This is a genomic window from Domibacillus antri (assembly GCF_001936625.1).
Classification (GTDB): Bacteria; Bacillota; Bacilli; order Bacillales; family Domibacillaceae; genus Domibacillus; species Domibacillus antri.
This window is the reverse complement of the sequence record NZ_MSDU01000003.1, coordinates 230,687-288,357: the sequence shown is the minus strand read 5'-3', so window position 1 is coordinate 288,357 and position 57,671 is coordinate 230,687. Positions and strand designations below refer to the sequence as shown.

Genomic DNA, 57,671 nt, shown 5'->3' with positions numbered 1-57,671 from the left:
GATGCCCTGCGAGAAAAACATCACGCGGGCGCCGCATACTTTCGCAAGCATGGCGATGATTAAGTAATAGGGAAGCGGACCGAATAAAAATTTCGTCGGATACGTATCCTGAAGCAGGCCGCCGCCGCCGGAAATTAATACATCCGCATTCCGGAGTGCTTTCATTTTTTCTTTGTTCTCACGCCGCCACGCGCGGTACACGGTTTTCACATTGTGCTCGCGCGCCGTCTGCTCCGGCGACAGCGAAAACACCGTTATGTCAATATCGGGAACTTCTGAGCGTAAATTATCGACAATCGACTCAAGGATGGCTTCATCCCCGGTGTTGCCGAGTCCGTAAAAACCGGAAATGACTACTTTCAAACGGGTTATCCTCCTAGTTTGTACTTCAAAACCAACCTTCATTTTATCATCGAAACGTGGCGTATTCAAATCGAATTTGCTATACTATGGAAAGCTATTGAAGAAAAGAGAGGGTCCTTAGAGATGCAAAAAATTTGTATTATTGGATTAGGATATATCGGCCTGCCAACTGCGGCCGTCTTTGCCCGCGCCGGCTATGATGTCGTCGGAGTGGATGTAAATGAAAAAGTCATTGAGCTGTTAAACAAAGGTGAAATTATAATAGAAGAAAACGGACTGCCGGAAGTCGTGAAAGAAGCGGTTGAATCCGGCAAACTGCGCGCTTCGCTGGAGCCGGAAGCAGCGGATGCGTTTATCATCGCGGTGCCGACGCCCGTTCATGCAGATCATACTGCCAACGTGGATTATGTCGTCAGTGCGGTTGAAAAAATTGTCCCGCACGTGAAAAAAGGGGATGTCGTCATTGTCGAATCGACGATCCCGCCGCGAACCATTGACGATGTCGTCGCGCCGATTTTCAAAGAAGCAGGCTTTGATCCAGAAAAAGATATTTATCTGGCCCACTGCCCGGAACGTGTTTTGCCGGGCCGCATTTTGATTGAGCTTGTCGAAAATGCGCGGATCGTCGGCGGATTGACGCCGGAAGCCGCTGAAAAAGCAGCGGACGTCTACCGCCGCGTTGTCACCGGCGATATTTTAGTGACAGAAGCCGTGACGGCGGAAATGTCCAAGCTGATGGAAAATACATTCCGCGACGTGAACATCGCGCTTGCCAACGAACTGGCGAAAATTTGCGGTGTGCTCGGCGTAGATGCCCATAAAGTCATCGAACTCGCGAACCGCCATCCGCGCGTAAACCTGCATCAGCCGGGTCCGGGCGTCGGCGGACACTGCCTTGCTGTTGATCCATACTTTATCGTGGAAAAAGCACCGGCAGAGGCGCAGATCATTAAAATGTCCCGTGATATTAACAACTCGATGCCGGATTACGTCGTTGATCAAATCGTCCGTATGACAAGCGACATTGAAAGACCAGCTGTCGCATTGTTCGGCTTAACGTATAAAGGTAACATCGATGACGTCCGGGAAAGCCCGGCCATTGAAATCGTCGAAAAAATGATTGAAAACCCGCGTTTTGATGTGCGTGTTCACGACCCGCACGTCCGGGACGAGCAGGTATCATTCCCGCTCGCTTCCTTTGAAGAAGCGGTCACAGGCGCGCATTTAATCGTCGTGCTTGCGGACCATAATGAATTTAAAGAACTGGATCAGGAAACATTAGCGGCAAAAATGGACCGTCCGGTTATATTTGATACGAAAAACTGCACAGGACTGCAAAGCGGAAGCGGCCTGACGGTACACAAAATCGGCGACCTCCGCAGATTATCTTAATATAGAATAAAAGGTGAGAGTAACGGTGAAAAAAGAACAATATTTAGGTGTGTCGGTATCGCCGCTCACGTATGATCAAATTATTCAAGACATGAAAACACGCATTCAGGCCGGCGAACAGTCCACGGTTATCGCCGTCAACCCGGAAAAGGTGATGACCGCCCAGCGTGATCCGCTCGTCAAAGAGTTAATTAACAGCTCCACGTACCAGATCGCGGACGGTGTCGGCATGATTATCGCCTCCAAGCTGAAAAAAGGCGAATTGACGGAACGCGTTACTGGCGTGGATATGATGGGGCGCATCTTGGAAATGGCGGCAGCCGAAAACATCGGTGTTTTTTTCTACGGTGCCAAAGAAGAAACGGTCAAAAAAGCAAAAGAAAAACTGGAAGCCGCGATCCCAGGTTTAAACGTAGCCGGATATGAAAATGGCTACGTAAAAGATCAGGACGCGCTGCTCGATAAAATCCGCCAGTCCGGCGCGAAAATCGTGTTTGCCGCACTCGGCAGCCCGCGCCAGGAGCTGTGGATTCGCGAAAACATGCCGAAGCTGCCTGACGTGAAAGTGTTCCAGGGCGTCGGCGGCAGCTTTGACGTGTATTCCGGCAACGTTCAGCGCGCACCGGAAATGTACCGGAAAGCGGGACTTGAATGGCTGTACCGCCTTATGAAAGAACCGAAGCGCATCAAACGCCAGATGGCTTTGCCGAAGTTTCTCATCGCCATTCTGACATCGCGGAGGGACCAAAAATGAAGGTGCTTCACGTAATCAGCGGCGGCGAAACAGGCGGCTCGCGCAAGCACGTCATCACCCTGCTTGAACAATTTGAACCGCCGGAAGTGACGCTGGCGGTTTTCCAGGAAGGCGCACTTTCAGCCGAAGCGCGCGAAGCCGGCATCCGTACCGAGCTGTTCGCGCAAAAATCGCGCTACGATCTGTCCGTCTTGAAAAGACTCGCTCAATTCATTAAAACGGAGCAGTTTGACATTTTGCATACGCACGGCCCCCGCGCGAATCTGTTCGGTATCTATTTAAAGAAAAAAACCGGCATCCGCTGGGTGACCACCGTTCATAGCGATCCGGCGCTTGATTTTGTAAAAGGCGGCGTGAAAGGAACGATTTTCACCAAATTGAGCCTGTACGCGATCCGGCAAATGGATCATTATTTCGCGGTATCCGACCGCTTTAAGCAAAATTTAGTCTCGCTCGGCATTCGGCCGGAGAAGGTGCAGACGGTGTATAACGGCATTCATTTTACGGAAGAACCGGCGGAAGCCGTACCGCTCCCCGTGCCCGAAAAGGCATTCGTCATTGCCATGGTCGCCCGTCTTCACCCGATCAAAGGGCACGACATCGTTTTTGAAGCGATGCGCCAGCTTGAAGTCAAGCCGAGTCTGCTGCTGGTCGGAGACGGGCCGATGGAAGACGAACTGCGGGAAAAAGCAAAAGACTTGAGTGACTGCGTCCACTTTTTAGGCTTTCGGAAGGACGTTGCCGGTATATACGCCGCATCCGACGCCGCGCTGCTCGCTTCCTACAGCGAAAGCTTCCCGCTCGCGCTTTTAGAAGCGGCGAACGAACGCATTCCGCTCATCTCAACCGATGTCGGCGGAGTGGGGGAGCTCATCACACCGGGCGAAACCGGCTGGATCATCCCGTCCGGCGATCCGGATGCGCTCGCTGCCGCTATTAAGGAAGCCATGCAGGCAGACGTCAAAGCCATGGGCGAAAAACTGTACGATCACGCATCCGCCCATTTTTCATTAGACCAGCTCCACTGCGCAACAAAAGAAGTGTACACAAAAATCGCGTCCCGATAATTCGGAGCGCGATTTTTTTAATGCCTTGAAGAAAAAATCATTCATGAATACATCGGCAACGGGCGCATACATTGGTTAGAGTGAGGGCTCATCAGCGGCCGCAAAAAAAATGATGTAATATTCACAGAAATGCTAAACATTACAAAGATTATGCCGATATATTAATAGATTCATGGTATATATGCCTAAAGCCGGATTTTTTGTTACGAATGATACAAAAAATTCATCTTGTAAGAACGGGACCAGCCTCTATATTTCCGCCGTTCATGACAATTATGACAAAATAGATGAGGAAAAACCTTTAATTTTGTCTAGTATATGGTATATAATGAATTGGCTATTAAACAAAAGGCTTTCATTACCACGTTAAATCTCAACTAAGTTTCAATATCTTTTCATAAACATGACAAACATTACGTTTTCGATAATTTATGGAAATATATAAATAACGGTTGAAAAAAAGCCCATGTTTGATAGAATATTACTTGAGTTGCAATCCTGATAAATTCTCCATGTCTTACATAACGTTTCATTCATTGAGAAATACAGCCAGGGACTCGCGCATCATGTTGTAAGGAACGGCTGGCTCAGCTGGCCGATTTCATAAATAAAAAACCTTTACAAAACGGGAGGAACTATTACATGGCTTACCAACCAAAGTCTTATCGTAAATTTGTTGCGACAGCAGCAACGGCTACCCTTGTTGCATCTGCAGTAACACCTGCATTCGCAGCATCGGATTTCTCAGATGTAAGCAGCACATACAAAGATGCTGTTAACTATCTTGTGGAAAACAACATCGCGAAAGGTACATCTGAAACGACATTCGGAACGAATAACACAATCACACGCGGTGACGCGGCGGTTATGATCGCAAACGCTCTTAAACTTGACGTATCTGATGCTCCAGAGTCTTCTTTCACGGACCTGAACAGCCGCGTAAAAAATGCGGTTAACGCTCTTTACGCTAAAGGGATCATCAACGGTAAATCTGCAACAAAATTCGAGCCGAATGCTAACATTACACGTGTAGAAATGGCGAAAGTTGTCACTCTTGCTTACGGTCTTGAAGCAGGCGACACGAAAAACGAATTTACAGATGTGAACAGCACATTTGATCCATACGTTGACGCTCTTTTGAACAACAACATCACGCTTGGTATTACAGGTGACTTGTTCGGCGCGACTCAAGACGTAACACGCGGCCAATTTGCATTGTTCATGTACCGTGGTAAAGATCTTCTGCCAGGTACTGAAGTTCCAGCAACGCCTGTTGCAACAGTTGAGAGCATTAAAGCTGTGAACGAGACTACAATGGAGGTTGTTCTTGATGGAGAAGTAACAGCAGTATCTGCGGCTGACTTCAAATTCAATAACGGATTACAAGTACTTAAAGCGGAAATCAAAACAGCAGCAGCGGCAGCTGGCACAAAAACAACTGTTGTATTGACAACATCTACACAAACTCCAGGCCAAACATATTCACTTGTTTCTTACAAAGGTGAAACGGTTGAAAACGTAACAGTACCTGGTTATGTAGCTCCTACTCCTGAAGTTACAAGTGTAACAGCGCTTAACCTTAAACAATTCACAGTAACGTTTAATCAAACTGTGGACAAAACTTCAGCAGAAGATAAGGCTAACTACCAATTCAATAAAACTGCATTGGCTGGTGGAGATGTCGTTAAATTAAATGAAGATGGTAAATCTGTAACAGTTACATTGGCATCCGCAAATACTAACCAAGATGTAAAAGAAGTTGCTGTTAAAGATGTCAAAAATGCTGATGGCGTAAAAGTGTCTGACTACAAAGTAGATGTCACATTCCTTGACTTGACAATTCCTACTGTCGTTAGTGCGAAACAAATTGCTCCTAACGAAGTTCAAGTATTCTTCAGTGAGCCTGTTCAAGGTACAGGATTCTTGATCGATGGCGGTAAATACTCTGCAACTGTCAAAAGTTATGATGATGCAACAAACTCTGTAATCCTTACTACTGGTACATTGGAAAATGGTGAGCACACGATCACTGTTAATACAAATACTGGTGACACAGTTCGTGACTACGCAGGTCTAAAACTCGCTAAATCAGATGTGAAATTCACTGTTGCAGCTGATACAACTGCACCAACGCTAGTATCGGCAGAAGCAAAAACACAAACTGAGGTTGTACTTACATTTAGCGAGCAAATCGATGCAGCTACTTTAGGAACAAACGTTTATCATACAGCTGAAACAGCAGCGTATAAAGCAAGCACTGTAACGCCTGTTGCTGGAAGTAATGGCACACAATTCACAGTAGCATTCTCTAATCCAATCCCAGCTGGAACAGCTACGTTCTTAGTGTCAAAAGAAGCAGCGAAAGATAACTTTAGTAATAAAAATTCAGCTGTACTTCAAGTAACAGCTCCAGTAGCAGTAGATACTGTAAAACCAGCTGTTACAGGATTCAAATATATTGATACTAAGAAAGCTGAAATTACTTTAAGTGAAGAAGTAACAGGTGCAGATGTGCGTGGTAACTTCAAAGTAACTGACAAAGATGGAAAAGCTGTTGACTTTACAATAAGTGGCTACACAGATAAAGATAAAAAGCTAACAATTAACTTTACTTCAGCACTTAAAGAAGGCGCACAATACAAGTTGGAAGTAACAGGTCTTAAAGACAAAGCTGTTGTTCCAAACGAAATGCTTAAGTACACAAATACATTTACAGCGACTGATGTGACTGGTCCAACAGTGTCAACAACTGGTATCTACAATACAACTGACAGAACTGTCACAGTATTCTTTAATGAGCCAGTTGACGGTACTACTGCACTAGATAAGTCGAAATATACATTGCGCTATGCTTCTGATACTAAAGAATTAGCATTACCAACTGATGCAACAGTTTCTTTAGGTGGTAATAATACAAGCGTAACGATCAAACTTCCTACAACAGTGAAAGACTCTGCTGGAACTGATATTAGTTCATCTATTAGCGGTCTAGTAGTTGGACAAGTGAAGGATGTAGCGGGCAATAATTCAAATACATTTACATTAGTTGGTTTTGCTCCGGCAGGAAATCTCGGTGCTGCTGATGTTATTACTGGATCAGCAAAAACAACAGATACACGCACAGTACAATTTGAAGTAGACACACCATTGAAATCAATTGTAGCTGCCGACTTCACAGTGAATGCAAAAAATGTTGAATTTGCTACATTTGAAAACAAAACATTATCTGATGGAAGCTACGGTGCATTGGTGACATTGAAAGTTGCTGAAGTTGATAAATGGGCTACTGCTGCAACTCCAGCAATTGCTACTAAAGCAATCACAGCTTCAAAAACATTGTATGATGGCGGCTTGGATGTTAGCACATCTCTTGTGGCAGCAGCTAAAGACGGTGTTGCTCCAGCGGTTGATAAGACTGGATCACCGGCAGTTGACAATGTAGTTGTCAAAGATAATAAACTTGCAAATGGCAACGTTGGTCAAGATGGAATCGTTGATACAATTGAAGTGGCATTTACTGAAGCTCTTAAAGTATCAACTGTTTCAATCGATGATTTCCAAGTATCAGGATATGAAGTTAAAGACCTTACTATTTCTGGTGGGAATACTGTGGCTCTTGAAGTTAAGCAAGCTGGAGCTGCAAATATGACAGATACATTTGTTGTGAAACTTGTTGGTAGCATTTCTGATACAGCAGACAATGTTCTTGCTGCAAGCACAACAGAATATAAATCTATCGCAGTTACGGTTCCAGCAGTAACTGCAGCTACTTTAAATGTGGCTACTGGTGTTACAGCTGGAACATTGACGACTCAAGAGTACAGTGTTGACGGTGGCACTACATGGACTACTTTTGGCTCAGCTAATGAAACTTTGGGAGCTTCTGTTTTAGCTTCTCTTGATGCTACTAAAGACTTTAAAGTACGCGTTAAAGCTACAGCTAGTGCTCCAGCTGGTGCAGTACAGACAATTGATGTACTTGCAGGTCCAGTAGCACCAACAACTACTTTAAATGTAGCTACTGGCGGTACAACCGGAACATTGACTACTCAAGAGTACAGTGTTGACGGTGGCGCTACATGGACTACTTTTAGCTCAGCTGATGCAACTTTGGGAGCTCCTGTTTTAGCTTCTCTTGACGCTACTAAAGACTTTAAAGTACGTGTTAAAGCTACTTCTACTACTTTAGCTGGTGCAGTTCAAACAATTGATCTTGCAGCAAGTACTGCTATCACAGTGGGTACAGGAACTTATACTCAATCTACTGATGTCCTTACACAAGGTGATGGTAATTTGGCTGCTGGAACATACTTGTGGAGAGCTGAAACATCTGCTAATACATGGAGTGAATGGCAGCTTGTAACATTGACTGGAGGAACTCCTTGGACAGTAGGTGCAACAAAACCAGGTGCATTATTGAAAGTTGAACTTAAAGCAATCTCTGGAACAACTTCTGCTCCATCCGCAGCGGTTCAAATTACTTCTGCTGATTAATAAAACCAAATTAGGTGTCAGACCCCCAGCCTGGTGATGAGTCACTAAGTTAAAGTTCTGAAAGAACAGAGAGTCATGAAAATGACTCTCTGTTCCTTTTTGTTTAGGATGGCCTTTTGGAATGTGTTTGTGGCTCGGAGATGGTATAATTTGATAAGAAATAATTTACAGGAGGCGACTATTAAAACATGAAAGCAAAACTGTTAACCGGCGCACTGACTTCTTTCTTGTTCGTGGCCGGCTGTGCATCGGATGAGGAAACACCGGAGGAAACCCAGCAGGAAACGGCACCGGATGTGGAACAGAATGAAGACTTGACGAAAGCGGTAAAGGATGAAGACGGCGTGATGGACGGCCAAGTGTATGAACAGGACGGCTCAGCCATCGGCACACTTCTGCTTGATAAAGAGGTAAAAGATGCGGATGCAAAGGCACTTGCTGAGAAATATGCGGAAGAGATTAAGCAGGAATACCCGGAATTGCCGGTGAATGTGCAGGCGGTTCGGAACGGCAAAAATGTGGCGAATATTCAGCTGGAGAAATAATCATAAGGGAGTCAGCATGTCGATGCTGCTTCCTTTTTTGCTGTTTGTTAAATTTGAAATTTGGGTGTCAGTCCCCCACTCGGCTAAAGTGAACTAAAGGACAGGGAGTCATAAAGGGCTCTCTGTTTTTTTCTTATTTTGTGGATGGTGTGATAGAGTGGAAGTAACTTCTTATGCTTCTTTTCATCCTCGTTTTTGAACAATCCCCGAAAGAGGTGTTTTTGTGTCTCGCAAGCCGCGTATTGGGTATCCAGGGGCGATGTATCATATTACGAGCCGCGGTAACCGGCGGGCAGCGCTGTTTTATGATGCAGCGGATCGGCTTATGTATTTGTCCTTGTTTGAAGAAGCACGCCTTCACTTTCCCTGCATCCTGCACTCCTATTGCCTCATGACGAACCACATCCATCTTCAGCTCGAAACGATTCACCATCCACCCGGGGACACGATGAAATTTCTCAACTTTCGCTATGCCAAATATTTTAACCGTCGCTATGGCTATTCCGGCCATTTGTTTCAAGGAAGATATGGCGCTGAGCTGCTGGATTCCGCTGCGTATTTTCTGGAAGTGAGCCGCTGCATTCACTTAAACCCGGTGGAAGCCGTGTATTGGGGGTCTGACACCGATTTTCTAGCGTGCTATAATAAATAAAATACATATAATGTGAAGGTGAAGTGGATGAGGTGCTAACGGTAAAAAGAAAAGAATTGGAAAAATCGTTTCGCAGACATCTCACTGTGTATCGGCAAGCCGGCGGCACAAAAAGCCAGAGTCATCGGCTTTTATTATTTTACGGGATCGAATGTGGTTTAAAAGCGCTCCTTATTAGAAATATTAAAAAAGATACAACGGCCGAGTTGTTTGATTATTTCGAAAGTGAAAATGGCCGCAAGTTAAATGGCCATGATTTGAAAGAGCTGCTGCTGTTCTTTCGAAAAATCCCTTCAGCGCCACAGTTCAACATAAAGTCTTTCCCCAATTTTCCGTGTCATGGAAATCAAGCTGCTCCTGTTTCAAAATACAATGAAGTCTGGCGGTATGGTATAGATTCTGACAGCCGTTCGCAAAAAGATGCGGAAGAAATATTGATAGAGATTGCTTCGCAGATAGAGGAGGAATTGGTATGACGGTTTGTTATAGCTGGCAGGACGTGGAGGCTGTATTTCAACAAGGTTATAAGGAAAAGTGGAGTGATATATGGAAATCGGTCACGGTTTATCAGGATGAGGTTTTCATTCGCGTTGACGCTGATCACCTGGATGAGGCGGAGAGCCTTTCTCTTCCCCATTTAAAAGAATTGTTCGGCGGAGGATTCCGGGATCAGCGGATTCTTCTGCATTATGGCGGGAAACATTTGCCGGTTTATTTTGAAGAAGCCGAAAGCGACAGTGCCGCTCCCCGGTACATTCCGGTCTTCAAGCAATTGAAAAAAGCAGCCATTAAACGGGAGCCCTTATCCGGAAAGCCTGTCATTGCTTTTCATTCTTATAAAGGAGGCGTTGGACGCACGCTTTCTCTTTTAGCGTTTGTGCGGGCGGTCAAGAAGAAAGGGAGTTACAAGAAGCTGTTAATTATTGACGGAGATACGGAGGCGCCGGGATTATCGTGGCTGATGCAAAAAGAGTATTCGTTTGACTTTTCTTTTTATGATACATTGTCACTTCTTCATGAACACACCGATTGGCGGTCGGGGGTGCTTTCGTTTGTGAAAGAAAAAATCAGCCAGGTGCCTGTTAAAATACCGATTGATGATGTGTTGACGGAACATTATTTTCTGCCCGCTTATCGGGAAGATTATCAACTGCTTTCTCCTCCTGTCACACCGGAACAGGTTGTACGGGGAAGAGGGAAAGAGTGGGTGCTGACGGACTTTTTGTCTGCTTTAGGAGAAGAACTTGGAGTGGATGCGGTTATTGTTGATTTGCGTGCGGGTATTTCTGAATACTCAGCTCCTTTTCTGCTTGATCCGGCTGTTCGGGATATTTTCATTACATCCACATCGCTGCAATCAGTAGAAGGGACGAAGAAGATATTAAATTTTAAAGATAATAAACGCGTTCTGCACAAGGAAAAGAACCAATTTCATTTTTCTCCGATTATTGGCGTTTCAATGGTGCCCGAGGATATTTTGGAAAGAGAAAAGTGGCGGCTGTATCAGGAATTCGGCCAATACTTTGATGAATCTAAAGACGAACTTTTCAATATCCGGTTTATGAAATTTGCTCAAGAATTGATCCATTTAGATTATTTGGATTCAATCGATCGTAAATTATCAGGAACCTCTATGGAAAAAGAATGGATCTCTATCGTGGAAGATTACTTTAGCCGGGAATCTGATCAGGCTGCGCTTACAATGGAAGAAAGGGAATCCTTTTTGAGCCGGCTTTACAGTTTGGGAGACCAAATGGAGTTCGCGGAAAAGTCGGACGTGCAATCGTTTATGAAAACGTCCGCTCTTAAACAATTAATGGCGAAGTATCAATTTGATGTTCCAAAAGCTGTTGTCCTTGGAACGAAAGGGTCAGGTAAAACATTTAACTACATCCAGCTCATTCAAGCTCGCACATGGGAGAAGTTTTCAACTCATGACCATGATCAGGAAACCATCATTGTTCCGGTTATGTATTCATCTTCTTTAGAAGATAAAGCTCTGGAAAAAATAAGATCCCAGCTGTCATTTATTAATGATCGTTTGCAAACAAATCTCACAATTCAAGACTTAATTGAGTTCACAAATGAAATAAAAGAAGAATCAGCCCGGGGAACTTTCTCGGAAGTGGCCTGGCAGCAATTTTGGGAACAGCAAATGATTCGGTTACTGGGTGCTTCATCTCTTCAAGAATTGAATCAGTTTCTTCAAAAGAAACAGAAGCGGATTTTATTTATTATGGATGGTTTTGAAAACGTGTTTCAGGATATTGTCGAGGATCATGCAGCATCGATCAAGGCAATCAGAGGGATATGCGAAGGGCTGATGAATGAGTGGCGGTCAGATCCGGAGACCAATGTCGGCTTAGTGGTTTTCGCACGAACAGATTTTGTTCAAAAAGCGATTAAGCAAAATTTTGCTCAATTCCGGTCTCTCTATAAGTCATTTGAATTAAGATGGACGCATACAGAAGCGTTAAAACTGGTGCTCTGGATGGCCCGTCAATGTGACGAGCGGAACTATTCATCCCCTGTTGAGCTTGATGATATGGGAAAGATGATGATCGAAGAGGTGCTGTATCCGCTTTGGGGCAGAAAGCTGGGGAAAGAGCAGTCGAGAGAAGCAAAAACAGCCGAATGGGTTTTGTATGTTTTAGCAGATTTTCATGGCCGCCTTCAAGCCAGGGACATTATTCGGTTTCTAAAATATGCGGCTTTTCATAGTCAGGGACAAACAGCCTTTTTAGATCGAATGCTCGTTCCAAAAGCAATCAGGAAAGCGGTAGCTTCCTGTTCAGAAGGGAAAATAGAAGAGTTGAAAATGGAAGATGCTGTGCTTTCTACCATTTTTGATAAAATGAAAGACATGAACCCGGATGATAAAACGATTCCTTTTGAAGTAGAAGACCTGCAATTGAGCAGTGGAGAAGTGGAATTTTTAGTGAGTAATGGATTTTTGGTTTATGATGAGGAAGGCTGTTATCTGCCGGAAATCGTTTCGAAAGGGCTTGGTTTTAAGCCAAGCCGCAAAGGAAGAACAAAAGTGCTTCAATTTACAAGAAGTAAAGAATTGTAAAATTGGTGTCAGACCCCCAGCCCTCAATTGATTATGCAGTGCTTACAGCGTCTTGAAATAGATGGAGTCGCTTTTATCCTAGAGGACATTCATCTTGTATTCATATTGCCGGTCAAAATCTCCCTTACAGCACTGCAACGTTTGCGGGTTTTGACAATTATGTAGCTGGATTGATTCACAAGAATGCTTTTTGTTAGAAGTTATGTGTCAGTCCCTGCTCTAGTGGCGATTCCTTTCTGAAAGTGAAAAGCTTCGTGGAGAGAAATCTCTGCGGGGCTTTTTTTCTGTTTTTCAAATGAGCAGGATAAAATATGATGGAATGAAAGTGCAACTGAGTTCGTTAGGGTGGTTGGTTGTCACGCTTCTTTCCGTTTCGGAAAGGAGGTGATGATCATGGAAACATTTCTTGAATTTCTTCGTGAAATTTTGAAGGGAGTCGTTCGCGAATGTGCAGCGTATCTCTTTAGAAAAAACGTTTTAGAATACAAGAAAACCACCCTACGCCGTCGCAAGCTAAAGGGTGGTTCTCGAAAAAACAAATAGCTTTTTGACAACCACCACCCTGACGGTAGAGGTTGCGGAGAGAAGTGTTACCAGCACTTCTCTTTTTCATTCTATGTTGTGTATATAATGATTATACATATATTAATGGTATTTCACAAGGGAACTAAATCGGTGTCAAATCGGTGTCCGACCCCCGGCACGGTGATGCGTCACTATGCTAAAGTTCTGAAATGACTCGCTGTTTTTTGCTGTTGTCGATATCATGTAAGTGAAATTAAAATTCCAGATTTATCATCATGTTGTTTTAATCTCGGATATTCATAGCAAGAAGGGTCGCTCTCTTCTATTTTGATAATTTGATCAGCCAGGTGGTGTAGTCCCTTTTCAAATGCCATTTGGGCGCTTTTCAGCCACTCGTCTGATTGGGAAGGGTGCTCTTTTTTTGTGTGTATTTTTAGTCCGTCGGAAAGCAAAAGGATCTTCTTTGCATCCAGCAGGGGCAATGATCCAGTTTCCAGAAATCCGGCAGCTTCGGGGCTGCCGTCGATAATACCGTAGCCGTCTTCCGTATTCAGTTTATCCCGGTTTGTCCGCAAAAGCGGGGCGATTCCTGTTCGGATTTCTTCAAGGATCTTTTTCATTTCTTCCATTGATAATTCGTTAGGATGTGTTTCTGTTTCCGCTGCTTTCTGTTCCCATAGCTGCTGCATTTTTCTAATGGACAGCGCATCGAGTTTATCGATTTGGTCAAATGTGAGCATTCTGATGGAATGATTTTTGTATTGAACAAACAGCATGCAGTCACCGGCAGATACAAAATCCATCGTACGGTCTTGGAGCTGGATGGCGGCTAATCCGCATGTGCTTCTCTCATATTTAGGAATGGAAGAGATACTGCGGCATGTTTTTTTTTCAACAGCTTCGCCCAGAAGTTTATTACCGGTTATGACCTTTTGCAGCAAGGTTTGGTCTCCGGGCGTGTCCAGAGATTGTTTGACAATTTCTGCAGCCATGCTGCCGGGCAAGCCGCCCAGCCCGGTTGCCCCGTCCATGACAGCAAATAGCTTTTTCTGTTCATTCATCACATAGGCATCTTCATTGATGCTGTGCTGGCCTCGGATATAAACGCTTTCGATGTGCAATTTCATTCGAACACTCCTACTGTTTAGTGATATAAAAAAGCAGCGCCGCTCCAATGAGAATAACAGCAAAAACAGAGATAAGGATAATTTTAGAGCGGTTTTGGTTTTTTGGCTGGAACAAGACGCCCAAACCTGTATAAGTTAATAAAATACAACCTGTTAAAATAATAATGAGAAGGGCGCTTTCCATAAAAGGTTTATCATTAATCATATTTAACGAGCCGATCGTTAAACTGATGATGGCAACAAAGAAGCCGAGAAGCTGAATATTTTCCGTTTTCATTTTATCCATAGAATCTTCAATGCGCTTTCGTGATTCTTCCAGTTCCTGTTTGGTGGTGATCAGCTGCTTTAAGATAACATCGGAAGATTCAGCCGTTTGGATTCTGATAAGATGGGACTGATAGTCATTGATTCTCAGGGCATAATCGCTTTTATGGGATTTTTCCAAATCAATGGCTTTATTGATGGCATTTTTTGCTTGTGAATATTCTCTGGAAATGGCTAAAAGGCGGCCGCGGGTACAGTGAAATTTGGCATAGCTGCTGTCCAGAAGCATAATGGTTTTCATTTTTTCTTTTGCATCATCCAATACACCATCGCTTATTTCAACTTGATTTTCGATGGCATTGATGACTGATTCCACATAGCTGTGAAGGATGCCAACTTGATGAGGCAAATTGGCAACAGCCTGGCGGGAGTAATAGATTGCGCTTTCCATCCCTTCTAATGTATCGAGCTGTTTATGATAAAGAGCTGCGATATGTGGATAAAAAGGTTCCTCTGAAAAAAACATACCCATTTCATCGATCAGTTCTTTATATTTGCTGATGTTCTTCATCCTTCTGGAATAAATGCAAAGCAATACAAAAGCGGAGAATTGGCTTTTTTTATGTTCGGGGCTATTTTGAGCCAGCGTGTTTTTCAGCCATTTGTAAATATGTTCGAAACTTTCATTTTCCAGCCGGTCCGAAACGTAATCGGTTATGGCGGTTTCATAAGCCCGCAATGACGAATCAGGCAGACCGGATGCAAATTCCATAAAATCATTAACGGGTGATAATACCTTATTCATGTTTCAAGCTCCCACTCAAAATGACATTTTTACAATTATAGCACATTTGGGTGTCAGGACAGAGAGTCGAGGAGGCTCTCTGTTTTTGTTCCTTCAAACTGGATTAGGGCCGGAAAAAGACAGTCGCGGGCCGAATTTTTCCAAAAAAGGCCGGAAACCAATCTTAAAGGCCGGAATCACTGAAAATTCGGCCCTCACCTAAGGAATACGGCCCAAAATCAGAAAATCCGGCTATAGAAACGCAGAAAGGGATGTCTCGATGAACGTTTGAGACATCCTCTTCCTCATTATTATTTCATCAGCTTGTTTAAAATGCGGGTTTCGCTTCTTTTACAGGCAATCACGCCGCTCACGAAAAAGGCATCTTCGAGATCACAGTCCTGATGGAAGGGATCATGGAAGTCGTACAGATGCGGGAATAGATGGCCGTTTTTTTCGATCCAGATTTCTTTTGTTTTGAATGAGACGTCGATGGTCAAGCGGCGCGTCCGTTTTGCCAGGTAGTAACAGAAGCCGGTTTCAGAAAAAATGGCTTTCGGGATATGGTTACGAAGCCGCGCGCCTTGTGCGCTTTTTGATTTTGAGTAACGCAAATAAAGGTCGGCATCTAAGATCCAGATCGGGCGGACGCCGGCAAACGTGTACTGATCCTGATGTTCGTACCACATGTTGAGCGGCATTTTTTCATCGAGATAGATGAAGGCCCACTGTGAACCATCCGTGTGATTCACGCGGATGTCGTCTCCTTTTTCAATTTGGGCATCCGGGAACTGGTGGATAAGCCAGATATGCAGGGCATGCCTGCTCATTTTACATCACCAAACTGCTCCTGAAGCTGCTGAATGGCGCTCATTTGCCATTTCCGGACGGCGGCGGGCGAAACGTTTTCGCGCCGCGCGATGTCCGGATTGGTGAGGCCGTTTATAATGGATAATTCATACCATCGTTTTGCCCGGCCGGTTAAATGGGCACCCGCCGTTTTGGTGAGTGTGGTTTCTTCAGGTGTTGGTCTGGAATCGATTCCTTCAAATAGGACAGGTTCGCCGGTCAGGACGGAATGGTCGCTGAAGGCGGCGTCTTTCGTCAGGGCGTTCATGACGCGCCCTTGAATGTACGCGTATGCAAAAGGCGGAAATTCCCCTTTTGAACTGTCGAATTTTGTGTATGCTTCCCATAGAGCGATCAACCCTACTTGGTGGTAGTCTTCCTTGTTCTTGTAAATGTGCAGCTTGTTCAAGATGCGGTGAATCATTGGATTGTATTGCTGCGCGATTTGTTCAAATTGCATGGTCATGTCCAATCTGACTAGCGCGCCAGCCGGGTTTTTTCCCGGGTTATGTCGAGCATATAGGAAATTGGTTGTATATGTAAATGCATTGAAAATTAACCAATTTACATACTTTTATAGTAAAAAAAGTTTATTTGGGTAAAATTGGTTCATGTGAATAGAGTCTGATAAAATAAATCGAAGTCGTTTGGTGAAAACGGCGATTTTAGCGCGTTTTTTGCTGATAAATGGAGATTATTAAGAGATTATGATGTTTTTGTAAAGTTTTGGATTTCGTGATATGAAACATTATTTGGACAAAAATAGACTATTATAATACTTATAAATAGTTTGGATGATTCGGAACTTTATGATTATTTTGCGGCGGGCATTCACGAAAGCCGTGGCAGCCATGCGGAAAATAAAACTTCCCGATCCGCACACGCCGGCCTGTCTCATAATCTGGATCATTCAAGCGCTGCACGGCAGTTTCATTCATCGGAAACCATGCTTCCGGTTCGGTCCCGCCAATCGACCGGACGGCCATAAAGTGAGCCATATCGTGAAACAGCTTCATCGGCTGCGGAGAATCACCGATAAAAGAATCGCGTTGATCGTTTAATTCTTTATGTGCATTAAAAATGAGCCAGAGAAAAATCGGGTCCCAGTTCATTGAAATGACCGCTTAGCTGAACAAGTAAAAATCACGTTTATTGAGCGGCACTTTCCCTTCTTTAAATAACCCTTCCTCTTTCATCATTTCCGCCAGAATTTTGGCGAACTCATAATATTGTCCATACGCAGTCCGTTTGTCCTGAAGCATTCGCCGATAGCCATGTGCATGGATCATCACCGTTATCATATTCACCGTATTCCGCGCGGCCGCCATCCGCTCTGGACGGATGAGCCGGCCTTCCACTGAAAACCCGCGGCCGCTCTGCAGATGCATATCAATCAGATTGTACACATCCTGAATATGAATACCGCCGTTTTCCGACTGAGGACATCGCTTGATAATCTGCTTTAAAGCCGGCCAGTCATAAATGTCCCGTAATTCTTTGATGCGCTCATCGGAATAAGGAACCCCGCTGGCATCCTCGCCGCTGATTAATAACAACAGCTGCTTAACCGAATGCTTTAATGTAGAAGATGCTCCTGTTATGATATTTTGGGAATTTACGTAAATATATTTTATTAATTTATAAAAAAGCTATTAATCTTATTTTTGACCAGCCGATATACATCATGTAAATGGCCCTGTTTTCTGGAAAAAAACATCATGAAAAGGCAAATCTGCAGAAATGCAGAGACGCAAAGCTATAGGGGCTAAGCCGGGGAATAGGGTATGCCAGCCAGTTATCGAAGGGAGAAAAAGGGTGAAAAAGGTTTTATCTGGTTTTTTAGCCGGCAGTTTAGTCATTGCATCAGTTCCTTTTGTTGTATCAGCGCAGCCTGTAGATGAGCAAAAGGTGATTGTTGTGTTTGAAGATAAAGTGGATAAAGAAGCTGTTGCGGACGCCGACGGAGAAATTAATCGTACTTTTAAAAATGTGCCTGTCGCATCGGTCACCGTTCCGGCGGATGAAATAAAAGAGTTGAAAAACGATCCAAGTGTCAAGCGGGTGGAAAAAGACATTCTTATTCATACATCGGCCCAAACGCTGGATTGGGGAATACAGGCAACCAATACACCGGCTGCATGGAATGCGGGTTTAACAGGAAAAGGAATTAAGATTGCGGTTGTGGATACGGGTGTTGCCCCGCACGACGACTTAGTCATTGCGGGAGGTCAATCGTTCGTGGATTATACCGCTTCCTACAGCGATGACAATGGCCACGGCACACATGTAGCAGGAATTATTGGTGCAGAAGATAATCAATTTGGCACAAAAGGGGTGGCGCCTGATGCCGACATTTATGCAGTCAAAGCGCTTAATAAGGATGGTTCAGGCCATTTATCCAGCATTTTAGCCGGAATTGATTGGGCAATCACAAACAAAATGGACATTGTCAACTTAAGCTTAGGGACGCAAACTCATTCTGACATTTTCAAATCAATGGTGGATAATGCCAATGCCAATGGCGTCCTGGTTGTAGCGGCAGCGGGAAATGACGGGACAGCAGACGGCAGTGGAGATACAGTCGATTATCCGGCGCGTTATGAATCTGCGATCGCTGTTGCCGCGGTTGATTCTTCTTATAATCGTGCGTCTTTTTCTTCTGCCGGAAGTACGGTTGAAATTGCGGCACCGGGCGTATCGATTGTTGCTCCTTATTTAAATAACGGATACGCGAGATCGAGTGGAACATCGATGGCCGCGCCATATGCGGCAGGGGTATTAGCCCTTCTGAAACAAGTGAATCCAACCATGACAAATGCAGAGCTTCGTTCCAAGTTAACGGAATCAAGTAAAGATTTGGGCACAGCGGGAAGAGATCCATTTTATGGTTTCGGTTTAACGCAGGCGCCAGCCGGCAGCTCGAAATCAGCGAATCAATCTGCTGATTTGAGCCCTGTTACGGGTTTAACGGCCAACATGCAAAGTATATCAGCTTTACCCGGAGAAACGAAATCGCTAAGTATCGTTGCTGCGCACCAAAATGGCCAAAAAACAGATCGTACAAAAGAAGCGGTGTGGAAGTCTGAAAATACTAGAATAGCAACAGTTGAAGGCGGACAGGTAACTGTACTGCGATATGGTAAAACAAATATTGTGGCAAGTTTTGAAGGAAAAACAGTTAAGATTCCCATCGATGCGGGCATTCGCCACCTATCAGCAAGCACAAGCAAAATATCCGGCAAACCGTCCGAAACGGCATCCGTCATGTTGACAGCTGTTCTATCCGATGGGAGCAAAGCGGATGTCAGTAACATGGCGGTTTGGAAATCAGCGAATACGAGTGTCGCCACTGCAGCAAATGGTGTAGTGACCATCAATCAATTTGGCAAAACCACTGTTTCAGCGGCTTACGGAGGCAAAACGGTTCGGATTGCGGTAGACGCCGGGATTCGCAGTTTGTCGGCCGATGTACAAAAGGTGTCTGTCAAGGCAGGACAAACCGCTAAAGTCACTTTAACAGCAACACTCGCCGACGGCCAAAAGGTGGATGTCAGCCCCGAAGCCGAGTGGAAAACGGCAAACGCGAGAATAGCCACGGTAAACAAAGGAGTCGTAAAAATAAACCGAACTGGTAAAACGTTTGTTACGGCCAGTTTTGGCGGGAAAACGGTTAAAATCACAGCGGAAAGCAGAAGATAGAATGCTGTTTTTTGGCTTCAAGGACGCGACGGCCGCGTCCTTTTTTGAATTATTATTTTTTCCGATGCAGGCTGATGGCCCGTGCCTCGGAGTTACTCATTGTGTCGCTCAAATGCACTTCCGCATAGTGGCCGGCAGGGAAGCTGTAGTGCAGTGTCAAATTACCGTGAGAAAACTCAGGATCGATAATACGCTCATCCGGTTCACCCCAAGACTCGATGAAGTCATCGCCTGTCAGCGGTGTGGAGAACGGCAGTTTACGGATAATGGTGTAGATAATATCACCCTCTTCTTCAAGAAACGGAACCGCATAAATAAACTTCTCATATTCTAAGTGTTTAGCGCCGGCATCGCTGTATTCGTGAATGAATGTTTCTCCTTCAAGAAGGGATTCAATTTCTGTATTGGGTGTAGATAATTGCACGCTGGAACCCGGCATTTTTTCTTCCTTCAGCTCGTTAAAAAATGCTGTTGAGGCAAAGAAAGAGGCATCTCCGATCGTATACATGATCATGTCATCATACGGGTATTCTCCCAATTCAATCGTATCACCAATATCGCTTTCCGAAACAATATAGGTATCGGGCTGATCGGGATCTGCTTTCATGCCTGTTCGAATTTGAAAATCGACAAGGTTGAGCGGTTTATCCGGCACGAAGCTGATGATATCACCCGGCTTGACGTCCAGCACGGAACCGTTTTCAGGGGTTGCAAAAAGAGGACCGTTGTTATGTTTATTATAAGTGATCACCCGATCTGCTTTTGTATCCGTCTCCTTTACCGTTTCCGTATGAGTGACGCTGTTTTTGCCGTATGTAAATGTTTCAATGACATGGTCATCTTCAATCAAAATCTTGTTTCCATCTGTCGAGACTTTTCCATTTTGCGTGACGGAGCTGTTGATACGCTCGATCACAAGACCATTATCTTTTGAAGAAAGAATGATGGCACCTGTTCCGCCAAACGCTGCTGGATCTTCATAGAGTTCGATGACGACACGTTCGCTGCCGTCTTTCAATTGTAAATTTCCGGCAAAGCGGGCCGGATGGGTGAGAAATTCATGTTCATTTATATCGATATGCCATGTTTTGTCGGATTCGTTATAGATCGCTGCTGCAACAGCGGCTGTGTTTCCTTCTAAATTCGCATTACCAGCATGATGGCAAAAGCCGATAATGGATGGACGGACATCATCTGCATGCAAATAGGCTGTTGTCATTTCAACAGCAAGACCGCCGCAAGACTGCGTCAACTGTGTGCCAAAATCCACTTCTTCCAGTAACTCTTCAAGCGTTTCGTCTGATCTTTCAGCTTTCATTTCTGCTGTTTCCGCAGCTGTTTCTTTCTTCTTTTCTTCGTTTTGAATGGCGTCTTCGTTTGAACTGCATCCGCTCAAAATGAGTAAACCAATGACTAGCAGTAATGTCTTCATTTTTATCCCCCAAATGACCTGTTATGTATGAATGTATTATAAGTTTAATAGAGTGATGGATTCAATAGCATTAACAAGCGAAAAGAACTAATAGGTTCTGTTATTAAATGCAAAGAGAAGAAGAGCGTTCATGAAAAACATCAAAATGATGCGGGTTTCTTTCTTGCTTATAGGTGACAAAAGTATACTAATTTACCCGAATTTACGAAGGTGGGAAGCAAGTATGCAAAAGAGAATGATATAATAATGGCATAATTAAACATAAAGGGAGAGTTCGAATGGGGAGAAGCTGTTTTTTTACACGGTTTTCATGGTTTATATTACTTTTTTTCTTCTTTTTTGCGCCCGCTGCCGTCCAAGGGGAGACGTATAGCGAAAAGTATGGTCGTTTTGCCGGGCAGCCAACTGATAAGCAGTGGACGGTAAAGTTCAATGAGGATCTTCTTGCCGATTCGGTTGCCGGAAACATTTATGTGACGACAGACAGTCAGGGGAGACACCGTTTAAACAACGAGATCGCTATTTATGATAAATCTGTCGTTGTGCTGCCGCCAGCGGGCGGGTATATCCCGGGGCAGACATATTATTTGTTCGTGGACAATGGTGTCCAAAATACAGAGATGGAGAATATCAAGACGAGGTTAAAAACACCGTTTACCATTCGTACCGAGGCTGACAGTGCGTATGAAGTGCGTGCGGCATCCATTCAGGAAAAATGGGCGGCGCTAAAACCGGCGTATTCGGGCAGCCCCTATAAAACAAAACCAGTTGTTACAGCGCCCTACAGCAGCGGGTCATTACATAATGCATACCTTGCCGATGCGGTTAACATGACGAATTTTATTCGCTATCTGGCTTATTTGCCGGATGATGTTGTGCTGAATGATGAATTTTCTCAAGATGCGCAGGCGGCTTCTGTTTTAATGGGAGCAAATAATGAATTATCACATTACCCGGCAAAGCCGTCCGACCTGGATCAGTCTTTTTATGAAAGGGGCTACCTTGGCGCCAGCACAAGCAATATTGGCGCGGGCTATGGAAGTGTGATTTCTTCCATTCGCGGCGGCTATATGTCCGATGCAGATGCAAGTAATATGGATCGTGTTGGACATAGACGGTGGATCCTATCACCGAAATTGAAAGAAGTCGGGTTTGGTATTGCCGAGAATGCTGACGGCTATCCGTATACGGCGATGAAAGTCATTGCGCCGAATATGTATGTCAATAATGAACCTGCATACGAGTATGTGGCATGGCCGTCTGAAACGGCGTTTCCATCCTCCTTCTTTCCGGGAGAAGATCCGTGGTCGATCAGTTTGAACGGAGACATTTATGATTCCAGCCGTCTCGATGAAGTGGCTGTGACGATGACGAGAAGCCGGGATCAAAAAACGTGGCGATTCAGTGATACGGACAGATCATCTGGCTATTTCAATATCGATACCGACAGCTATGGCTTTTTGCCATATACAATTATTTTCCGTCCGAATTCAATAGAAGAATATTTCCCGGGTGATGAATATATCATTACTGTTTCAGGTCTATATAAAAATAGTGGTGAAGAGGCAGAAATAACATACAAGACAAGGTTCTTTTCATTAATTGAATAGAAGATTAAAAGAAAAGGGGAGACGCATGTGAAAAAGCAAGGGAAGATTTATAAATTTATGGCGGCAGCGGTGCTGGGGAGTGTGCTATTCGTTTCCTCTTTAGGACAAAGCCAGGCGGTTTCGTTTTCGGATGTCTCTGCTCAGTATGAGGAAGCGGTTCAGTATGCAGTCGATCAAAACATTGCGTCGGGTCTTGGGAATGGAGCATTTGGTGTTGGGCAGCGCATTAAACGTGTCGATGCCGCCGTCATGCTGGCAAAAGCGCTGAATCTTGATATAGAGTCAGCTCCGGCAGTTCCTTTTGAGGATGTACCGGCCCGCGCGCAAAAAGCGGTAAGCGCACTGGCTGAGGCGGGAGTGGTATCAGGAAAATCGCCAACATTGTTTGGGTCAGATCAAACGCTGACGCGCGGCGAAATGGCGCTCATTCTTGTCCGTGCCTACAAGCTGCAGGGTACGGCTGATCATGAATTTATCGATGTGTCGTCCAATTATGACGCGGCGGTTCAGGCACTGGTGGCGAATAAAGTGACTCTCGGGAAATCACCGGCGTTATTTGGCACGGCAGCCCCGATTACGCGCGGAGAGTTTGCGATCTTCTTGTTCCGTGTGGACGGAAGTACCCAGGAAGCGCCGGTGGGAGATGGTTTTGAAGTGATTGATATTTATTAATGAAAAGGCGTTAAGTGGCTGATGGCGAATGGAAGGAAGGATTCTGCACCATATAGACTTTCTTCTCTTCACAAAAGCCATCAAAATTATCGCTTCTGCGGTCTATTGTCGCTCCTGATCATAGCGGAGTGCATGTGGTTCATATTCAGGAATGCCCGCACCCCCGGCCAGGAGTGCTTCGCTGCTTTTTTCACCTGCTTTGTAAAATCTCTAAAAACAGAAAGGTGCTTTACCACAATTTTCTGCAAAATAGCAGGATTCAATGTTTGATAATCGTGGACGGCAATATTCCGAAATCCGGCCATGGCTTTTAAGCTTTTGGATGTTTTTGCATCGATGATAGGGGCTGCCTCTAATTTGTTAATTATATCTGAAACTGAAGAGACAGCATTTGTTCGCGTTCAAAGTAATACCGACATTCAAGCCATTCGTGGTACCTTTAAAGCAGAAAAAACGGAAAGAAGGTTTTTGAATGGAAATTGGAATTAGCACGTTTGTGGAGACGACGCCGGATGTGGCGACGGGAGAAGTGATCAGCCATGCGGAGCGGATTCGCGAAGTGGTGGAAGAGATTGTGCTGGCGGATCAAGTGGGGCTTGATGTGTTTGGCGTGGGCGAGCATCACCGGGAGGATTTTGCGGCGTCCTCTCCTGCAGTTGTGCTGGCTGCGGCGGCACCGCAGACAAAGCGCATTCGGCTGACGAGCGCGGTAACGGTGCTGTCTTCTGCGGATCCGGTGCGGGTGTTTCAGGATTTTGCGACAGTAGATGCGCTCTCGAACGGACGGGCGGAAATTATGGCGGGGCGCGGTTCGTTTATTGAGTCGTTTCCATTGTTTGGCTATGATTTGAAAGACTACAACGAGTTGTTTGAGGAAAAACTGGACTTGCTGCTGAAAATACGGGAATCAGAGAAAGTGACGTGGAAAGGCGGACATCGCCCGGCCATCAATAACTTGGGTGTATATCCGCGTCCGGTGCAGAATCCGCTTCCGGTCTGGATCGGAAGCGGCGGCAATCAGGAATCTGTTATTCGTGCGGGGCTTCTCGGCCTGCCGCTTGTGCTGGCGATTATCGGCGGCAGCCCTGTGCAGTTTGCGCCGCTTGTGGAATTGTACAAAAAGGCGGCGGTTCATGGAGGTCATGACCCATCGAAACTGCCGGTTGCTTCTCATTCACACGGATTTATTGCGGACAATACGAAAAAGGCGGCTGACTTGTTTTTCCCATCTACGCAGGCGGTCATGAATAAGCTGGGGAAAGAGCGCGGCTGGGGACCGTACAGCCGGTCGAGTTTTGATGCAGCCCGCAGCTTTGAAGGTGCATTGTATGTTGGAGATCCGCAAACAGTAGCAGACAAAATGATTCATTTGCGCAAAAATGTTGGTGTCACACGGTTTATGCTGCACGTTCCGGTTGGCACAATGCCGCATGATTTAGTCATGAAAGCAATAGAGCTTCTCGGCAAAGAAGTGGCGCCGATTGTGCGGGAAGAAGTCGCGAAATGGGAAGCAGGATAATGGTCAGTCTCCCGGCCCAGTGATAAGTCACGAAGATAAAGGGCTGCATGTCCCACAAGTATGGAGGGAAGGCCGAATTTATGGGGATTCGGCCCAAGTTACAAGGAAACCGGCCCAAAGTGCAAAAAATCCGGCTATAAAAATGAAAAAGGGATGTCTCATTGAGTCTTTTGAGACGTCCCTTTTCTTTTTTTACCGTCATAAGGAAGGGGGCATTCTATTGTCATGGTCTCTTGAATTCAAGTGAAATACATACGAAAAGTTCGATATGCTATAATGCAAGACAGGGAAAAAATAAATAAAACCGTCCTTTTTCAGATAAACATTTAAGGCCCCAAAAAGCAGGTGAATATATGATCAAGACGAGCAGCCAGACATATCGCTGTCCGGCAGTATGGACGAATAGGGCGAAAGACAAATTGCGGGAGCTCAATCTAGAGGAGCGCTCGTTTTTTTCGTTGGAGGAGTCATTTAAGGTTTATATAGAGAAGTATCCACAGGAGGAAGATCGTCCGCTTTCGGCAGCTCTCTTTTTGGATAATAAAGAGAATAGCCGAATGGCCGAAAAGAGCGGCGGCCTCGTGATTGTAATGCATGTCGTCGTGGAGAAAGACCGGCTCGTTGTAACGAATGTAACGGCCAGAGCGGCACACACACCGGTTTGGACGAATTGGCGCCGGCCGTTATGGATCACGTTTGACGAAAGAATAAGGTCCGTGCCGGCCGGCTTGCTCAGCTTCATTCACGAGATGCCTGTTGCGCAGGAAAGCTCGGCGTATGTGAAAAAGCGCATTGCCAGCTGGGAAGGATATTTAAAAATCGAGGAGCGGCAGGCGGATATTCCGGACATGACGTCGCGCTATTCGGGGCTCACATTCAACAGCGATTTCAGCAGGGTGACGATTAAAGGCTGCCAGCTGAAGGAAAATGACTGGAAATCGCTGAAGGATTTGAGCGTTCGAATAAAAGGATTCAAGCAAGATATCGGCAAGGTGCTGAAAGTGAATGCGGCGGCCCGGACAATGGAAGTGGAGCTGCATGGGCATATGGCGGAACGGGCCCGGCAGCAGCAGTTTGATGTCAGCCAGAAAGAAGTCGTATTCAGCAATTTTGCGGCATTAAGCCAGGTGAAACGGCTGCGGCAAGGGTTTAAGCACCTTGAACAAGGCTTGGCGGCGAACCGCGATTTGGAGCGCATTTTATTTGAAGACAAGCCGCCGGTGCGGACACTGAAAAAGCTGGCCGCACCGGTACTTCATAATCGATTGAACGAGTTTCAAAAAGAGGCCGTGATGGGCGCGATGGCGGCGGAAGATTTATATGTGATTCAAGGACCGCCCGGCACCGGCAAGACGACAGTTATTTCGGAAATTTGCCTCCAAAATGCGCGGGCGGGGCTGCGGACATTGGTTGCGTCCCAGTCGAATTTAGCGGTCGACAATGCACTCGGCCGGCTGTTGGCGAACAAAGACATTCGCATTCTCCGAGTTGGACGGACGGAGAGCATTGAAGAAGAAGGCAAGAAGTTTATTGAAGAAAACATCGGGCAGTATTGGAAAGACCATACGCTCAAAGAAGTGTCTGCTCAATTTGAAGCGCGCAAAAAGAGGGAAGCGGAAATTGAATCAGAATGGGCCGCGAATGAACGGAAATACGAGCAGCTTCAGCCTGAGCTTAAACGAATCGAAGCTGCGGTTGAAGCGAAAAAGCATGCTGAAAAAATAGCTGCAGAAGGCCAGGCGTTTATCGGCCGGCAGAAAAAACACCTTAACGCAGCGAAGCAAGAACAGCAAGAGGCGCAAAAACAATTGCAGAATTTAGAAGAAGCACTTCTTTCTTTGAACGCTTCGATTGAAAAAGACGAGCAATTTCTTCGCACCCAGCCGGATAGCGCGGCGATTCAAACAGAATGGGAGGCCCTGCAAACAAGAATTCACAAGCTGCGCCATGTGATTGCCTGCGATGAACTTGAAGCCGAAATGAACGAGAAACGTCAGCAGGCCGATCAAGCGGCTTCTGAGTGTGAACAACAAGCCGTCATGAACAAACAGCTGGACGCTTTAATAAAAAAAGCGGCGTCGGTCAAACGAGTGGATGGCTTAAAATGGATCATACTGGAACATAATCTGGAACGAACGCCGCGCGCTCTGTATTTGATCGACAGGCTGGATGACATTCGCCAGAAAATGAATCAGCTGGCGAAATTAAAAGCATATAACGATCAGCTAAACCGCGCCATATCATACGTTGAGCAGCTGTTGGGACGGCTAGGCACGCCCCAGGGTTCTTCCTCTTATACGGCTGATGAGATTGACCGTTTTTTGGATGCGTTAAGGCAGGAATTAAAGCAGCATCCAAAAATGGACCCGAGACGGCTTGCGGTATATTTGGAAGGGCTGTATGACCGGAGACAATTTATATGGCGGAAGGCGAAACGGCTAAAATCGGCTGATGAATTGAAACGAACAGCTGTTGAACTCTTTCCACTTTTTCAGCAGGAAATGATAGAACTTATTCGGCAAAAACAGAAAGTGATCCAAACGTCGCACCAAAGGTTGCTGAAATCGCTTGAAAAACAGAAGGAAGAGCTTGCTCTGCTCCAAAACAGGCATAACAAGATGAGGGAGTCCTATGAGCCGATTCCAAATGCGAAAGCCACTCTTCAGCAACTGGAGGAACAGATGCTTTTTTTGCAGAAAAAGAAAGAAGCCTATGAACAAGTGAAGAAAAGAGCAGCAGTGAATCGGAAGAAACAAGCGAAACAGGCGGCTTCTTTGCCGGAAGTGAAAAAAACGATCACACAAATCGAAACACAGCTGGATCAGCTGCGGGATTTGATCCGCCGGAAGGAAGAGGAATTGGCGCCTTTACATGACATCCTCGCAGCACAACCGGAGCAAGAGCATGAAAACATGCTGAAACAGCTGGCGAGTCTTTCGTTTACACGAGAATCGCTTAAGCAGGAAAAGCAGAAGCTGCCCCTTTTTCAATCCATTCAACAGAAATGGCTGACCATGCTGGGTGAAGCGAGTGATCATGACTTGGATGAAATCCGCAAGCTGTATGTGAAGCATGCCAATGTGATCGGGACGACGTGTGTCGCTTCTGCACGGAAGGATTTTATTGACAGCTATCCTGTGTTTGATGTCGTCATTATTGATGAAGTATCGAAAGCGACGCCGCCGGAATTGCTTTTGCCGATGCTAAAAGGGAAGAAGATCATTTTAGTAGGCGACCATCACCAGCTGCCGCCTCTGCTTGGAAACGATACGCTCGAAGAAACGCTTCAGGAGCTGGCGGAAGGCAATGATGAGTTTGAAGGAAAAGCGGAATTGAAAAAGCTGTTGAAGGAATCGCTGTTTGAGCGGTTATTTAAAAATCTGCCGAAAAGCAACAAAACGATGCTCGCCATTCAATATCGGATGCATAAAGACATTATGGAAACCATCACGCCGTTTTATGAGCAGGAAAACGACCGGCTGCAGTGCGGACTGGTGGATTCTGATTCGGAGCGGGACCACATGCTTGAATCGCCGCTCGTGCAGCGGAACAATCATTTAATTTGGCTGGACATGCCGAACGAGCCGGCATTTTTTGAAGAAAGGATGAAAGGCGGAAAAAGTCTTTATAACTCGGCAGAACTGCGGGAAATTGGCGCTCTGTTGAAAGAACTGGACGAAGCGGCGGCAGAGGCGAAGCGGGCCGGAAGAATGAAAGAGGACGAATTCAAAAGCATTGGTGTGATCAGCTTTTACGGAGAGCAGGTAAAACGGCTCGACCGGCTCATTCAGCAGGAGCTGCGTTTGCGGCATGTAACGATTCGCACGGGCACCGTTGACCGGTTTCAAGGGATGGAAATGGACGTCATTCTGCTGAGTATGGTACGCAATCACCACAATAAGCAAGATGACATCGGCTTCGCCAAAGACTATCGCCGTCTCAATGTCGCCCTTTCACGAGCGAGAGAACTGCTTATATTGGTTGGCAGCACGAAAATGTTTACCGAACGGCCGAAACAAGCAGACACGAAAAAAATGTATAAGCACGTATTAGCAGCAGTTAACAGACAAAACGGCTTGCGAACGCTGGCGGAGGTGAAGCAATATGTATAGTCTGGACAAACGTCTGCGCGGGAAGCTGCTTGAGAATTCCGCTGTTCAGATAAAAGATTCAGCCATCTGGAGGCTGCCGGTCGCCACTTATGACGTGGCTTTCAAGCGGGCAAAGCGGGCGAAAATAGACATTCTCATGAAAATGATGCTCCTTTCATTTCAGGAAACTGTGATCCGGCGCGCCGCCAATTTGTCGGAAATGCTGCTAGTGGAGGAGCTGTTTATTGCAGACTTAATCGAAAAAATGCAGCGGATGGGCTTAATTTGTCTCGAAAAAGAAGGTTTCAAGCTGACGGAAAAAGGACATGAGCAGCTCGCAAAAGGCTTCGTGGAGGAAGAAATGGAAGAAGAGTCGACGGAGATGGTGTACAGTCCGGTTCACGATGCATTTTGGCCGGCGTTGGCGAAACTTCATGAAGCTGAAAAGGAAGAGGAAGAGGACATGCCGCTTTATCGGTATGCAAATGAGCGGTCCGCCACAACAGACCACATCCTACAGTCACTGGCTGAATGGGAGAACGCTATTGGGGAAGACGGTTTTCAAATCGTTATCGCACGCATCACTCATACGGAAGAACGGCCGGTCGAATACGTCCCCTGCCTGGAATTTCGCCTGTACAACCAAGAACAGGACACATTTTACGCGCGTGTCTGGAATGTCGCGCTTGAACGCTGGGATGAAGCGCTCGAACAGCAAATAGAAGAGCAGGAGCGGGTAGACTGGCGGGAAAAATATTTGGAATGTGAAAGCGAAGAAACGAGTCAATAGGATAGGTGTCAATTATTATTTGTAATAATTGGATTGTAAAGACAAACAGCAAACCGGCTATAGAAATGAAGAAGGGGATGTCTCAATGAATTTTTGAGACATCTCCTTCTTTTGTTAATTCGTTACGGTAAATGGCATACGGATATTTTTGTTATGTGTTTTGCCGTCTGTGCTTTTTAACTGATTGGTGACGAATAAGTAGTACGTACCGGGCGGCCATGATATACCTGGTGCGATATGGATAAGCTGGTTGTTTTCAGCGTTTACATATACTTGAGCTTCAGGAATCCGGTTTATACCGTCTTTGTCAGCTGCCACATATATATTGGTGCTGTTGACAGATTGCGGGTCGACCGGAAAGTTAAATTGCACAGTGAACACTTTGTCTGTTTTTACGTCTTTTGCTGAAAAGTCTGTCCACGTTGTTTTGCTTCCTGTGACGTTTACAGTGCTGGACGCGCGGAAGTTTCCTTCGTCTGTAATGACTGTAATAACGGCGGTTCCCTGCCCTTTGGCGGTGATAATGCCGTACTGGTCGACCGTTGCAACTGAGGGATTGCTGCTTTTCCACGTTACATTTTTATTTCGCGCATCCGCTGGCAAAACCGTTTCAAATAACGCGGCTGTCGGGTTGACCGTATCCGCTGTTACTTTCACAACGCATTGAATCGTTTTTCCATTTGCCGCTGCGGAAATAACCGCTTTTCCATAGCCGGTTCCCGTCACATTCCCATTTTGGTCGACAGCTGCGGCTGCGGGGTTACTGGACGACCACTGAATCGCCGTGATTGAATTGCCCGCCTGTAAAAGGCTGTCGCTCTGTCCTTTTTTCAAGAAAAGGGTGTCTGTCGTAAGAGAAATGACAGGCGCCGGCTGTTCGCTTGATTGGTCCGCTTCAAACATGGCGGAGATGCCGTACCATTCATCTGTGTAAAGTGACTGGTAGTCGGATGATTGGAAAACGGTGATATAATACGTTCCTGCATCAATGTGCCGGCTCATGAACCGGCTGGCGGTACCGTCCGAAAAGGGCTGATAATCAGCGTATGTCATAATGTCGCCATTTTCATCTAATAGGACAACTTCAAGGTCATCTTCATAGCCATATCCCGCGACATAGCCGCTCACCCATGCGGCGTCGATGGTAAACGTGCCGGGCTGATCGACGGTAAAGCGGTAGTAATCTGTGTCAAAATAATAGTCTGTAATACTGCCGGATAGATAGCTGTTGAGTGAAATATTATTGGCGGACGATGTATCGTCATTAGGTTCGCTTTCATATAAATCCAATTCATTTACAAGGCGTGTTTCGTCCATAATCGCTGTTTTGGTTTTGGTGGCTTCATTCATTTGCTGTTTTTTCGTCTCTGCTGTATTCGACGCAGAACTTGTCGGTGAGGAGAAGCTCATATTAACTGTACTTTTGTCGAGCTGAACGCCTGTAACCGATGCTGCACTGTCAGCTAAAAGAGTGGTGACAACCCGTCCTGCGTTGACTAATCCATGTCCGTATTGTATATCGTAGCCGGCTGTTCCTAAATCGTCGGCTGTGGTTTCGATCAGGTCTGATGCTTCATCCACAGTCAGTTCAGGCTTTAGCGCTTTTGCAATGGAGAGGATACCGGCTGCGATGGGCGCTGAAAAAGAGGTTCCGTTTACATATTCATAGCTTTGGTATGGAGCTGTTGTATAAACTTCTTCTCCAGGTGCGGTGACGTCAACGTATGAATTATAGTTTGAAAACGATGAGCGGTTTTTATATTGATCGACCGCACCGACGGAAATGACATTCTCATAGGAAGCGGGGTATAAAATCGGATTGCCTTCCAGTGCTTCATTGCCGGCGGAGGCCACAATGATAATGCCGGCATCAGCCGCCCGCTGAATCGCCGCATTTTCGAGGCTGGAGGACGAGTCACTGCCGAGACTTATATTAATGACATCGACATTCATGCTGATGGCATAATCTATGGCTTCAATCACATCGGAGACATAGGATTCCCCTTCATAATTTGCTACGCGCAGAGGCAGGATTTTTACGTCAAACTCCCCGGTTACTCCCGCAATACCTGCGGCGTTATTCGCTTCCGCCGCCATAACACCCGATACTTTTGTTCCGTGGCCGTTCGGATCGCTCATCACCGCGGTGCCGCTATAAAAGTCATAGCCGCCGCGCGCGATTTTGTTTTTTAAATCAACGTGGCTCGTGTCCAGTCCGGAGTCAATAACGGCTGTGACGATTTGCTTCCGCTGCTGATCCGTGTGTGGCCATGCCGGTACCGCATTGACGGTATCAAGCCACCATTGGCTGGATATATATGGATCGTTCGTTAAGGCGGATACGTGGGAGATGCGATTTTTTTCTACTATTTGAACGCTGTTGTCTTTCTTCAATTCTTTTATGAGGGCATCGACATTTTTTTTGTCTTTAACCGTAATGACTTCTGTGAGAGGGGCAATGGGTTCAATCGCTGAAATGCTTGCCGAGTACAATTTCTTTTTTGCCGCATATTCGCTCTTTTTACTGCTTTCTTTATATTGAATCAAAATTTGCTTTTCTTTTTCCTGTGCAAGTTTGTCTTCACGCTCTCTTGTTTTTGCATCATTCGCTGCACCTTCAGCGGAAATGAGATTTAGAGAGCCAAGAACAAGAAATACAGCCAAAACACATTTTACTAGTTTCAATACAGACATTTGCATTCCCCCATGAAAAAAGTCATGAATCGTTTCTATGAGTATACATCAAGTAGAGGGGGTAATCATCATAGAAGTAAAAAGAAAAAGAACGGCTTTTATGATGTTAAAAAAACAGTCCGCTGCAGCTGGACTGTTTATTTGATAATTTATATGGTTTGTTTTTCTTCATAGTCTGCCCGAATCGTATTGTAGAAATGAGCAAACGCAACGCTTATATATGGAACAACCCATAATAGTGCGATCCCGACTGTAACAAGTCCAAGCAGCAGCCAGCCGATAAAGGACAGTCCCAGGACGAATGCTTCCCCTTTATGTCCATCCATCATTTTACGTGATTCCGTAATGGCCTGCAGCGGCGATAACTCGGGGCGGTCGCGTAAAATGTAAAACGTCATCATATAAGAAAAAGATTTAATAATGCCGGGAACAATCAGAAGCAGGGACCATAAGAAAATAAATAATCCTTGTAAAAGAGAAACAACAATCGATTTGATAAAAATCTTCTGATACGGCTCGATTAAATGATTGAATCCGATCCGTTTTCCGCGTGATAAGTCAACCCATGCCCAAATAAGACCAATCGTCATCGGGAGCAGCAAGAGCGAAATGAGCAGGCTGATGACATCTCTGACCGTAAAGTCGTCCGGATTTGTGTTGAAGTTGATCAAATAGTCTGGAAGCGAAAAAACGAGGGTGGAGACAACGAATAACGTAATGGCGGTGAGCCAGCTGCCTTTCAGTGATGCACGGGCTTTTTCCCGCAATTGACTGTAATTCAATATGAACAACTCCTTTCCTTACTTTTATACGCCGGAATGCGGAAAAAGTTCCTTGTTATTTTGTAATTGCTTGACGGGGGATGCCGATGTTGTACAAAATATGGATAAGTGAATATCTAATCCCAGATGGAGTTGTATTGAAATGCACAGCGAGGAAGAAGAAAAGGATCGGACGGCCAATTAGGAAGGAGATATCCTATTGAACGGCCGGCTCTGTTGAATAAACGAAAAATAAATGAATGATACGGGTGCAGAGAATGACGAAATTATTAATAGATGCGGATGGATGTCCGGTGGTTAATATTGCGTGTGATATTGCAAATACATACGGGCTGCCGGTTCTGTTAATTTGCGATACGTCTCATGAAATGACGCGTCCCGGCGCGGAAACGATTATCGTATCGAAAGGAATGGATGCGGTCGATTTTGTACTGGTAAACCGCGTGCAAAAAGGAGATATTGTTGTGACGCAGGATTATGGACTGGCTGCCATGGTGCTGGCGAAACAAGGTTATGCGATTGATCAAAACGGCCGGCTATATACCCCTGAAAATATTGATCAGCTGCTGCTGAGCCGGCATACAGCCAAAAAAATCCGTCAGGCGGGAGGGCGATTGAAAGGCCCGAAGAAGCGGAGAAAAGAAGACGATCAGCAATTCGCTGAACGCTTAACACAATTGATGCTGAATCTTTCGTGAAAAAGCGGGAAAATAACGAGGTATGCAATTTAAAAAAGAATAGAGAAGCTGTCGTGAAGGCCATAATGAAAAAGGGGTTATCGTGACCATTCAATGTGACATCCATCGCCAGGACGGGCCGTTCTGAATCGCTTTTTCGTTAAAAGGATCTTCTTTATAAATCGATGACGCGGCCGGTGATAAAGGAGCGGCACTCTTGAGAGTCGTGCCGTTTCCCCATTTATGTTATTCTTTTAAAAACAGCTGAAGGAGCTTTAAAAGATGGGAAGACGGGAACAACGGAAGAAAAAGCGCGGCAAACGAAAAGTATTAATGGGCTGCTTTTTCATTTTTTTGCTTATTGGAGCCGGTATTGCATTTATGGTGTACCAGTCTGTCCAAAATGCGCTGGATGGGGAAGATTTTGATTCAGATAAGCGTTCAGATGATGTATCTCTGCAGGATAAAGAAGGCTTTACTGTTCTCCTGCTCGGAGTGGATGAACGTGAAGGAGATAGAGGACGTTCGGATACGATGCTGCTTATGTCGGTAAATGGAAAAGAGAATACGGCGAAAATGTTGAGTATTCCGCGCGATACACGTGTGACGATTGCCGGGAGGAACACAGAGGATAAAATCAATCATGCCTATGCGTTTGGCGGTGTGACCATGGCGGCTGAAACGGTGGAAAATTTCCTTGATGTGCCGGTCGACTATTATGTGGAAATGAACATGGAAGGACTCGAGGAAATGGTGGATGCTGTCGGAGGGGTGGAAGTGGACAACGCTTTTGCTTTTTCGTACGGCGGTGATGATTTCCCGCAAGGACGTATTACACTCAGCGGATCGGAAGCATTGAACTACACGCGCATGCGCAAAGAAGATCCAAACGGGGATTTCGGCAGACAGGCCCGGCAGAGACAGGTGATGGAAGGCATTCTTGATAAAGGAAGCAGCCCGGATATGATTTTTAAATTTAACGATGTCATGAAGGCAGTCGGTGAAAATGTGCAGACAAACTTATCGCTCGGGGACATGAGAGCCATTCAAAAAAATTACGCATCTGCACGCAACAATATTGAAACGGTAACGATTGACGGAAGTAATGAACGAATCAATGGTGTTTATTACTATTTAGTCAGTGACGAAGAACGGAATCGGGTATCCAGGGAGTTTAAAAGCCATCTCGGGCTGGAATCATAAGTTGCGGATGGCCGGATTCTGTGCTATTTTAATCGAATTCAACGATGCAGGGCCGGAAAATCAGAAAATCCGGCCCTGCATTCAAGATTCCGGCCTAAGCTCAAACAATCCGGCCATGGAAATAAGAAGGGGTGTCTCGATAAACTTTCGAGATAGCCCCTTTGCTGTTATTGAGCAGTACCTGTTGTTGCAGGCATGTTTTGAAGCGATTTTTGTAAACTGGCGTCAGCAGCGGCAGCTGTTGTGAAATTGAATGGAATTTCAATGACATTTTCAAAGTCGTCAATGAAAAGCGTGCCTTCTTTTCCTGTTAAATCATATGTCGTATGCTCAACCGTGACGGTTTTACGGTCTTGTGACAAACGGTAAGCTGTCGGATCAAAAATGGTTTCTGTACCGTCTTTCAGTTGAACGGAGAACTGAAGAAATTCAACGGTTTCTTTCGCGTTCCATTCTTCTGGTACGGCTTCCGTCAGCGTAATGTCGATCGATGTTGGAGAAGTGAGGTTGTAACTTCCGATTACTGGAAAATAATACAGCTCATCTGCGAATAAAATAGTCCGATAGAGCAGATTTGAAAAGTCACCGCGTGTAATATCAAGCTGCGTACCATACGTATCTTTCGATTTACCACTTGTAATTTCCGCTCCATATAAGGCGTTAATGTATGGTTTAAATACACCGGAGGCATCTTTAAATGGTGTATCCACTGCGTAATCCTGCAGCTCGAATCCGAGCGTAAGCAGCTTCGCCATGGCACCGCGGCTTAATGTGTCATTTGGCTTGAATTCGGTTGATGTCACTCCGGAAATAATACCTGCTTCAGCGAGCGCATTAACGGAACCTTTTATGCGGCTGTTTACGTCTGTAAACCCGGCATCGGGCGCGCTTTCGGTATCAAGAAAAAGCGTGTTGGCCAAAATGACGGCCGCATCGCCCCGTGTCAATGGCTTGTATGTGCCAAACTCCGTAGATGATACTCCTTTAATAATCTCAAATTCATATAAAAAACTAACGGCTTCATCATAGTTTGCACTTACATCTTTAAATGAATGGACAGTTTCAGCCTGCGCTTGAGGCACAGCACTGACAGCGGCAATCGAAACGGCAGTAGCGGAAGAGAAAAGTGTGAATTTGTTCATTGTCTGAACTCCTTATCGTGACTGTTTGAACGGGAACATAAAGTGAAGCTGTTTGCGGCGCAGATGATCCTGTTGTCGCTCAGTTTATTGTACCGTCCGCATTTTCTGTATGTATTTATTCTGCTCTTTTTAGTATGGCTGCTATTCTGGCGAAAAAAAGAGCTGCCGTTTAAAACGGCCGGCTTCTTTTTGATTCCGGTTGTGTTTTTATTTGTGAATGGTCTATATAATCAGTCCTTGCATGGGCAGTTTGTTACGCTTGAAAATTACAGCGGCCAAAATTTATACATCGCAAACAACCCTGAAACCAACATTAGAAATGGAGAGCGTGATGCTCTCTTCTTTTTTTTGACAAAATTGTCTTTTGTTTTCGGATATGCACTGATAAAATAGTCCTATTAAACTAGTTTGGAGGATCATCCGGTGAAGAAAGCCGTCTTTTTATTGTTAAGTGTTTTATTATTTAGTACAACCCTGCCTAATCAAGCCGGAGGTGCTCAGTTTAAAGACATTCCGCGGGATCACTGGGCACACGATGAAATTCGATTTTTAACAGACAAACAAGTCATTAAAGGGTATGCAGGGGGCACTTTTCAGCCGCTCAAAACATTAACGCGCAAAGATGCGGCGATTATGGTCGTCCGGGCGCTGAAGTGGCCGATGCCTTCCAATCCTTCAGTAAAGCCATCGGATATGAAAGCGACAATGGGCGGATATAAGGAAATAATGGCGGCGGTGAATAAAGGATTGTTCACCCTTTCAGGGAATAAATTTAATCCGAATGGACCGCTCAGCCGAAAAGAAATGGCGAAAGTGATTGCTGTCGCTTACAACTACAAAGGCAAAGGCGCGTCTTCTTTTAAAGATGTATCGAAGAGCAATCCCTTTTACAAATTTGTCGATGCCATAGCCGAAAATGATGTGACATCCGGCTACAAAGATGGAACATTTAAGCCGGACGTAACTGTTAACCGGGCGCAATTTTCAACATTTTTAGCGCGTATATACGGAAAGCCGCTTCAATATGTTGTGAAGCAGAATGGGCAGACGATCGCCTCGTACCAGAACGAAACGGATGCCATTAATAAGACGGTCCGGACAGCGGGATCGACGGTTCATCCAGTCAGCAATTCTCTTATTACATACGCACAGCGACCGCAGCCGATGACCAAAACAGGCATTAAAAACGGTGTGCTAATTTATAATGGGGCAGAAAATCCCTCTTTATTTGACAATGAATTTTTCAAGCCGTATTTAGCTTATAAACAAAATGAGCGTTATACCGGCACGATGTTTGATTCCTTTATTATTTTAGGACGGAATTACAGCGTCACCGGCGAATTTGCGGAAACGTCCCGCAATAAAGCGAATTACAAAGAATTTAAATGGTATGCAGACCGCACCTTTGCAGCTGATGGCGCAATGGCTGCTTTGAATAAGGATGCAAAGGAGCTTGGAAAGAAACCGACTGTGTATATCGCCATTCCCTATCCTAAACAGGGAGAATCGATTGTGCTTCCAAATGGGAAAAGTGTGAAAAATACATTGCCGGAGCGTCAAAAGCTTGTCAATTGGTACCGCCAGCAAGTTGAAAGCAAATGGAAAGCGGCAGGCTATACGAATTTATCATTTAAAGGTTACTACTGGCTGAATGAGACAGTCATTTCACTTGAAGATGAGCAGCTTGTTGAACAGACGGCGGCAGCTATACATAAATCCGGCAAAACGTTTATTTATTCCCCCCATGCATCCTCAACCAATTTTGAAAGCTGGAAAACGTACGGATTTGACGGTGCCTATTTACAGCCAAATGCGTTTCGTCTCGATTTAAATGATACAGATGCGCGTCTTCACCGGGCCTTTTTGCGGGCGCAAGTCTACGGAAGCGGGCTTAATATTGAAATCGACTCCTACTCGCCGCACCAAATTGCCAGCGGTTCTGGTAATTTCATGGATTATTTAGAGATGGCGAACAGATACCGGCTCCCTGGTCAAAGCTTAATTATGTATCAGGGAACAGATATGGTAAACCGGATGGCGACATACAACGATTCAACGTACAACCGTTTATATAGAGAGTTGTACAATACACTTCACTAATAGTAACATCCCGTCTTTTTAGGCGGGACTTTTCGACAAAAGCAGATTGTTCAAATATTGTAAAAAAATAATAAAAAATTTCCTTTGTAATCTGAAACGCTATGTTAAACTTAATTTAATAAGAATGTAACAGGAGGAAATAATGAAGATTAAAAAGGTGTTGTTTGGTTTGGCTGCATGCAGTTTAATTGGGGCGTCCATTCAGCCGTCATCTGCGGATGCGGCGAATTATTCAGACGTTTCCTATAAATATTGGGCATATGAAGATATTAAATTTTTATCCTCACATAAAGTCATCAGCGGTTATTCGGATGGGAAGTTTAAACCGGGTGAAACGATTAAGCGAAAAGACGCGGCGGTTATGCTGATGCGTGTGATCGAACCGGTCGAACAGGTGATTGAAGATATTGAAACCACAAAATCGACAAAAGAAACGAATCCGGAAACAAAACCAGTTCCGGGCATCCCTGAAAAACCGGTTGATCCGGATGGCATCAGTGATATGACGGAATCTTCTCCAGGTTTTAAAGCGGTTAAGCCTGTCGTGGATGCAGGACTTCTTTCTTTAACGGAAGAGGGTGCTTTTATGCCGGATGCGCCGCTGACTCGAAATGAAATGGCGAAAGCGCTCTCCGCGGCTTTTGCTTTTAAAGGAACAGAATCGACGTCATTTACCGATATACCGGCGAATGATCCCTATTATAAAGCCGTGGATGCTATTGCCTACCGTAATATTACAACCGGCTATAAAGATGGGACATTCAGACCGCTTGAGAATGTGACGCGGGCTCAGTTCAGTGCGTTTTTATCCCGCGTGTTCCAGCAGCCGCTCAGTTATGAAGTGAGAAGCAGCGGAAATGTCATGGAAACAGTCTCGACTATTGAAGAAGCGTTTGAGCGGGCAGCACAGTACACAAATGGGACGATTCATCCGACAAGCAATAAATATAAGCAATTTTCACAAGAAATTGCGAGTGCAGACAAAACCGGTATTAAAAGCGGTGTGCTCATGTACAACGGAATGGAACGAAAAACAGCCTTCACACCAGCGTTTTTTCACCACTATTTAAGTTATGCATCGCCTGACGGCAGAGAGATGGATATGTTTGATACGTTTATCGTGCTGGGCCGTACATATGATGGAGGGGAACTGGTCGAATCGCCGAAAAATGATGCGAACTATGCGGACTGGCAGGCATATATGGACCGGACCTTTTCTGAAACGGGTGTTTTGCAAAATTTAAATGAAGCGGCGAAACAAAAAAATCAGCACGTGAATGTATATATTTCAATTCCTTATCCGAAATGGAACGGGGCGTTCGTAACCATGGACGGACGGGAAGTCGCCAACGATGTGTATGCGCGATACGACATTGTCAACTGGTACATGTCGCAGGTCGAAAAAAAGTGGAAAGAATTTGGATTCACAAATATCACATTTAAAGGATATTACTGGATGAATGAAACCGTCCGCGTGCAGGATGACGGACTTCTTCTTTCAACAATTTCACACAAAATTCATCAGAAGGACAAATTCCTTATTTATGCACCGCATGCGACATCGACAAACTTCCAACATTGGAAATCATATGGATTTGATGCCGCTTTCCTTCAGCCGAATGCGTTCCGTACGTCGGTTTCGAATAAAGAAGAACGTCTTCATAAAGCGTTTGTTAATGCTCAAATGTATGGCACGGGCATTACCATCGAAATTGATTCATATGGCATAACGCAGGCGGCGGAGGGGGCCGAAACGTTTACGATGTATATGGACTTTGCAAAGCGCTACGGCCTCGATGAAAAAGCCATGATTTTTTATCAGGGAACGAATATGGTTGAACGGATGGTCACATACGATAGTCCTATTTTTAAAAAATGGCATGAAGAGCTGACATCGACATTTTTTAGTAAATAAGAGCGAAAAAACTGCATTCATGCAGTTTTTTCACTTTTATGGTTGGATGCGCGCATTTTATTTTTCTGATACAATATTGTGAGCGTGTTTTTAAAGATGAAAGTGAAAGGATATAATAATAGAATGAATAATCGATTTTCATACAGCATGGCAGGCGCCGCGGCTGTCCTATTTCTCGCCGCTGCGTTGATTTCTGTTCCGGCTTTGGCTCTTGCTGTGTCTGTTATTACAGCGGTAATGGCATACTTGAAACCGAAAGAGGGACTCTTGTTTCTGCTTATTTATTTCCCGATGCGTTCCTTTTTAACAGAAATGGCGCCGGGATTAAAATTGGCGGGTGATTTAATCATCATTGCCATCACATTGCGTGTATTATGGGACACGCGGCGGGACATCCGTTCATGGTTCCGGTTCCACGCCTTTGAATATGGCTTCTTCGCATTTCTCGCGATCGGTGTCGTTTCCGCCCTTTTAACAGGTGTTGAGATCAATGCTATTATTTTTCAGCTTCGTGCCTTTGTCATTACGTACCTCGTATTTTATGCGGCGAAACGCCTTTCATTGACGAAAGAGGATGTCATCAGCTTCTTATGGGTAACGACGGCGACTGCCATGCTTCTTGTCGTACAGGGGCTTGTCGAAAAGTTATCCGTCCGGACAATGATGATGCCGGAAGCTTGGGTGAACCGTGCGCTGTCACCAAATAACCGCGTCCGCATATATGGATGGATTAATAATCCGAACGTTTTTGCGGTATATTTGACCATTGCGTTTATGTGCGTCATGTATTTGCGTTCACTTGTAACGGCCAGATGGGTGAAAATTTTGTTATTTATTAGCGCGGTTTTGATGATGGGTGTTTGGACATTAACGTATTCGCGCGGGACGTGGATCGGTTTTGCCATCGGCTTTGTCGTTTACATTTTGTTAACGCGCAACTGGCGTGCCGTTGCAATGACGATTGCGGCTATCGCCATCGGTGTTGTGCTTGTCAATATGCCAGTTGCGTCCGCTGCGCGCTACATTGAAGCTAACATTTTAAATGATGTTCCGCGTCCTGCGCCTTCAGAAGGAGGAGATGGACCGGAAATTACGGTGGAAGGTCAGCGTCTAAAAGAGACATTTGAACTGAGCACAGTAGAGCTGAGCAAACAGACCGGCCGTTTGTTTATTGTAAACAAAGGATTTGAAATCTTTACAGACAATCCGATTATCGGCACCGGCTTTGCCACGTACGGCGACTCGGCGACAAAAAGCTATTTATCGCCTATTTACGAAAAATATGATATTTATTTTAATATTTATTCAGACAATCAGTACATTCAAGTCATTGTCCAAACAGGTACGCTTGGCGTCATTGCCTTTGCGGTGTTCCTGCTTGGCATGCTCGCGATTTTATGGAAGCGCCGTGATGATCATCCGATGGCCATTCCGGTTTTATCAATGCTCATCGGTATCTTTGTTTGCGGACTTCTGTATAATATATGGGAAGACAAAACGTTTACAACGTACTTTTTCCTGGCGATGGCGATCATCGTCACCTATAAAGATCAATTAAGCGGCACTTTTTTCCGCCGGTAAAGAAGCGGCCCTGACAGATTTGTCGGGGCGGCTTTTTTTCTGCCGTGTGCTGTATATAAGACAAGTGTGAGGAGAGAGGAAGAGAATGAACGTAAAAGGACATGATGTGCGGGGCAGTGTGATTGATTCAGAAACGCGCTGTTCACACTACCATAAAGAAATTGACCGGATCGCCATTAAATTTTACTGCTGCCAAACGTATTACCCATGTCATAGCTGCCATGAGGAAGACGGTTGCGGGAATACAAAAGTGTGGCCGAAAGAGAAGTTTGATGAAAAAGCGGTACTGTGCGGCGGCTGCGGTCATGAGCTGACGGTTCAGGAGTATTTGGACTGCCGTTCGGAGTGCCCAAGCTGTGGGACATCCTTTAACCCTGGATGCAGCCTGCATAAGCATTTTTATTTTGAAACATAAAATTTGATTATGCATGAAAAATGGCTGTACGCCGCGATCCTCAGCTCGCGGCGGCAGCCATTTTTCGTTTATATACCATTTTTGACAGCGATACACTCACTTCATACAGTAAAATCAGCGGAATGATGACGAGGACATCGGATAAAAAGTCAGGCGGCGTGATTAAAATCGAGACGACAATCAGTGCAAAATAGGCGAATTTACGCATTTTTTGCAAGTTGTAAGGATTCAGGATACCAAGGCTTGTTAAAAACATCATCACAACAGGCATTTCAAAAAGGACACCAAATGGCAATGTTAGATGAAGCAAAAATTTGAAATACTTTTCGGTCGTGAAAAAAGTCGCGAACATGTTACCGGACAGCGACATTAAAAACGACAGCACAATCGGAAATAATACGAAGTAGCCGAATGATAAACCGGCGAGAAATAACAAAAACAGCGCCGGGATATACGTGAGCGTTACTTTTCGTTCAACCGGCGAGAGAGCGGGTTTGATGAACAGCCAGAGCTGGTGCGCGGCGACTGGAATCGAGGCGGCACCGGCGACGACAGCGGCGATGATGACATATACCATCAAAATGTCACCCGGCCCGAGAAGCGCCAATTTGAACGGCAAATCTTTGACGATGTAATGGTAAATATCCTGCACGAATGTGAAGGAGACAATGAAAAAGGCGAGAAACGCGGTGACGGTAATGATCAGCCGTTTACGCATTTCTTCAAAATGTTCGAGTGCTTTCATATTTTGATCTTCCACTTGTATTTCCTCCCTAAAGGCTGCGGATGGCGGATGGACGGCCGGATTCTGCACCATTGAGGCCGATTTATCGATGTTACAGCCGGATTCTATATCATGAAGGCCGGATTCACCGAAAATCCGGCCAAAAGAGCAAGAAAACCGGCCCGAGATCAAAAAATCCGGCCATCGAAATGAAGAAGGAGATGTCTCGATGAACTTTTGAGACATCTCCGCCTTCTTTTGTTTACGTACAACTTGTCTCTAAAAGCCTTCCTTTTTAAGCAAGTGTTTTTTCTTTTTTCTTCGGTTTTTCCACTTCTTCCTCGTCATCTGATACAAGATCGCGCGTTGATTTTTTAAATTCCTTCAGCGTTGAACCGAAAGCGCGGCCGATTTCCGGCAGTTTTGACGGGCCAAAAATGATTAATGCGATGACGAGAATTAAAATTAATCCCGGTACTCCAATATTTTGCAGCATGTAAAATCCTCCTTAATATTTAAAGCCTGTAATCGCAACGACAGATGGACGCGGCTGGTTATCGCCTTTTCGGTGCGGCCACATGCTTGTCGGATTGTTGATATCTTCTGTTTCTTCACCCGGATGCTGTACAGCGAGGAACAATGTTGTTTCATCATCAGTGAAGCATGGACCCGTCAGTTCCGCTTCGACCGGTGCGGATGCGAATTGGTACGCTTCACCCATTGCATGGCCGCTTGTAGGAATGACGAATACACCGTTGTTTTTAAATGTTTCAAAAATGCCTTTGCCGACGGAGCTTGACGAAATATCCGTTACTGTCCAAAGGTTGCCGTCGCTGTCGAACGTTAAGTTATCCGGCGCGCTGAATCCGCTTTGACGGCCGCCGCATGCGAAAATTTCGAAATCAAATGTGAGGGAACCGAGATCATCGTCGTCTTCAAGAAAACGCGTAATATGTCCGTGCATGTTGCCGTGTTTTGCATTGTTTGTATGGGCGATAAAAACAGATTTATCAAATGGGCTGATTTCCACATCTTCAGGACGGTCTGTCGGTGTTGCACCAAGTAAAACAGCTGCTTCGTGAGCATGAACAAGCACATCAGCCTGCGTCTGGAATTTGGCGAGCAAATTTTTGTTGTCTTTCGCTGCAGCACGAACGGCTTCAATCGTCAGTGCAACCCATGTTCCTTTTGACATGTTCGCCGCATACAATGTTCCTTCTTCGAGCAAATCAGAATTTGCCTGTTTGCGGGACTTGAGATATTTGTTTTTACTGATGAATTTATAGACACATGCATCTGCTTTGTCATCGCCCATGTAAACCGCAATGCGACCGTCATTCGTTAAGCCCATGGCTGAGTTTTCATGATGGAATCGTCCGAGTGCGGTATGCTTGCGCGGGGCAAAATTTTTGTCAAATGGATCAACTTCCACAATCCAGCCGTAATGTGTCTCATTTAATGAAGCAGCCGCTGACGTTGACTCATAGTTTTCTTCTGCAGATAATACTGTATTCCACAGCGTTTTCCCGCCGGAACAGTTTGCGAATGTCCCTTGCACAATATCGACATTGCCCACAGCTTTTGAACCGCGTGCAGGGCCTGTCAGCCGGAACGGTGTCAAGCCTGTGATGCGGCGGGCATACCGCGATTTCATATCCATCTTCCAGACACCCTCGTCATCCTGGTAGATTTCAATAATCGAACCGCCTTGATTATAAAGAAGCTTTTGAATTTGTGAAGCTGAATATTTACCATTTGTTTTCGGGCCTGTTACCCAAAGATCGCTCGTATATTCATGGTTAACCCATAAAAGACCGCGCTGATTAGAGTTGTTGATTGGGAAAAACATGGTGAAATCATTATTGTAGCCAAATGTATCACCGGCGTTGTTGATGACATCACCATAAGAAGCGACAACATCATATTTATAGCCCCGAGGTAAAACAAGGTCATCTTTTGCAGATGGGCTGATCGGTTTAAAATTTAATCCAGATACTTTTTTCTTGATGCCGAATAAGTGTGAAGCGGCTTTCGTACCTTGTGCCTGCGTCTTTGGAGCGAATGTGCCGAGACCGGCCGAAGCAACTGTCAACGCGGTAACACCCGTACCGACATACGTTAAAAATTTTCTTCTGTTTAAATCTTGAGACATAACTGGACCCACCTTTTTTGTGTTTTTAACTCACAATTGCTATGGTAGAAAACGATTGTAAAGTCACGATGAGATAATTGTGTGATTAATGTAAAAAAAGGTTAAGAATGTGAAAATAGTTGAAACTTTTTTAACAATTGTCCGTAAAAATAGGAAAAGAGGGGTGATCGGGATGAAGGTGTTTATCGGTTCGATTTTTGTCATATTGCTGATCGGTGCCGGTATATGGCTGATGCTGTCGCCGTCCTTCAAAAAGGTAGGGGAGACGGCGAGTAAAGTAAAAGAAAAATTGAAGGAGGATCATCAAGATGGAAACAGGGACGAAGAGAAGTAAAGGAACGAACAAAAAAGTACTTGGCGGCTCCCTTGTGGCGCTTGCACTCATTATTGGTATTGCACTATTTTCTATGTTTATTGAAAAGATTCCAAATGGTTATGTCGGTGTTGTGTACAGTCCGAACGGCGGTGTACAGGATGAAACGCTCGGCCAGGGCTGGCATCTTGTCGGCCTGTTCGACAAAGTAACGGTATATCCGATTCGCATGCAGACAGTTAATTATAAAGATATCCAAGTCGCCACGTCTGACGGGAAAAGTGTAACAGTTGATTTCGCATACAATTACAGTATCCAGCCGGATAAAGTAGTAGATGTGTTTAATAAATTTGGTCCGATTGAGGTTGAGCAAATAGAAGACTCTTATTTACGCACCCGATTGTGGGATGCGGGCCGGAAAGGAATTGCCAAATACTCCGTTATTGATACGTATGGTGAAAAGTCTTCCGAGGCAGCTGTGAATGTACAAAACTTGTTTTCTGACGACATTAAAGAACTTGGGTTTGTCGTTGATAATCTGACGCTCGGCGTGCCAAAACCGGATGAATCAACACAGGCGGCTATTGATAAGCGGGTGGAGGCTGCACAGGAACTAGAGCGGAAACAAATTGAACTGAAGATTGCGGAAGCGGAAGCGCAAAAAAAGAAAATTGAAGCGCAGGGGATTGCCGACTACAATCAGATTATTAAAGAGTCCATTTCCCATGAAGTCATTCAAAACAAATGGATCGAAAAATGGGACGGTGTAATGCCGAAAGCAACCGGTACGGAGCAGTTGATTCAAATTCCGATTGAAGATGGAGCGTCTGGATCGGGTACCGGTCAGTAAATAAATGTAATTTCATCATATATCCAATTGATGAATATCTGCAGCCCCTCTGCTTTTGGCGGAGGGGCTCGATTATTTCACATCGTCAGAAATTAGTTACATTCATTCACGATTATCGAACACGCCGTTTATTGTCAGAAAATTTTTGATGGTTTTCCACCCTTGTTATGGTAAAATTAGCTAAGAAAAATGCTTTTTGGAAATAAAAATAAAAAACTGGGAGACAAACATATGAAAAAATTCTTTATGTTGTTTCTGGCGCTTTTGATTGCCGTCGGATTGGCCCACCCGGCTCAAGCCGTAGACGAAACGGCGTTTTATGATGGGGTGAAGGTGACACACGCGGATGGCGGCACGGATCAGCCGTTTGCAAAAAATGAGCAGCTGATGATTGAACTTGCGTGGTCTTATAAAGGAGATGCCCCGGCTGCGATGACGCTCCCGGACATATTTAACGTAAGAGATAATATTCAAAAAACATTGACGACAAAAGACGGAACGAATATCGGTACGGTGAAAGTGGATGCCGGTGCGCGGGTAGTTACCGCTGCATTCGATCGTGATGCTGCCATTGAATTTGGCACTGCAGGGACGATTTTTATCCCCGTCCTTTTCAATGAAGCGAAAGTGACAGCGGCAGGCACATACAATGCGTCATTTAATATTGGCCGTACGGAGCCGGCTGAGGTCAAGATGACGGTCACAAAAACCATGACCGGCACAGGTGCATTGAGAGTGACGGCTTTTGATGCGGAGACAAAAGCAAAATTAGCGGGTTCGGTGTTTACCGTTGTTAATAGTGCCGGTAAAGTTGTCGCCTCGCTGACGACAAATAGTGCGGGTGAAGCATCTGTGCCGAATTTACCGTACGGCACGTATGTGGTGACACAAACAGCTGCACCGGCTGGATACGCAGTACCGGATCAGCCCTGGACGGTACAGTTAAATGCGGCGGTGGTAACGAAAGAAGCAGCGCATACGAAAGCGTCCGGATTAATAGGCGGATTAACCATTACAGCAGTTGAGAAAGGAACGGCTATGCCTATTCAAGGGGCCGAATTTGAGCTGAAATCGGAAAATGGTCTATATGTGAAGACGGCTGTAACAGACGCGAATGGTAATGCGTCGTTAACCGGTCTTTCATATGGCAATTACACGCTTACACAGACAAAAACAGCGGAGGGCTACATCTTACCGGCAGAATCATGGCCAATTGTGATCAGCCGTCAAACCGCTGCTGCGCAAAAAGTGGAAAATATAAGTGAATACGGTACGCTTTCCATTACGAAAACGGATGGAAAATCAGGGGAAGTGTTGAAAGGCGCTGAATTTTCACTTTATTTTTATACTGGAGACCAGAAGCTTGTTGCTAAAGTCGTCACGGATGACAAAGGGGAAGCGGTGTTCAAAAATTTAGAAGCGGGTAAATATACGCTTGAAGAAACGAAAGCACCGTCCGGTTATACGCGTTCAGCTGAAAAAACAGTCGTGACGATTGTGAGTGGTGAGACGCTTGAATTGAAGAAAGAAAATACAAAAACAACGACAGCGGCTGCGGCATCCGGCACATTACCGAGAACAGGTGATGACTCATCGATTCTGTACATGTTCGGCGGCGGGCTTCTTGCGGCGGGTGCATTCCTGCTGATGAAAAAAGGAAAACGCGCTTAATAGAACATGATGAATGCAAGACAAATCATTGCCATTTTGTTTATTATTGCGTCATTTATTTTAATTGGCGCGCCTTTTTGGAAATATGAGCTGCTCGAAGCGAATACAGAAAAATATGCGGCTGTACAGCTGTCGCCCGAAGAGATTAGGGAAAACAATGAAAAACCGGCCGAGTTTGAAATGGAAGCAATTGAGCCTCCGTCTGTTCTGGATACGGTGACGAAAGAAGCAGCAGTGGAAAAGTCAGCCATTGTCGGGCAGATTGAGATCCCTTCAGTGGAGCTCAGTTTGCCGATTTTAAAAGGAACGACAAATGAAAATCTGCTCGCCGGGGCGACGACCATGCGGGACGATCAATGGATGGGCCTCGGCAACTATGCGCTTGCCGGCCACCATATGAAGCGGGACACGCTTCTTTTCAGTCCGATTTTACGAGTGGAAAAAGGCGCTCTTATTACGGTGACGGATTTAACGTATACATATACGTATGAAGTGACCGAATTAGATGTCGTCCATGAAAGCCGCACCGATATTCTTGATAATACAATTGAACCAGTTATTACGCTTGTCACGTGCTACAAGTCGTCTGAACCGGAAAAACGTTTTATCGTCCACGGTGTACTGAAAGAAACGAAAGAATATAAAAAATAGGACGTGCCGGCGGGCGCGTCCTATTTTTTATCATTGCTGCAAAGAGCATAAAGATAGGCCGGATTGTGAGTTTTTAGGCCGATTTATCGAAAATAAAGCCGGATTCTGCTGCGCGCGGGCCGAAAAAAATTTTTTTCGGCCCGCGAGTACATTTTTCCGCTTTTTGGAAAAAATCCGGCCATGGAAATGAAAAGGGGCGTCTTATTCATATTTTAAGACAGCCTCTCTTCTTTTTTTATGGAAAATGTTGCTTTCTTTTTCAGATAACTGTATTATTTATATTAATACAATTAGTACGGTTTGTGAGGAAAGGAGGAAAGAGATGTTTACGATTGATACGAGAAGCCGGGTGCCGATTTATGAGCAGCTGACGGAAAAGCTGAAAGAGCTGATAATTTGGGAAGTGATGAAGGAAGATGAGCAATTGCCGTCGGTCCGGTCGCTTGCGCAGGATTTAACCATTAATCCGAATACCATTCAAAAAGCGTATCGGGAATTGGAACGGGAAGGCTATATTTATTCAATTCCAGGTAAAGGAAGTTTCGTGTCACCGGTCAAAAACGAGATAAATAGGGAGCGAATGGAGATGTTGAAAAAAGAGCTCGAACGAATTGTCGGAGAAATTTTGTTTTTAGGTGTGCCGAAAGATGAAGTAATAAAGTTAATTGAAACAATGGAGGAACCGGAAAGGGGCGGCGACGATGATTAAAGCGGACAATGTATCGAAGCGATTCGGCCGCTTTGATGCGGTAAAAGATGTAGATGTCAATGTGAAAAAAGGGTCCATTTACGGACTGCTCGGGTCAAACGGTGCCGGAAAAACAACGCTGCTAAAAATAATATCAGGTATTATTCGGTCGGATAAAGGGGTGCCTGAAATTGAAGGATCGTCCATCTTTGAAGCGCCGGATGTCAAAAAACGTGTGCTGTTCATCCCGGATCAGCCCTATTTTTTCCATCAATCATCGCTTTTTCAGATGGCGTCGTTTTATAAAGCAGTCTATGATCGCTGGAACGAGGAGCGGTTTCATCAGCTGTATAAACATTTGGATCTGGATCCGAACCGGAAGCTGACCCGGATGTCGAAAGGAATGCAGCGGCAGGCCGCGTTTATTTTGACTTTGTCGGCGATGCCGGATGCACTTATTTTGGACGAGCCATTTGATGGGCTTGATCCGGTCATTCGCCAGCAGGTGAAAAATTTGCTTATTCAAGATGTGAGCAGCCGTGAGATGACGGTGCTTGTATCGTCCCATAATTTGCGGGAGATGGAAGATTTTTGTGACGCGGTAGGGGTCATGCATAAAGGAAAACTTTTATATGAACGTGATTTGGAAGAGTTGAAGACGGACATCAGCAAACTGCAGGTGGCGTTTAAAAAAATGCCGGATGAATCGTTTCTTGCGGGAATGGATGTGATCCATCATGAGAAGCGCGGCCGTGTGCTGACGTGCATCGTACGCGGGGCGGAAGGTAATATTGACCGCTACGTTCGCTCTTATGAACCAGCGATTTATGATGTGCTGCCGCTTACACTGGAAGAAATTTTTATGTACGAAATGGGGAGTGTCGGCTATGAAATCCGGAATCTTATCGTTTAATAAGGGGCTGTTCATGCAGCATTCCCGATCCATTTTATGGATTAGCGTGTTCTTTCTTTTATCGCAGATTATTTTGCTGCCGCTGGGGATGATGATCGCGCTTCGGGATGAGTGGAACATTCAGTATTTAATTGAATCAAATCCGCGCAATTTTTTATTTGCCATTTCATATGCGCTGCAGTATTTGTCGTATATCGTGTTTCCGGTATTGGCCGGAATCATCTTGACAAGCTATATGACGAAGAAAGGATCGTCTGATTTTGTTCATAGCCTGCCATTTAAACGGGAAACGCTGCTTACGCATGTTTATGCGGCAGGTGCGGTGTCGCTTATCGTGCCGATTTTAATTAATGCGGTTATTTTACTTATGATGCGTCCGTTCGTGAAGCCGATCACGTATACGATGGGACAGCTGGCCGAATGGGCGGGTGTATCGATTTTTATCGTGATTTTCATGTTTGTTATCACAGTAATGATCGGTCTTTTTATCGGATCGGCGATACTTCAAGGTATTATGGCATACGGCATACTCGTCCTGCCCGCCGGTTTAGTGGTGATCACACTATCGAATGCGCGGTATTTTATCAGCGGTCTGGCCGTTGATTCATATACAGCCAAAATGATGGAAGACGGCAGCTTCTTAATCAGAGCGGCAGCATTTAACATGAGGCCATTCACCGGAGTGGAGTGGGCTGTTTACCTTGTTCTGATAGCTGTCATTATAGCTGTATCGTACTATGTCTATAAAGTGCGTCCTGCTGAAGCGGGCGATGAAACGATTGTGTTTCCGTTTTTCCGATGGGCATTTATTTTCATTTTAACGTATGCCGGCATGTTACTCGGCGGCGTGTATTTCGGTCAGTTCTTAGGCGGGTCGATGGCATGGCTGATTGCCGGTTATGTAATCGGCGCCTTTGTGAGCTATACCGTTCTGCAAATGATTGTGCAGAAATCACTTCGTCTTGTATGGCCTTGGAAAGGTTTCTCTTTTTACGTGCTGGGGCTTTTCATCCTTCTGATTCCAGGCACATTTGCGGCGAAAGCGTATGAAAATGCCATACCGGAAACAGATGAAATTGAAAAAGTATATATTGGAGACAGCGCGGAACCATTTGAACACTATTTTTATTTAGAAGAGGAACAGGAGAAACTGAAGAAAGCGGATGCCGGATTTATGAGAGGCGAAAATTCCATTGAGCAAGTGAGAGATGTTCATGAGCAGCTCATCGATCTTGGCAACGGGATAACAATGTATGATCATTATCCCGTTTCGATCACGTATGTGTTGAAGGATGGCAGCCGTGTGCAGCGCCAGTATGCCGTGCAGAAGGATGAACTGGTGAAAGCAACAGGGGAGCTGCGCAAAAATGTTGAATTCATTCGGGCTTCCAATGTATTGTTTGCGATCACAAACCCGGCTGACATTACGTATTTGACCGGCTATGACGGCAATGGAGGCACGCAGCTTGGCAATACAGCGGACAAAGAGGACATTGAAGCGATCCGGTCTGCACTTGAAAAAGAGATACTGTCCAGTGAAGCAGAACTATTTAACCATCGTTATGGGACAAGCGCGGGTTCCCTTGAATTTGCATTCGGAAAGCAGCACGGAATAACGGTTTCTGTTAATGTAAACTTTGACGATGCAGCCGTTTTGAAAGAAATTCGTGAGCGCATACCGGGCGGCGAACGGTTTGCTTCTGCAGACAATGTGGCAAAAGCCTTTATCGTCACGGCGAATACGGAAGAGCAGAAAACAGAGTTGGAGGATTTTGTTTGGACAGAAAGCGAAGAAGGGCCGGATTGGCGTGACCTTCCGCTTCCTTTTGAAGAAATAAAAGATAAAGAAGAAATCAAGCAGCTGCTCGATCCGGATGGTATAGCGGATGACAGCGATCGCTTTCTTGTCCTTGAATGGCAAAACAGCGGGGGCTGGGCTTCTATTTCTGTTATTCCGCTAAAAGAATGAAATCTTTTTTGGAGGTAGAACATGATCAGACCGGAGCATGTTGGAATTATGGTTAAAAATATGGATCAGTCCATTGCGTTTTATGAAGAAGTGCTGGGGTTTACGCTGAGGGTGAAAACAGCGATTCATTCAAAAGAGATTGCTTTTTTAACGCATGAGGGTCTTCCCGGCTTTGAAGTCGAGCTGCTTCGTGACCTGAACCAAGCGGCATCCTATGCAGAACAGGGCATTGTCAATCATTTGGCTTTCGCAGTGGAAGATTATGAACAGACGATAGCGGAACTGCGGGCGAAAGGCGTTCAATTTTTAGCGGATCAGCCGACCATCGGTGAAGGGGGCCGCCGGGCGATCCGCTTCGCCGGTCCGAATAAAGAAGTGCTGCAAATTGTTGAAAAGAAAAAGGAAACGCTTTAAAAGAGAAAGTCAGAGGGAGGGCCGGATTGTGAGCTATTTAGGCTGATTTATCGAAATGAAAGCCGGATTCTGCCTCATGAAGGCCGAATTGTTGAGAATTCGGCCCAAATAACAAGGAAACCGGCTCAAAATCGGAAATTCCGGCCCAAAGAGCAAGAAATTCGGCCATAGAAACGAAGAAGAGGCTGTCTCCATGACCTTTTGAGACAGCCCCTTCTTCTTTCTTTTTAGCGCTTAAGAAGCGAACGTAATTCTTCTTCATTTACTGGCTGGCTGAAATGATATCCTTGCGCCCAGTCACATCCGAGCTGTTTTAATAAGGCAGCCTGTTCGGATGTTTCTACCCCTTCCGCAATCGTTTTCGCTTCTAGCGCATGCGCCATGACAATGATGGAGTGAACAATATCCGTCTGCTTTTTACTGTCGAGCATCCGTTGAATAAATGATTGATCAATTTTAATAAACTGTACAGGGAACCGCTCCAGGTAGCTAAGGGATGAAAAACCGGTACCAAAATCATCGATCGCGATATCAACACAGAGGTCCTGAAATTGATTCAATACCGCAAACGCGGTGCTGTCCGCTAAAAAGCTTTCAGTCAGCTCAATGTTAATCATGGACGACGGAATATCATACTTCGACAGCATTCGCTCCAGAAAGGAAACAAAATCATTTTGCAGCTGGCGTGTTGATACGTTAATGGATACCGGATAAATGGGCATATTCGCAGCCTCCCAGCGCTGAATAATCCGGCATACTTCCTCCACTACCCATTCACCAATTGGGACAATTAACCCGTTTTCTTCTGCTGTTTTAATAAATTGCAGCGGCGGTACGATCCCGAATTTCGGATGATGCCACCTGAGCAGTGCTTCCATTCCAGTCATTTCGCCTGTGTGCAAGTGAAACTGCGGCTGAAACACAAGCTTCAGCTCATTCCATTCAATCGCCCGATGCAGGTCTTGCTCAATCGACATCTTTTGCAGGAAATCGGCATCCATAGCTTTCTCATAATAAAATACTTTATTCCGCCCGGCATGCTTTGCCTGATACATGCTAATGTCCGCCTGTTTTAAAATTTGTTTCCAATCATCACCATCATCGGGATAAACACTGATGCCGGCGCTGAACGATAAATGAAGTGCTGTGCCATTAATCATAAACGGTGTGCGCAGCGTTTCTTCGGATTCCTGCAGCATAGATAAAATACTATCTCTTGTTTCACCCGGCATGATCATTAAAAATTCATCTCCGCTGATGCGCGCGGCCGGATACCGGGCGGGGAAACACTCCTGCAGCCGTCTGGAAAACTGGACCAGCAGCTCATCTCCCGCTTCATGACCGTACGTATCATTCACCTGTTTAAATCGGTCCAGATCCAGAAATAAAAAGCCGAGCGATTGAATGGACGCTTCACTCGCTTCCCATTCTTTCATATATTCATGTAAAAACGTCCGGTTAAACAAGTCGGTGAGAGAATCTGTCAAATGAGACTGCTCTAGCTCAATAATATAAGAAAGAAATTGTCCGAGTGTCTCCAGCAGATAAAGCTGTTCGCTTGTCAAAGCAAAATGATTTCGGTCGAGCGCGCAAATTGTGCCGTACATCTCATTATTTTTTAAATAGATCGGCACACCACAAAAAGAACCGCTCCCAAGATTATTCGTTACAGCTAGCTGCCGGGTAAGGGGATGGGTGGTAATGTCTTGAATATAAAGAGAGGAACCGTTATTTAGTTCGACAAGCGAGCAGTAAGTGTCGTAATAAGGAAGAGAGTCACCTACGGACGCAAGGATTTCGTTTTTATTGGAGACGTGTAAAAAGGTATTTTGTTTATGGTCATTCACGGCAATAAACAAGGTGTTTACGTCTAAAAAATGTCCAGCCATTTCTAAAATACGCATTGAGACTTCATTAAGCCGTTTATGGAAAAAAGAGTCAAGAAGATTCTCGCTCATACATGTACATCCTTTCGACTATCCCTATTTTCTGCAAGTATAAAGCAAATAGGACCTATGCATCAACAATAAGGTGTCTGCCTGTTTTGCAGACTAGGGCATGAATAATAAAACGGATTTTTCATAGAAATGTGAACCTTAATTCCAGTTAAATATCATATGATAGAGAAAAAACAAACCGGGGGAAGACAATGAAACCTGTTTTATTGGTTTTACTAACAGCGTGTATGATCTATTTCTTTTCATCCCAGACGTATGAACAGCAGTCGCTTATCCCTTTGCTTCAGCTTATGCTTCCGGGGGAACCGCTAAAAGGGCTGTTATCACAGCTGGAACTGACGTATTGGAGCCGGCTGATTTCCGTTGAAGAGAGAGGATATTATTATTTTTTGGAGTTTCTCATTCGAAAATTTGCCCATTTGCTATTATTTGGTATTCTGGCTGTGTCTTTAACGAGATTCCTCGAAACAGCTGTCCGGCTTCATTTTATGAAAGCAGCGGTCATTGCGCTCTTACTGACCGGGCTTTATGCAGTGTTTGATGAATATCACCAGCTGCAGACAGGAGGCCGGACAGCGCTTGTTAGTGATGTGCTGCTTGACATTACCGGTGCAGTCATCGCTATCTGGCTCTATGCGCCCGTTCACTATATGTTAAGAAGACGACGGAAAAACGGACCGGTTTTTTAGGAGAAAATCTTTATCAAGGGATCCGCCAAATGAACATGGGCAAAATCATGACGGACCTGAAACAGCAGAGAGAAATGGAAATCGGCCCAAACCATTGTGCCGTTCGATAATGTCACCAAAAGATGTCTGTCTCTGTATGCTTTTTCTATATAAATTTCTGCATTCCAGCTTTTTGAAGCAGGTCTTTTTTCGGTATAAAGAAAAGAAATAAATACGCTTGACAATATACCTAACTGGGTATAGTTTTGTATTACAAAACATCAATCGAATCAAAAACAAAAAGGGGACATGTGTTATGTCATACGATAAAAAAATCGAAAACCGTTTAAAACGGATTGAAGGACAAATTAGAGGAATATTGAACATGATAGAGGGAGGAAAAGATTGCCGTGACGTAGTGACACAATTATCGGCGGTACGAGGGGCTATTGATCGGACAATGGGGGTTATTGTCAGTGCCAACCTGGAACAGTGTATTAGAGTAAACATTGAAACAGGCGTTGGTACGGATAATCTTGTGAAAGAAGCCGTAGAGCTGCTTGTCAAAAGCAGATGAAAATAAAGATTTATTATATAAGGTTGACGAATCAACTGCTTTATATTAATATACCCTTACAGGTATAAAATTCATTTCGGAGGAAAAAGCATGAACGCAGATCAAGTACTCGACGCAAAAGGGCTGGCGTGTCCAATGCCCATCGTGAAAACGAAAAAAGCCATGAATAACTTAGAAGCAGGACAAATTCTGGAAGTTAAAACAACGGATAAAGGCGCGAAAAGTGATTTGACAGCCTGGACAAAATCAACAGGGCATATGCTCCTCGATTCAAAAGAAGAAGATAACGTGTTTACCTTCTACATTCAAAAAGGCTAATTTTTTTTAACTATTTTATATACCTATACAGGTAAAGGTAGATATCAAATGAGGAGGCATCATCATGACAGAACAAAAGAAACGAACAACGATCGTCTTATTCAGTGGAGATTATGATAAAGCAATGGCGGCATATATCATTGCAAACGGCGCAGCAGCTTACGATCACGAGGTGACGATCTTCCACACATTTTGGGGGTTAAATGCCTTGCGCAAAGATGAACCAATGGAGCTGAAAAAAGGATTCCTTGAAAAAATGTTTGCGAAAATGATGCCGCGTGGTGCGGACAAAATGGGTTTATCCAACATGAATTTTGCCGGAATGGGGCCGAAAATGATCAAGCATGTCATGAAAAAGCACAATGCGATGACGCTTTCGCAATTGATTGAGATGGCTCAGGAACAAGATGTAAAGCTGGTTGCCTGCACGATGACGATGGATCTGCTTGGTTTGCAGCAGGAAGAATTGCTGGATGACATTGAATATGCGGGTGTAGCAGCTTATTTAGCGGATGCTGAAGACGGAAATGTAAACCTGTTTATTTAATCAAGGCGGCAACAAGCAAATGAATAAAGGGGAAGGAGGAGTTTTGATGAAACAAATCATGTCAAATGAGGTAGAAGAGTTAGTCAGCCAAAAAAAGGATCTTTCTATTATTGATGTCCGCGAAACAGAAGCAGCAGCAGCCGGGAAAATTCCCGGTGCCGTGAATATTCCTTTGGGACTATTGGAATTCCGTCTGCAGGATCTTGATAAATCAAAAGAACATATTATGGTTTGCCGGTCAGGCGGCAGAAGTTCTATGGCAGCGAAGCTTCTTGAAAATCATGGCTATCAGGTGGTCAATATGGCGGGCGGAATGATGGAATGGCAGGGTCCGACAGAATAAAAAAATTTTATACGAAAATATACCCATGGTGGTAAAATAAAAGGGGGATATACAGATGATTCAAACGGATTTCGTATTAGATGCTAAAGGATTAGCTTGTCCGATGCCGATTGTCAAAACAAAAAAAGCGATGAAGGATTTAGAAGCAGGGCAAGTGCTGGAAATTCAAGCGACAGATAAAGGATCAACAGCTGATCTGCAAGCGTGGGCAAAAAGCTCAGGCCATGAATACTTAGGGACGGAAACAGAAGGTGATGTTCTTAGACACTTCCTGCGTAAAGATGGCGCAAACGCTGCAGCAGAACCTGCGGTGATTCCTGAAATTTCTTTAGAGAACTTTAAAGAAAAAGTAGAAAATGGTGAAAATCTTACAATTCTAGATGTACGTGAATTAGATGAATACGAAGAGGGGCACATTAATGGTGCCATTCATATTCCACTTGGTGAAGTGGAACAGCGCTCCGGCGAATTAAAGAAAGATGAATTAATTTATGTGATCTGCCATTCAGGCAGAAGAAGTGAATTAGCCGCACAAACGATGGCGAAACAAGGATTCAAACATTTGATCAATGTAGTGCCTGGCATGCGTGACTGGACAGGGAAAACGGTATGAACAAGGGAGGAAAAAGAACATGAGTACAAAAACAGCAATTATTGCCGCGAACGGCGGGTTATTCGATGCATACAAGGTGTTCAATATCGCA

52 protein-coding genes, 1 pseudogene and 1 riboswitch (2 of these 54 running past the window's edge) are annotated in these 57,671 nt (G+C 44.9%); of the genes and pseudogenes, 37 read left to right on the top strand and 16 right to left on the bottom strand.

Features of this window, described 5'->3' with window-relative positions; translation table 11 throughout:
* On the bottom strand, positions 1-363 hold the 5' end (the start) of the coding sequence (gene csaB, locus BTO30_RS01600) for a polysaccharide pyruvyl transferase CsaB (protein ID WP_075396952.1). It extends 744 nt beyond the left edge of the window; 363 of the gene's 1,107 nt are visible here — the first part of the coding sequence; it begins with the start codon at positions 361-363; its stop codon lies beyond the left edge, outside the window.
* A gap of 123 nt (positions 364-486) precedes the next feature.
* On the opposite strand from csaB, the gene BTO30_RS01595 reads away from it, so the two are divergent.
* From BTO30_RS01595 to BTO30_RS17325, 9 genes are all read left to right on the top strand, one after another.
* Positions 487-1,755 (top strand): nucleotide sugar dehydrogenase, encoded by a 1,269-nt coding sequence (locus BTO30_RS01595; protein WP_075396951.1) that lies wholly within the window; start codon positions 487-489, stop codon positions 1,753-1,755.
* Between the two features lie 25 nt (positions 1,756-1,780).
* Positions 1,781-2,509 carry a WecB/TagA/CpsF family glycosyltransferase gene (locus BTO30_RS01590; RefSeq protein WP_075396950.1) on the top strand — a complete coding sequence of 243 codons (729 nt, stop codon included), beginning with the start codon at positions 1,781-1,783 and terminating at the stop codon, positions 2,507-2,509.
* On the top strand, positions 2,506-3,576 hold the full coding sequence (locus BTO30_RS01585) for a glycosyltransferase family 4 protein (RefSeq protein WP_075396949.1): 1,071 nt from the start codon (positions 2,506-2,508) through the stop codon (positions 3,574-3,576). Before BTO30_RS01590 ends, BTO30_RS01585 begins: the two co-directional genes overlap by 4 nt.
* A gap of 642 nt (positions 3,577-4,218) precedes the next feature.
* Positions 4,219-8,070: an S-layer homology domain-containing protein gene (locus tag BTO30_RS01580; protein WP_075396948.1), complete on the top strand. Its 3,852-nt coding sequence runs from the start codon at positions 4,219-4,221 to the stop codon at positions 8,068-8,070.
* A 188-nt stretch (positions 8,071-8,258) separates the two neighbouring features.
* Positions 8,259-8,615 (top strand): hypothetical protein, encoded by a 357-nt coding sequence (locus tag BTO30_RS01575; protein WP_075396947.1) that lies wholly within the window; start codon positions 8,259-8,261, stop codon positions 8,613-8,615.
* 223 nt (positions 8,616-8,838) lie between these two features.
* Positions 8,839-9,267, top strand: coding sequence for a transposase (locus BTO30_RS01570; protein WP_075396946.1), 429 nt, complete (start codon positions 8,839-8,841; stop codon positions 9,265-9,267).
* 23 nt (positions 9,268-9,290) lie between these two features.
* Positions 9,291-9,743 (top strand): hypothetical protein, encoded by a 453-nt coding sequence (locus BTO30_RS01565; RefSeq protein ID WP_143331888.1) that lies wholly within the window; start codon positions 9,291-9,293, stop codon positions 9,741-9,743.
* Entirely contained in the window at positions 9,740-12,340 is a 2,601-nt protein-coding gene (locus tag BTO30_RS01560) for a MinD/ParA family ATP-binding protein (protein ID WP_075396944.1), read from the top strand. Before BTO30_RS01565 ends, BTO30_RS01560 begins: the two co-directional genes overlap by 4 nt.
* A gap of 393 nt (positions 12,341-12,733) precedes the next feature.
* Complete coding sequence (locus BTO30_RS17325; protein ID WP_169829340.1) at positions 12,734-12,883, top strand: hypothetical protein; 150 nt, start codon at positions 12,734-12,736, stop codon at positions 12,881-12,883.
* Between the two features lie 221 nt (positions 12,884-13,104).
* On the opposite strand, the gene BTO30_RS01555 is transcribed toward BTO30_RS17325, so the two are convergent.
* The 6 genes from BTO30_RS01555 to BTO30_RS01530 form a co-directional block, all read right to left on the bottom strand.
* On the bottom strand, positions 13,105-13,992 hold the full coding sequence (locus tag BTO30_RS01555) for a hypothetical protein (RefSeq protein ID WP_075396943.1): 888 nt from the start codon (positions 13,990-13,992) through the stop codon (positions 13,105-13,107).
* 10 nt (positions 13,993-14,002) lie between these two features.
* Positions 14,003-15,061 (bottom strand): hypothetical protein, encoded by a 1,059-nt coding sequence (locus tag BTO30_RS01550; protein WP_075396942.1) that lies wholly within the window; start codon positions 15,059-15,061, stop codon positions 14,003-14,005.
* A 290-nt stretch (positions 15,062-15,351) separates the two neighbouring features.
* On the bottom strand, positions 15,352-15,870 hold the full coding sequence (locus BTO30_RS01545; RefSeq protein ID WP_075396941.1) for a hypothetical protein: 519 nt from the start codon (positions 15,868-15,870) through the stop codon (positions 15,352-15,354).
* On the bottom strand, positions 15,867-16,355 hold the full coding sequence (locus tag BTO30_RS01540) for a sigma-70 family RNA polymerase sigma factor (protein WP_245796293.1): 489 nt from the start codon (positions 16,353-16,355) through the stop codon (positions 15,867-15,869). Before BTO30_RS01540 ends, BTO30_RS01545 begins: the two co-directional genes overlap by 4 nt.
* A gap of 313 nt (positions 16,356-16,668) precedes the next feature.
* Positions 16,669-17,001 carry a hypothetical protein gene (locus BTO30_RS01535; RefSeq protein ID WP_075396939.1) on the bottom strand — a complete coding sequence of 111 codons (333 nt, stop codon included), beginning with the start codon at positions 16,999-17,001 and terminating at the stop codon, positions 16,669-16,671.
* A 12-nt stretch (positions 17,002-17,013) separates the two neighbouring features.
* Positions 17,014-17,445 (bottom strand): hypothetical protein, encoded by a 432-nt coding sequence (locus BTO30_RS01530; protein ID WP_075396938.1) that lies wholly within the window; start codon positions 17,443-17,445, stop codon positions 17,014-17,016.
* Positions 17,446-17,604: 159 nt separating this feature from the next.
* Positions 17,605-17,692: riboswitch (cyclic di-GMP riboswitch) on the top strand.
* Between the two features lie 12 nt (positions 17,693-17,704).
* On the opposite strand from BTO30_RS01530, the gene BTO30_RS16800 reads away from it, so the two are divergent.
* Entirely contained in the window at positions 17,705-19,588 is a 1,884-nt protein-coding gene (locus tag BTO30_RS16800; protein WP_083632252.1) for a S8 family peptidase, read from the top strand.
* Positions 19,589-19,640: 52 nt separating this feature from the next.
* On the opposite strand, the gene BTO30_RS01520 is transcribed toward BTO30_RS16800, so the two are convergent.
* The gene (locus BTO30_RS01520; protein WP_075396937.1) at positions 19,641-21,020 is read right to left on the bottom strand and encodes a hypothetical protein; all 1,380 of its coding nucleotides are present in this window, start codon (positions 21,018-21,020) and stop codon (positions 19,641-19,643) included.
* Between the two features lie 278 nt (positions 21,021-21,298).
* Between BTO30_RS01520 and BTO30_RS01515 the strand changes: the two genes are divergently transcribed.
* Both BTO30_RS01515 and BTO30_RS01510 read left to right on the top strand, forming a co-directional pair.
* Positions 21,299-22,630: a CAP domain-containing protein gene (locus tag BTO30_RS01515; protein ID WP_075396936.1), complete on the top strand. Its 1,332-nt coding sequence runs from the start codon at positions 21,299-21,301 to the stop codon at positions 22,628-22,630.
* 27 nt (positions 22,631-22,657) lie between these two features.
* On the top strand, positions 22,658-23,302 hold the full coding sequence (locus BTO30_RS01510) for an S-layer homology domain-containing protein (protein WP_075396935.1): 645 nt from the start codon (positions 22,658-22,660) through the stop codon (positions 23,300-23,302).
* 86 nt (positions 23,303-23,388) lie between these two features.
* Here BTO30_RS01510 and hepT read toward each other — a convergent pair.
* Positions 23,389-23,679 (bottom strand): annotated as a pseudogene (gene hepT / locus BTO30_RS17900) (type VII toxin-antitoxin system HepT family RNase toxin); the annotation flags it as partial.
* 95 nt (positions 23,680-23,774) lie between these two features.
* On the opposite strand from hepT, the gene BTO30_RS01495 reads away from it, so the two are divergent.
* The 3 genes from BTO30_RS01495 (at position 23,775) to BTO30_RS01480 (ending at position 29,702) form a co-directional block, all read left to right on the top strand.
* The gene (locus tag BTO30_RS01495; protein WP_075396932.1) at positions 23,775-24,821 is read left to right on the top strand and encodes an LLM class flavin-dependent oxidoreductase; all 1,047 of its coding nucleotides are present in this window, start codon (positions 23,775-23,777) and stop codon (positions 24,819-24,821) included.
* Positions 24,822-25,174: 353 nt separating this feature from the next.
* Complete coding sequence (locus BTO30_RS01485; protein ID WP_075396930.1) at positions 25,175-28,933, top strand: DEAD/DEAH box helicase; 3,759 nt, start codon at positions 25,175-25,177, stop codon at positions 28,931-28,933.
* Positions 28,926-29,702 (top strand): hypothetical protein, encoded by a 777-nt coding sequence (locus BTO30_RS01480; RefSeq protein WP_075396929.1) that lies wholly within the window; start codon positions 28,926-28,928, stop codon positions 29,700-29,702. The genes BTO30_RS01485 and BTO30_RS01480 overlap by 8 nt, the downstream gene beginning before the upstream one ends.
* A gap of 114 nt (positions 29,703-29,816) precedes the next feature.
* Here BTO30_RS01480 and BTO30_RS01475 read toward each other — a convergent pair whose 3' ends face one another.
* Positions 29,817-32,396, bottom strand: coding sequence for a S8 family serine peptidase (locus BTO30_RS01475; RefSeq protein WP_075396928.1), 2,580 nt, complete (start codon positions 32,394-32,396; stop codon positions 29,817-29,819).
* A gap of 149 nt (positions 32,397-32,545) precedes the next feature.
* Positions 32,546-33,178 (bottom strand): DUF975 family protein, encoded by a 633-nt coding sequence (locus BTO30_RS01470; RefSeq protein WP_075396927.1) that lies wholly within the window; start codon positions 33,176-33,178, stop codon positions 32,546-32,548.
* A gap of 257 nt (positions 33,179-33,435) precedes the next feature.
* Here BTO30_RS01470 and BTO30_RS01465 point away from each other — a divergent pair, with 257 nt between their 5' ends.
* On the top strand, positions 33,436-33,876 hold the full coding sequence (locus tag BTO30_RS01465) for a YaiI/YqxD family protein (protein WP_075396926.1): 441 nt from the start codon (positions 33,436-33,438) through the stop codon (positions 33,874-33,876).
* A 261-nt stretch (positions 33,877-34,137) separates the two neighbouring features.
* Positions 34,138-35,058 (top strand): LCP family glycopolymer transferase, encoded by a 921-nt coding sequence (locus BTO30_RS01460; RefSeq protein ID WP_075396925.1) that lies wholly within the window; start codon positions 34,138-34,140, stop codon positions 35,056-35,058.
* Between the two features lie 167 nt (positions 35,059-35,225).
* On the opposite strand, the gene BTO30_RS01455 is transcribed toward BTO30_RS01460, so the two are convergent.
* Positions 35,226-36,200: an S-layer homology domain-containing protein gene (locus BTO30_RS01455; RefSeq protein WP_083632237.1), complete on the bottom strand. Its 975-nt coding sequence runs from the start codon at positions 36,198-36,200 to the stop codon at positions 35,226-35,228.
* Positions 36,201-36,242: 42 nt separating this feature from the next.
* Between BTO30_RS01455 and BTO30_RS01450 the strand changes: the two genes are divergently transcribed.
* The 5 genes from BTO30_RS01450 (at position 36,243) to BTO30_RS01430 (ending at position 42,211) form a co-directional block, all read left to right on the top strand.
* Positions 36,243-36,593, top strand: a complete 351-nt coding sequence (locus BTO30_RS01450) for a hypothetical protein (RefSeq protein ID WP_075396924.1) — start codon at positions 36,243-36,245, stop codon at positions 36,591-36,593.
* A 30-nt stretch (positions 36,594-36,623) separates the two neighbouring features.
* Complete coding sequence (locus BTO30_RS01445) at positions 36,624-38,300, top strand: DUF4855 domain-containing protein (RefSeq protein ID WP_075396923.1); 1,677 nt, start codon at positions 36,624-36,626, stop codon at positions 38,298-38,300.
* Between the two features lie 142 nt (positions 38,301-38,442).
* Positions 38,443-40,215: a DUF4855 domain-containing protein gene (locus BTO30_RS01440; protein ID WP_075396922.1), complete on the top strand. Its 1,773-nt coding sequence runs from the start codon at positions 38,443-38,445 to the stop codon at positions 40,213-40,215.
* Positions 40,216-40,338: 123 nt separating this feature from the next.
* The gene (locus tag BTO30_RS01435) at positions 40,339-41,796 is read left to right on the top strand and encodes an O-antigen ligase family protein (protein WP_075396921.1); all 1,458 of its coding nucleotides are present in this window, start codon (positions 40,339-40,341) and stop codon (positions 41,794-41,796) included.
* Between the two features lie 85 nt (positions 41,797-41,881).
* Complete coding sequence (locus BTO30_RS01430) at positions 41,882-42,211, top strand: CHY zinc finger protein (RefSeq protein WP_075396920.1); 330 nt, start codon at positions 41,882-41,884, stop codon at positions 42,209-42,211.
* A gap of 40 nt (positions 42,212-42,251) precedes the next feature.
* Here BTO30_RS01430 and tatC read toward each other — a convergent pair whose 3' ends face one another.
* The 3 genes from tatC to BTO30_RS01415 form a co-directional block, all read right to left on the bottom strand.
* Positions 42,252-42,956, bottom strand: a complete 705-nt coding sequence (gene tatC, locus BTO30_RS01425; RefSeq protein WP_425429438.1) for a twin-arginine translocase subunit TatC — start codon at positions 42,954-42,956, stop codon at positions 42,252-42,254.
* A gap of 274 nt (positions 42,957-43,230) precedes the next feature.
* Positions 43,231-43,431 (bottom strand): twin-arginine translocase TatA/TatE family subunit, encoded by a 201-nt coding sequence (locus BTO30_RS01420; protein WP_075396919.1) that lies wholly within the window; start codon positions 43,429-43,431, stop codon positions 43,231-43,233.
* Positions 43,432-43,443: 12 nt separating this feature from the next.
* Positions 43,444-45,087 carry a PhoX family protein gene (locus BTO30_RS01415; protein ID WP_075396918.1) on the bottom strand — a complete coding sequence of 548 codons (1,644 nt, stop codon included), beginning with the start codon at positions 45,085-45,087 and terminating at the stop codon, positions 43,444-43,446.
* 172 nt (positions 45,088-45,259) lie between these two features.
* Between BTO30_RS01415 and BTO30_RS17320 the strand changes: the two genes are divergently transcribed.
* The 8 genes from BTO30_RS17320 (at position 45,260) to BTO30_RS01375 (ending at position 52,556) form a co-directional block, all read left to right on the top strand.
* Positions 45,260-45,421, top strand: a complete 162-nt coding sequence (locus tag BTO30_RS17320; RefSeq protein ID WP_169829339.1) for a hypothetical protein — start codon at positions 45,260-45,262, stop codon at positions 45,419-45,421.
* Positions 45,396-46,250 (top strand): prohibitin family protein, encoded by an 855-nt coding sequence (locus BTO30_RS01405; RefSeq protein ID WP_075396916.1) that lies wholly within the window; start codon positions 45,396-45,398, stop codon positions 46,248-46,250. Before BTO30_RS17320 ends, BTO30_RS01405 begins: the two co-directional genes overlap by 26 nt.
* Positions 46,251-46,481: 231 nt before the next feature.
* A complete protein-coding gene (locus tag BTO30_RS01400; protein WP_075396915.1) occupies positions 46,482-47,921 on the top strand; it encodes an LPXTG cell wall anchor domain-containing protein in 1,440 nt (479 codons plus the stop codon).
* Positions 47,922-47,927: 6 nt separating this feature from the next.
* Entirely contained in the window at positions 47,928-48,572 is a 645-nt protein-coding gene (locus tag BTO30_RS01395) for a class A sortase (RefSeq protein ID WP_245796279.1), read from the top strand.
* 322 nt (positions 48,573-48,894) lie between these two features.
* Positions 48,895-49,281 (top strand): GntR family transcriptional regulator, encoded by a 387-nt coding sequence (locus BTO30_RS01390; protein ID WP_075396914.1) that lies wholly within the window; start codon positions 48,895-48,897, stop codon positions 49,279-49,281.
* A complete protein-coding gene (locus tag BTO30_RS01385; protein ID WP_075396913.1) occupies positions 49,274-50,173 on the top strand; it encodes an ABC transporter ATP-binding protein in 900 nt (299 codons plus the stop codon). The genes BTO30_RS01390 and BTO30_RS01385 overlap by 8 nt, the downstream gene beginning before the upstream one ends.
* Positions 50,148-52,142, top strand: coding sequence for an ABC transporter permease (locus BTO30_RS01380; RefSeq protein ID WP_075396912.1), 1,995 nt, complete (start codon positions 50,148-50,150; stop codon positions 52,140-52,142). Before BTO30_RS01385 ends, BTO30_RS01380 begins: the two co-directional genes overlap by 26 nt.
* Before the next feature lie 21 nt (positions 52,143-52,163).
* Positions 52,164-52,556, top strand: a complete 393-nt coding sequence (locus BTO30_RS01375) for a VOC family protein (protein WP_075396911.1) — start codon at positions 52,164-52,166, stop codon at positions 52,554-52,556.
* A gap of 227 nt (positions 52,557-52,783) precedes the next feature.
* On the opposite strand, the gene BTO30_RS01370 is transcribed toward BTO30_RS01375, so the two are convergent.
* Positions 52,784-54,514, bottom strand: coding sequence for a bifunctional diguanylate cyclase/phosphodiesterase (locus BTO30_RS01370; RefSeq protein ID WP_075396910.1), 1,731 nt, complete (start codon positions 54,512-54,514; stop codon positions 52,784-52,786).
* Between the two features lie 191 nt (positions 54,515-54,705).
* On the opposite strand from BTO30_RS01370, the gene BTO30_RS01365 reads away from it, so the two are divergent.
* From BTO30_RS01365 to BTO30_RS01335, 7 genes are all read left to right on the top strand, one after another.
* Positions 54,706-55,203, top strand: a complete 498-nt coding sequence (locus BTO30_RS01365) for a VanZ family protein (RefSeq protein WP_075396909.1) — start codon at positions 54,706-54,708, stop codon at positions 55,201-55,203.
* A gap of 295 nt (positions 55,204-55,498) precedes the next feature.
* The gene (locus BTO30_RS01360; protein WP_075396908.1) at positions 55,499-55,759 is read left to right on the top strand and encodes a metal-sensitive transcriptional regulator; all 261 of its coding nucleotides are present in this window, start codon (positions 55,499-55,501) and stop codon (positions 55,757-55,759) included.
* A gap of 90 nt (positions 55,760-55,849) precedes the next feature.
* Positions 55,850-56,077, top strand: coding sequence for a sulfurtransferase TusA family protein (locus tag BTO30_RS01355; RefSeq protein WP_075396907.1), 228 nt, complete (start codon positions 55,850-55,852; stop codon positions 56,075-56,077).
* 64 nt (positions 56,078-56,141) lie between these two features.
* A complete protein-coding gene (locus BTO30_RS01350) occupies positions 56,142-56,624 on the top strand; it encodes a DsrE/DsrF/DrsH-like family protein (RefSeq protein ID WP_075396906.1) in 483 nt (160 codons plus the stop codon).
* Positions 56,625-56,670: 46 nt separating this feature from the next.
* Positions 56,671-56,967: a rhodanese-like domain-containing protein gene (locus tag BTO30_RS01345; RefSeq protein WP_075396905.1), complete on the top strand. Its 297-nt coding sequence runs from the start codon at positions 56,671-56,673 to the stop codon at positions 56,965-56,967.
* Between the two features lie 55 nt (positions 56,968-57,022).
* Positions 57,023-57,580 carry a sulfurtransferase TusA family protein gene (locus tag BTO30_RS01340; RefSeq protein ID WP_075396904.1) on the top strand — a complete coding sequence of 186 codons (558 nt, stop codon included), beginning with the start codon at positions 57,023-57,025 and terminating at the stop codon, positions 57,578-57,580.
* Positions 57,581-57,599: 19 nt separating this feature from the next.
* Positions 57,600-57,671, top strand: the 5' portion of a protein-coding gene (locus BTO30_RS01335) for a DsrE/DsrF/DrsH-like family protein (protein ID WP_075396903.1). It continues 324 nt past the right edge of the window; the window shows 72 of its 396 coding nt (coding positions 1-72); it begins with the start codon at positions 57,600-57,602; its stop codon lies off the right edge, out of view.

Coding starts and splice junctions, on each gene's coding strand:
- BTO30_RS01545 (WP_075396941.1), bottom strand. CDS start 15,870: ATGAGCAGGCATGCCCTGCATATCTGGCTTATCCACCAGTTCCCGGAT.
- BTO30_RS01400 (WP_075396915.1), top strand. CDS start 46,482: ATGAAAAAATTCTTTATGTTGTTTCTGGCGCTTTTGATTGCCGTCGGA.
- BTO30_RS01380 (WP_075396912.1), top strand. CDS start 50,148: ATGAAATCCGGAATCTTATCGTTTAATAAGGGGCTGTTCATGCAGCAT.
- BTO30_RS01340 (WP_075396904.1), top strand. CDS start 57,023: ATGATTCAAACGGATTTCGTATTAGATGCTAAAGGATTAGCTTGTCCG.
- BTO30_RS01405 (WP_075396916.1), top strand. CDS start 45,396: ATGGAAACAGGGACGAAGAGAAGTAAAGGAACGAACAAAAAAGTACTT.
- BTO30_RS01385 (WP_075396913.1), top strand. CDS start 49,274: ATGATTAAAGCGGACAATGTATCGAAGCGATTCGGCCGCTTTGATGCG.
- BTO30_RS01555 (WP_075396943.1), bottom strand. CDS start 13,992: ATGAAATTGCACATCGAAAGCGTTTATATCCGAGGCCAGCACAGCATC.
- BTO30_RS17325 (WP_169829340.1), top strand. CDS start 12,734: ATGGAAACATTTCTTGAATTTCTTCGTGAAATTTTGAAGGGAGTCGTT.
- BTO30_RS01475 (WP_075396928.1), bottom strand. CDS start 32,396: ATGTCTGTATTGAAACTAGTAAAATGTGTTTTGGCTGTATTTCTTGTT.
- BTO30_RS01465 (WP_075396926.1), top strand. CDS start 33,436: ATGACGAAATTATTAATAGATGCGGATGGATGTCCGGTGGTTAATATT.
- BTO30_RS01370 (WP_075396910.1), bottom strand. CDS start 54,514: ATGAGCGAGAATCTTCTTGACTCTTTTTTCCATAAACGGCTTAATGAA.
- BTO30_RS01480 (WP_075396929.1), top strand. CDS start 28,926: ATGTATAGTCTGGACAAACGTCTGCGCGGGAAGCTGCTTGAGAATTCC.
- BTO30_RS01580 (WP_075396948.1), top strand. CDS start 4,219: ATGGCTTACCAACCAAAGTCTTATCGTAAATTTGTTGCGACAGCAGCA.
- BTO30_RS01575 (WP_075396947.1), top strand. CDS start 8,259: ATGAAAGCAAAACTGTTAACCGGCGCACTGACTTCTTTCTTGTTCGTG.
- BTO30_RS01355 (WP_075396907.1), top strand. CDS start 55,850: ATGAACGCAGATCAAGTACTCGACGCAAAAGGGCTGGCGTGTCCAATG.
- BTO30_RS01360 (WP_075396908.1), top strand. CDS start 55,499: ATGTCATACGATAAAAAAATCGAAAACCGTTTAAAACGGATTGAAGGA.
- BTO30_RS01420 (WP_075396919.1), bottom strand. CDS start 43,431: ATGCTGCAAAATATTGGAGTACCGGGATTAATTTTAATTCTCGTCATC.
- BTO30_RS01395 (WP_245796279.1), top strand. CDS start 47,928: ATGATGAATGCAAGACAAATCATTGCCATTTTGTTTATTATTGCGTCA.
- BTO30_RS01515 (WP_075396936.1), top strand. CDS start 21,299: ATGGGGAGAAGCTGTTTTTTTACACGGTTTTCATGGTTTATATTACTT.
- BTO30_RS01430 (WP_075396920.1), top strand. CDS start 41,882: ATGAACGTAAAAGGACATGATGTGCGGGGCAGTGTGATTGATTCAGAA.
- BTO30_RS01390 (WP_075396914.1), top strand. CDS start 48,895: ATGTTTACGATTGATACGAGAAGCCGGGTGCCGATTTATGAGCAGCTG.
- BTO30_RS01365 (WP_075396909.1), top strand. CDS start 54,706: ATGAAACCTGTTTTATTGGTTTTACTAACAGCGTGTATGATCTATTTC.
- BTO30_RS01560 (WP_075396944.1), top strand. CDS start 9,740: ATGACGGTTTGTTATAGCTGGCAGGACGTGGAGGCTGTATTTCAACAA.
- BTO30_RS01485 (WP_075396930.1), top strand. CDS start 25,175: ATGATCAAGACGAGCAGCCAGACATATCGCTGTCCGGCAGTATGGACG.
- BTO30_RS01375 (WP_075396911.1), top strand. CDS start 52,164: ATGATCAGACCGGAGCATGTTGGAATTATGGTTAAAAATATGGATCAG.
- BTO30_RS01595 (WP_075396951.1), top strand. CDS start 487: ATGCAAAAAATTTGTATTATTGGATTAGGATATATCGGCCTGCCAACT.
- BTO30_RS01415 (WP_075396918.1), bottom strand. CDS start 45,087: ATGTCTCAAGATTTAAACAGAAGAAAATTTTTAACGTATGTCGGTACG.
- BTO30_RS01540 (WP_245796293.1), bottom strand. CDS start 16,355: ATGACCATGCAATTTGAACAAATCGCGCAGCAATACAATCCAATGATT.
- BTO30_RS01585 (WP_075396949.1), top strand. CDS start 2,506: ATGAAGGTGCTTCACGTAATCAGCGGCGGCGAAACAGGCGGCTCGCGC.
- BTO30_RS17320 (WP_169829339.1), top strand. CDS start 45,260: ATGAAGGTGTTTATCGGTTCGATTTTTGTCATATTGCTGATCGGTGCC.
- BTO30_RS01520 (WP_075396937.1), bottom strand. CDS start 21,020: ATGAAGACATTACTGCTAGTCATTGGTTTACTCATTTTGAGCGGATGC.
- BTO30_RS01435 (WP_075396921.1), top strand. CDS start 40,339: ATGAATAATCGATTTTCATACAGCATGGCAGGCGCCGCGGCTGTCCTA.
- BTO30_RS01350 (WP_075396906.1), top strand. CDS start 56,142: ATGACAGAACAAAAGAAACGAACAACGATCGTCTTATTCAGTGGAGAT.
- BTO30_RS01550 (WP_075396942.1), bottom strand. CDS start 15,061: ATGAATAAGGTATTATCACCCGTTAATGATTTTATGGAATTTGCATCC.
- BTO30_RS01535 (WP_075396939.1), bottom strand. CDS start 17,001: ATGAACTGGGACCCGATTTTTCTCTGGCTCATTTTTAATGCACATAAA.
- BTO30_RS01345 (WP_075396905.1), top strand. CDS start 56,671: ATGAAACAAATCATGTCAAATGAGGTAGAAGAGTTAGTCAGCCAAAAA.
- tatC (WP_425429438.1), bottom strand. CDS start 42,956: ATGAAAGCACTCGAACATTTTGAAGAAATGCGTAAACGGCTGATCATT.
- BTO30_RS01495 (WP_075396932.1), top strand. CDS start 23,775: ATGGAAATTGGAATTAGCACGTTTGTGGAGACGACGCCGGATGTGGCG.
- BTO30_RS01440 (WP_075396922.1), top strand. CDS start 38,443: ATGAAGATTAAAAAGGTGTTGTTTGGTTTGGCTGCATGCAGTTTAATT.
- BTO30_RS01455 (WP_083632237.1), bottom strand. CDS start 36,200: ATGAACAAATTCACACTTTTCTCTTCCGCTACTGCCGTTTCGATTGCC.
- BTO30_RS01460 (WP_075396925.1), top strand. CDS start 34,138: ATGGGAAGACGGGAACAACGGAAGAAAAAGCGCGGCAAACGAAAAGTA.